Genomic DNA, 57671 nt, shown 5'->3' with positions numbered 1-57671 from the left:
GGAAAACAAGTCTTTGCGGGTTCTATCACTTACGTGTCCCAAGAACTCAATATTTTGTAATGCTTTAGATTTTAACCGTGCTTGTTCTGGCCCGTCACCTGATATTAATAACCGCCACCCTAGCCAATTAAAAGCTTCCACTATTATATCAAGACGCTTATAACTGATCATCCGGGCTGAGGCCAGATAATATTCATCTTTTATATCTGAGAAAAGAAATTTACTAGTATCAATTGGATAGTTTACCATCATTGCCTTTTTGCCATAAATATTTTCAATACGGCGGGCAACAACACTAGAATTAGCAATGTAAAGGTCAGGTTCCTGTGCATATTTCAGGTCTACCTTTCTCATTACTTGGAATACTTCTTCGATTAAAGGAGCAAAATATCTATAGTCTCCGTACTCTCTTAAATAAGTTGTTGTATCCCATAAGAAACGGGTGACATTATGGCAAAAACAAATGTGGTGGGCATTGGGATTTTTTCGCACTGCTTTGGCGAAGCTGGTGCTACTGCTAATAATTAAATCGTAGTCTTGCAGATCCAAGGCACGAAAGGCAGGAAAATATAGAGGAGCCATCGACCTGAAATATTTTGCTGCATAGGGAATCTTTTGCAAGAAAGTTGTATTAACTATGCGATCGCCTAGATCAATAGTTTTTTGTGGATCGTACAAAGATGTGAAAATATCTGCTTCGGGATAGCGTTTACAAAGCAGTTCAAACACACGCTCTGCCCCACCTCGCTGGGTTAAATAATCATGGACTAGAGCAATTTTCATGAATTTGACCTAAAGTTTCGATCGGGTTTGTTTAAACGCTCCCCAGCAAGTTACTATCAACAACTTTAGTGTTCAGCAGTATAGCTTCCTATCCTCTTTATGAAATTATTGCGACAAATATGTAGACGCCTCGGAGATCCCCCCAACCCCCCTTAAAAAGGGGGGCTTTTTGTAATTTTTACCCCCTTTTTAAGGGGGTCGCCGCAGGCGGGGGGATCTTATCCGAAACGTATTAGGGACGTACAGCTGTACGCCCCTACAGCCAATTCATTTTTTGCAAATATTTTTGAAACCGATATTACCCAACTGCTACCAAGATTTTTTCGGGAGCGAAATAAGTGTTTTGCTCAGTTCGTAGTTGGTCGCAAAGTCTGCCTTCAGGTAATTCTACATCCTCATAAGTGAGGACTTGATCCTTAGAAATATCTCGTTTTAGGCGACACCCTTCAGCTAAACCAATTGGTAGGAGATTTTGCTGTTGGACAATATCGGAATTTTCACATTGTCCGTATGTCATGTAGTAGCCGATGCCATCTAAGGTTTCTCCTGCTTTCAGGTCGATTTTGGCGGTGGTGATCACATCTACTAGCGGGCCTGCGAGTGGAGACATAACGGCATCACCGAATAGGACAGCACGCGCTACGGACAAGGGAACTTCAAAATGACAGAGGTGATAAGGAGTATAGAAGCTGTAAAGAGGGCCTTCGCCTAATTTGTATAAGTTGAGATAGTGGCGTTGCTTGGGGTCGTCGTGAGTGGCAAATACATATACGCCTGGGCCAGGTTTTGCTCCAACTACATAATCGACAATGCCGCCCAGTTCCTTGAGTTGTTCAACATCATATAACTGGGTCATTTCATCGACATAACCGTTGAAGTCATATCCTAACATTCCCCGTTTGGCGACTTTCATCCCTGTGGCATTGGCAACGATCGCTTGTTCAAAGGAAATTTTGGTTCCGTCGGCAAAGCTAGCCACCATGTGAGGCTTTTGACCCCAACGTTTAGCAAATCCTTCCTGGGTGGTGGGATTGCGATAGGGGTCTTGGAGTCCTTTAATGTTACCGCACAATAAGGGAGTTAAACCAATGCTTTTTACAAAGCGGTAAAGGTTCATTTGTACCCCTGGCTGATCGCCATCACAGGCGCTGAGAATGACGCCTGCTTTGTCAGCATACACTTTCAGGATGGGGCCAATGGTGCCATCGAGTTCGGCATTCATCATGATCACATGTTTGCAATGGGCGATCGCTTCCATGACAATATGAGCGCCAAATTCCACTGCACCTGTGACTTCGATTAGTGCGTCAATACCCTCAGCCCGACACAGTAACTTAGCGTCTTCTGTGACTGCATATTTACCGTTAGCGATCGCATCTTCTAATTCGCTGACAGTTGCAACAACTTGAATCTCCTCAATTCCGGCTTCCGAATAAGCTTGCTTGGCTGCCTCAATCTGACGATTGGAGATAGCAACTAACTCCATTCCTGGCACTGAATTGACAATTTGGTTGGCAATTCCTCGACCCATAAAACCAGCCCCAATCATTCCCACTTTGATGGGATTGCCTGCTGCTGCACGGGCTTGTAAGGCGCGATCGATAATAATCATGAACTAAACTCCTTTTTGGAACTGTTTATTGTGATACAAATCTCGATAATTTTGCACTTAATAATTTGTTACAGCTAAATATTAAGTACATTTTCATCGTAAATTGCTGGCTCGTCTACATGAGACTTTACCTTTCTTTGCGGAATGCTACGCGATCGTGGGTTAAGGGACTTCCAAGAAATAAATTATTCAAGGAAACGAACCACAGAGACGCAGAGAACACAGAGAGAAGAGAAATAGAGAGGATTTTTGCGTCAGTTTTGGGATATTTTTTTATTTGGAAGTCCCTAAGAACCCTTGATTTTGTATTAGTCCACGGAGGTGGACTTTGTTTGTGTAGCCGCGATTTCTAATCGCCAGGGCTAAGAACTAGCTGTTTGCCAGATGCGATCGAACCAGTCTGTTTTTTCTGGCTATGATTTTCGATAATTTGCTCCACAGCATTTCTGTAGGCTTGGGCAAACTTTTCTTTGGTATGATTTGCTCTTGCATATTCCCATGCCTTCCGAGACATCAGCTTTAGGTCTTCAACAGGCAAATTGGAAATACTTCTAACTTTCGCCTTAATTTCTTCAAGGGAAAGATTATCGAAAATCACACCAAAATCATGAACATCCACACCAGATTCGTAGCTTAAAATCGGAATTAATCCGGCTTGTAAGCTAGTTATTACTGCACCTGCCTGTCCCTCAGAAACGGAAGGATAAACAAGACCCAAACAATTATTTGTAATCTTTAAAAAGTCAGGGCTGCTAACATCAATCCAACCATAGGTGTGAATGTTAGGTGTTTCATACAGTTCTTTATAGAAAGCTTGCTCAAACTCTTTGTCATTACTTACCGGGCCACAAACTGTTAAATGGTATTCCGGCATTTGGGCAAAGGCATCTAAAACCAAGTCTAATCCTTTGAGAACTAAAGCACTACCACCAAACCATATAAAATTCTTTCTTACCGCTTCAAAGTCTTTCTCGTCGGGAGAGGGATAAACGAGTGATGAAGAAATGGGAATACGATACATTGGTTTGTTGGCATATTTGAATGTATCAACTGTGAAATTGTTGCCCAATACGGTAGCGTAATCGGCATATTCAATTCCCAAGTTGGGCGTTTCAAATCGCTGTGGACGTAGAGTAATTCCTCGACGCTGTTGGAGTTCTAGAAGTCTGTTGCATTCAGCTGCATTGCGGAACACCATATTAGCAATGTCAATATGGAAGATTTTGATGCAATCTTTATTCAGTTTTGGTGCAAGCGCTTCTAGACGATGACGGATATCAATGAAAAATGCGTAGTCTTTTTGAGGAACAAATTTATCATTGTGGAATTGGATAACATCAACGTTATAGCCCATGTCTAAAAAAGTTTGGGCAATTAGTAGACATTCCCAGTTCCAACTCTGGTCATTGGGGATAGGCTGACCTGCTTTTATGATAAATGGTTCAATCCGATAAGAAAGAAGTACATTTCCTTTGGAAGGCTGTTTAGGCTTCAGGGAAACAACCTGTAAGGTCTTAGCATAATTAATGCGAGCTTGGACTTTTTTAGAGACAAAAGAGATAGTATTAGCGACACGAGATAGAATACTGGTGGGCATTTATTTCTACCTGAATTAATTATTTTACTCTCACATAGAGGCATAGAGAAATATCTGATAGTTCAATACAGTTCAGTTAAGTATTTCTTCCTTATTTTCCTTCTCTTTCTTCTCTTCTTTGCGACGGCAGTCACTCATGGGGGAAACCCCCAAGACCGCGCTGCCTCTTCTTTGCGTCCTTTGCGGTTCGTTAAAAAAATTGACTTTGACAAAGAGTTAAGCCTTAATTGAACCGTATTGACCTATAGTTATCTGGAAGCTGTACCGCCAACAGTCATCATTCTCAACAAAGGCCAATTTAAATCTTTCTCAGATATTTCAGTCACATCTAGAGGCCAATCAATATTAAAGAATGAGTCGTCATAGCGTAAACCTCTTTCATACCCTGGCGTGTAAAATTCACCCACTTGATATACAACTTCAGTCTCATCTGTGAGTGTTTGATAGCCGTGAGCAAACATTTCTGGAACATACAAGGCGCGACGATTTTCTGGAGTTAATTCTACACCGATGTGTGATAAAAAGCTGGGAGATTCAGGACGCATATCAATAATTACGTCATAGATAGCGCCTTTAGTACAGCGAATTAATTTCGTTTCTCCTGCTGGCAGAATTTGATAGTGCATTCCCCGGATAGTGCCTTTTTTGTAGTTAAAAGACAGGTTACATTGAGCAACTGTTGGCTTTAAGCCATGTGCTTCAAATTCTTGAGCGCAGAAAGACCGAGCAAAAAAACCACGGTGGTCGGGCTTTTCTTCTAAGTCAATAATAAATGCGTCTTTGAGTGCGGTTTCGGTGAAAATCATATATTCCTTTGAGATGAATGTTGAGTACAGAAATTGAAGAAGAATGCAGAATCCAGAATTCAGAATTCAGAATCAATCAGTCGGAGATATGAGAGTTTGAGAGATATTTTGTATCAATCCTAAACTTATAAATTTCATAGAGTGCAACCCTTTTCTTTTCTTCTCTTCCTCTGTGTTCTCTGCGCCTCTGCGGTTAATTAAATTAGATATTCTTCTCGCCAGAAGAATATCTAATTTACGTTTTTAAGTCGAAACTTGAACTGCATCTGATGCAGAACGTAACTCTGCTCTGGGATAAGTATCATCCCAATATTGGGTGCATAGGTCTGGTCGTTCGGGAGGGTTGGCGGTATAACAAAAGAATAGCGCTGAACGTTCTTCTGTGCGGACTGTGCCGTGGTGCAAAGCATTCTTCGTATCTACAAGAATGACTGTACCTGCTGGGCCTGGGCAGGATTTCCAAGCTGATTTGGAGATGACTGGTTTAACTTCTTCATCATCAATACCCATATAGCCTGACTTCCAAAGTTTGTAGTAAAGTCGAAAATAATTCCAACTAAATAAGGAAGTTAAAGAGCGGGGAATGTATTCAAAAGGCCCAGTTTTTTCTTCTACATCATTCAAGTAAATAAAGATTTTGATAATACGGCGGTCTTCTGCATCACTATGCCATAGTAGCGTGCCAAACTGATGTCTACTAGGAAAATCTTTGCGTAAATGTACACCATGAAAAGCAATGGGAAGACCAATATAATTTTCGATGATGTTGACCAGTCTTTTCTCTATCCCCCAGGCATAAAATTCTGGTAAACCTGTAACTGTGGAAATTTGGGGTAACTTTTCATCTAGATGGCCATTGTTAGGATTTTCCATCTGAGACAATTGATGATAAGCAGCTTTTAGGAGTTCGGAGCTAGAGTTGAACCCTAAATCTGCAAGTGTTGTGACGTAAACACCATCTTTTTTGAGAGCATTAAGGATGTTGCGATCGCATCCTTCCAATGCTGGCAAATTTCTGCTATGCTTCCAACGGGCTACGTAGTATTCAAAGTCAGAAGACAGTGTAGATATTTTGCGTTTAATGGCGGTAAACATGGCGTAAATACCTTCTAATTTTGATGTATATTTGTCAGTAATTTAGTAGCTTATGACTTATAGCTCTGCACTTCTTGAGTAGGTATTTCACTTGATTCTGCTAACCCTAACTCTTTAGAAACCATCACATCAAAAGCACACAAGCTCACTAAAGCCAAAAATGGGACTACTGTTTTGATGGCGGACATAGGCCATCTTCTTAAAGCACCCAAGAAAACTTTCAAGTTAACTTCTTTGCCATTCTGCAAAAGCATCCGCCTGCAAAACTGCTTAGAATATCCATTCTCTTCCAGTTTCAAAATCACTTCGGGTATGTGTTTGTATTGCATTAACAGTGCAGATTTTGGCTCTTTCTGCCAATAACTCACACCAACAACACATTCCAAATAAGTTTCTTTAGTGACAATTACACTGCCATTGGCAGCACAATATCCGGCTAAATATGCTAAAGATATCCAGTTATTTTCAGCATCTTGCCAACTTTGGAGAGCGCGTTTCACTAGGTCAGTGCGGTAGACTGTAGCAGTCAGAAAAATAACTGCGCCGACACTTTTTGAGAAACAATGCTCAAATATAGCTTTACCATCACCAGCACCATCTTCACTATCTACATCAAACCAGCGATTACCAACAATTGTTGGTGGATGAACTGGTTCACCACTAATTTGGTTTCGACCGGAAAAGTTGAGGAACAATAATGATAAATCTTCATGTTGTTTAAGTTTGCTAATCACATAAGCAATAGCTCTATCTTGAATTGGATCATCATCACCAATTGTCCAAACATATTTTGTTGTTGTATTATTTAGGCAATACATAATATTTTTGACAACGCCTAAATTCTGATAATTTTTATTTGACTTGAATGTAATATTACTAAGTGTTGCTTGCCATTTTTGGATCACCTCTTGAGTCTTATCTGTTGAACAATTATCAGAAACTAAAATTTCACAGTCATCTTCAAAACCTTTGATAGCTTGAGCCAGCCATGCTAACTGTTTATCAAGTAACTCAGCACGATTGAATGTAGGAATGGCAATAGTAAGCAATTTATTCATATTCAATTAAAAGATGTAGTTAAAAAAAATCGGCAGTAGCAACAGCTTAGTACAACATTTTATCGAACAGAAATATTCGCGCCAGTCGTCAGAATTCAGAATGAATTTTGAGCGAAAAAGCAGATGAATACCGGGTTTAAGACCCCCACCAAATCGTAGATTTGGTGGTCTTAAATCAGTGGCAGGTCTGAATCTCCGACTGATTGATTCTGAATTCTGGATTCTGCATTCTGCATTCTTCTTCAACCACAATAGAACATGGATAAATTTTTACTTCAGGAATCGGCACTACAAACTGTCCACCCCATTCGCCAATAAATGCCATTTGTTCCATAATTTCTTCCTTGAGATTCCAAGGTAAAATTAGGACATAATCTGGTTTAGTTTCGCGGATTTTATCTGGTTCAAAGATGGGAATATGAGTTCCAGGTAAAAATAAACCCTGCTTGTAGGGATTGCAATCTACTGTGTAATCGATAAAATCTTTACCAATCCCACAGTAATTGAGCAATGTATTGCCTTTAGCTGGTGCGCCATAACCAGCAATTGATTTACCTTCTGCTTTAGCCGTCAAGAGGAAATTTAATAGCTTGTGCTTTGTTTGTTTGACTTCTTCGGCAAATGTAATGTAAGTCTCTATCCGATGCAGTCCAGCAGCAATTTCTTTTGCTTTCAAATGGCTAACTCGGTCGCTAATGCTGGGATTATCAGCGTAGTCATGTTTGGCATAAATTCTTAGTGAACCGCCATGAGTTGGTAATTCCTCCACGTCAAAAATTTGCAAATTGTGTGCTGCAAAAATTTTTTCGATAGTCAGGAATGAGAAGTAAGAAAAATGCTCATGATAAATCGTATCAAACTGATTTTCTTGAATGAGTTGTAAAATGTGAGGAAACTCCATCGTCAAAATGCCATTCGGTTTGAGGATGAGTTTCATCCCAGCAATAAAATCGTTTAGATCCGGTACATGAGCTAAAACATTATTACCTATTAAAAGGTCAGCTAATTTTCCTTGTATTACTAGTTCTTTGGCAGTTTCAACCCCAAAAAACTTGTTGATACTAGGAATGCCTCTGGATTCAGCAACTTTAGCGATATTTGCGGCTGGTTCTATTCCTAAAACTGGAATTTCCTTTTCTAAAAAATATTGCAGTAGGTAGCCGTCATTGCTGGCAATTTCAATAACTTGATTATGATGATTAAAACCAAACTTTTCTACCATCATATCGGTGTAATCCTTAGCATGTTTTAGCCAACTTACCGAGTAGGAAGAAAAGTAAGCATAATCGCTAAAAATGCGATCTGGAGTTTCAAACTGTTCTAATTGAACTAAGAGAGTTTCTTCAGAAATATAAGCATGGAGAGGATAAAATTTTTCGGCATTATTTAGCTGTTCTGCCCTAAGATAAGCATTGGCTAAAGGTGACATTCCTAGATCAACAAAGGTTTTGTGCAGAGGTTGACCACTGAAACGACATTTTGCGATCGCCATAATTTTAAACTCACTGATTGCAAATAATTTGATAAATGAAATAAGTCCGAATAAAATATTATTAATTTCGGAAATATTGAGATTATTAGTGTGTAAATTTTCATTTAATCGGTTCGTAATTTGCACTTTAGTGCTAAAGCCCAAACTACAAATAATTATTATGATTCAATTCTTTACACACTAATAAGGCGACTATAGCTACTTCTTATTCCAGAAGAAATCTTTGTCAATTTGCTCTGTACGAATCAGATACTCTAGCTGCTTTAAGCGAGTAAATCCTCTAAATAAGAACGTATCTTCAGCCATATCAATTTGACTGAATAAATCAAATAGCTGCTGGGCACCAAGTCGGGCATTCCAATCACACTTAAATCCGGGTAGAATTGTGTTGATTTTCTCGAAGGATACCCGATAGCTGCGGTTATCTGTGCCATTGTCACCAAAGGACAATTTACAATCTGGGAAAATATCAGCAATAATTTCAGCGATTTCTTTAACGCGATAGTTGTTTGCTGTATCTCCCACGTTGAAGATTTGGTTATGTACAATGTCCCGTGGTGCTTCCAAAGCGCAGACTATTGCTTTGCAAATATCCAGTGCGTGGACTAATGGCCGCCAAGGTGTACCGTCACTGGTCATTTTGATTTGTTTGCTAGTCCATGCCAACCCTGCTAAGTTGTTTAAGACAATATCAAAGCGCATTCTGGGAGAAGCACCAAAGGCTGTGGCATTCCGCATAAAGGTGGGAGAGAAGTCATCGTCAGCGAGTGGTCTGACATCTTTTTCTACCAGAGTTTTGCATTCTGCGTAGGCTGTTTGGGGATTAATCGGGGATTCTTCTGTGACATCACCTGCGGTAGCAACACCATAGACACTGCACGAAGACATATATACGAAGCGACGCACACCCATAGCCTTAGCCAGACTAGCCAGACGAACTGAACCTACATGATTAATTTCGTAGGTAATTTTGGGTGCTAATTGTCCGGCGGGGTCGTTGGAGAGTTCCGCCATGTGAACTATTGCTTCGACACCTTCCAAATCATCAGGGGTGATGTTGCGGATATCTTTGTTGAGGGTTTTAGGTGTTACCCCATTAGCGTTGTACAGCCAACCAACTTTATAGAAACCAGTATCTAGACCGATAACTTCATGTCCCCGTTCAATTAATAGAGAAGGTAATAATGAACCAAGATAGCCTTCTGTGCCAGTTACTAATATTTTCATTGTGGTTAATGCCTTTGTATTGATGAGTTAAATTCTTCGTTTAGTAGGGTCGCACAGATGTGCGTCCAAAGGAAACGCTATAGCGTTTTTCGTTTGTATGCAATAGCTCGACATCTCTCCAAACCTCTCTCCTAAGAGGAGAGAGGCTTTGAATCTTACTCCCCAACGCTAGCAGGGAAGGGGTTGGGGGTTAGGTCTGTATTGGACTCAACACAGAAGCGCTATATATGACTCGGCTAACAGTCATTACGTAGTTACTAAAACCTTTTGCAGGCTTACCCAGCAGCACTCTATAACGGTTCTTAATTGATGCACTACAGTTTTTTGTTGTGGGATGGCTATCTTACTCGTCCCTTGTATTTCCGGGCGAACAAGATGCCTACTTCACAAGATTCATCCCTTATTCAGCAGCACCGGAAGTAATAACTAAGTTATCTATGCAGTTACGACATTATCTAGATGCGAGAGTTGGGGAATTTGTGTGACTAGCGCTTTGCCGATTTCTAGAGAAGATGTGGCAGCAGGAGAAGGGGCATTGCAAACATGAATGGAGTTTTGACCAGAAATAATCAAAAAGTCATCTACAAGCTTGCCATCGTTCATTAAGGCTTGAGCGCGGACTCCTGCATGGGTGGGAACTAAGTCTTCTGCTTGGACTTCGGGAATTAGTTTTTGCAAGCTTCTCGTAAACGCTGCTTTACTAAAGGAACGAATGATTTCTTGGATGCCTTCATCAGCGTGTTTGGCTGCTAACTTCCAAAAACCAGGATAGGTGATGACTTCAAGAAAATCCCGCAGGTCAAAGTCGGTTTTTTTGTAACCTTCGCGTTTGAGCGACAGAACCGCGTTTGGCCCTGCATGGACGCTACCATCAATCATCCGGGTAAAGTGGACACCCAGGAAGGGAAAATCTGGATTGGGAACTGGGTAAATTAGCGTCTTGACCAGATAGCGTTTTTCTGGGGTGAGTTCGTAATATTCTCCCCGGAATGGGACAATTTTTGCTTGCGGTTCAACTTGACCTAATTTGGCGGTGCGATCGCTATGCAATCCAGTACAATTGATTACAAAGCGCGTTTCAAAGTTACCGTTGTTTGTTTCCAGTACCTGATTTTTACCACTTGGGGAGATTTTCAGAACTTTTGTATTCAGGTGTAAATCCCCACCCTGTTGTTGAATTAGCTGGGCATATTTCAAACAAACTTGCTTGTAATTAACAATACCAGTTGAGAATACCCGAAGTCCACCTACACATTTTACGTGAGGTTCAATTTCCTTCACTTCTTCCGGGCTAATTCTCTGGACTTCTATGCCATTATCTAAGCCACGTTTGTAGAGATTTTCTAAGCGTGGTAGCTCTTGTTCTTCAGTTGCAACAATTACTTTACCACAAACTTCATGCTCAATTCCATGCTCTTGACAGAATTCTACCATAGAGCGAGAACCATCACGACAAAATTTAGCTTTGAAACTCCCTGGCTTGTAGTAAATACCAGAATGAATCACCCCGCTATTATTGCCGGTTTGGTGAAATGCCCATTGGCTCTCTTTTTCTAGTACTAAAATCCGGGCATTGGGATAGCGTTTTCCTAAAGCCAACGCTGTCGAGAGTCCAACTATTCCCCCACCAATAATTGCAAAATCATACATTAGTATTATCGCACTTAAAATTACAGTAAATCTTTGAATTGGGGAGTGGGGAGTGGGGAGTGGGGAGTGGGGGAGTGAGGGAGATGAGGGAGTGGGGGAGATGAGGGAGATCAGGGAGATGAGGGAGATGAGGGAGATGAGGGAGATATAAATCCTGACTCCTAACTCCTAACTCCTAACTCCTAACTCCTAACTCCCTACTCCCCACTCCCTACTCCCCACTCCCTACTCCCCACTCCCTACTCCCTACTCCCTACTCCCTACTCTTCTCTTACCAAACTTTCCAAGGAGCTTGATTGGTGTTCCATAGCCCCTCTAGATAGTTTTTATCGCGTAAAGTATCCATCGGTTGCCAAAAACCATCATGTTTAAAAGCTGATAGCTGTTCCATATCAGCTAGCTTTTCTAATGGCTCTTGCTCCCACACCGTAGAGTCATCAGCAATCAAATTGATTACTTCTGGTTCTAACACAAAATAACCGCCATTAATCCAAGCTCCATCACCTTCAGGTTTTTCTCGAAAGCTGGTAATTTTAGTTTGCTCATATCCTAAGGAAATGGCTCCAAAACGTCCGGCTGGTTGAACGGCTGTGAGTGTTCCTAAGGTATTTTGTTGTTTATGAAACTTAACTAGCTCGGTGATATTAATATCACTTACACCATCACCATAGGTAAAGCAAAAAGTTTCATTACCAACATGTTCGCTGATTCGCTTTAAGCGTCCGCCTGTCATTGTATTATCACCCGTGTTTACTAAGGTGACACGCCAGGGTTCAGCATAACCAGAATGCACGTTCATCTGGTTAAATCGCATGTCAAAAGTAACATCTGACATGTGTAAGAAATAGTTAGCAAAATACTCTTTAATTATGTAACCTTTGTAACCACAACAAATGATGAAGTCATTAATGCCGTGGGCAGAGTAAGTTTTCATTATGTGCCAGAGAATTGGCTTACCACCAATCTCAACCATCGGCTTGGGTCTGATACTAGTTTCTTCACTGAGGCGTGTACCAAGCCCTCCAGCCAAAATCACCGCTTTCATGCAATTACCTCGGAGATTTGTAGAGATATTATTATCAGGAAAGAATAAAGCCGCCAGTCGCCAGAATTCAGAATTTAATTATGTACGACTGGTGAAGTCGCGTGAGTGGCGGGTCTGAATTCCTCACTTTCTTGTTCTGACTTCTGAATTCTGAATTCTGAATTCTTCTTCAATTGACTTTTTCGAGATGAAGAGGATGCACTTAGATAGAGAAAAATTGATTTCTGATTTCTTTATTCTCAGTCAATAATCTAACTGTAATTTTCGGCAAAATTATGAAGGAAATATAAATTAAAATCTTTTCTATATAAAAGCTCTATGAATATCTATAAATACGGAAATAAATTACTAAATTAAATAAAAATGTCACCCATAAAATAACTAGGATTAGCTGGCGCTAACCCTAGTCAGGCTTGATTGTTTCAATCAAAACCAATAAGATTTCAGTAACAAAACTTACCAAACAGCAATATTGGCGCCAGTCGTCAGAATACAAGAAGGGTATTCTGAACGAAAAAGCGGATGAATAATCGGCGTTTTTGCACCCCCACAAAACTAGAATTTTTGGTGGTGCAACAATTCCTGCGCCGGTCCCAATCCCCGACTGATTGATTCTGACGCCAAGCCGTAGAGCGTCTCCGGCTCCGCTCCTGAATTCTGAATTCTGAATTCTTCTTCAATTGTTTTTAGTTAGTTTTTTCCACATTACTGGAGGTTTGGAATAAAGGGTCACATTTGTTTTCTACGACTACACACATGTTACTGAGTGCTTGCTGATAATTATCCATATCATCTTGCTCAAGGAAGATTTTGGCAGATGCCTGTATATCTTCGATAGCTTTCGTCTGGTTTTTGTTAGATTGATTACCGCCATATTGTGCTAGTTCATAGCGAACCATACCTCGTTTGAGATATGCTTTTGCTAGTTTGGGGCTAATAGTTAATGCTTGGTTAAAGTCAGCGATCGCTAGATTATATTCTTGCTCATAATTGCTGCTATATTGAGCAATTTGATAATAGACGGCACCCCTCTGAAAGTAAGCTTCGGCTTTGGATACATTAAGTTTTATTGCCTCAGTAAAATCTGCGATCGCTCTTTTGTAAGCTTGTTGAGATTCACCGCTATATTTAGCCATTTGGGCGCGGACAATCCCCCGTCTAACATAAGCTTCAATCTCATTACTATTCAGACCGATGGCCCGATTATAGTCAGCGATCGCTAGGTTATACTGTTGATCGGGATCGTTGCTATATTCGGCGAGCATATAGCGGGCATTGCCCCGATTTACAAGAGCTTTGGTTTGATTGGGCTGGATTGTGAGAGCTTGGCTATAATCTGCAACTGCTCCTTCGTAGTCTTTCAGGTTATAACGGGCATTGCCGCGATTTACAACCGTTATGGCAGATGTAGGTTGTTGTTTAATTGCTTCGGTAAAGTTGGCAATTGCTTTTTCGTAGTCTCGCTCTTTGTAAGCAGTGTCACCCTGCTGATAGTAATCAGTGAAGCTGAGGATGTTATTTGTCTGGCGAGACTTCAATGTTTGTTGGGTGTAAGCATTTTGGGAAATCAACGGCTGAGTAAATTTAATCATTACGTCCGCATATCCCAATAAACCAAAACCTAACAAGCAACAAATAACCGGGTACAATTTTGACTTCTTGGAAGGTTTATAAGGTGAACGGTTTGAGCTAATTACTGGTTGCCAATAATTAGCTACGTGCGATGACGTGGCTCGCTGTGGAAAACGCGGGGTCTGAGTGTAGTGCTTTTTCGCTTTGATTCGCGGTTGTAGATGTTCTTTAGCTTCTATAGCCCGATGTGATGGGAAGGGGTCGCGTCCGCCTAATCGCACGGTACGTTCACACCACGGGCAGCTACGCATGTGGCTGTTGTAGCGATGCTGAGGATTTGTCGTGCAGGTAATCAGGGAATCTTCGGCTTCAGCTATTGCTGAGAGCCAAGTCTGGGCACTGGGGCGCAGCTGTGGGTTGTTGTGACCCGCTTCAAAACAACGGACAAATAATTCCTGTAAGGCGGGATGAAGAATTTCCCAAGGGGGTGCAATGGGTGTAGGTAGGTAGGGTACGTGCCGCTTTTCGCTGTAAGTGAAATGACCTGATGCAATGCGGGCTTCGTAGGGCGGTGGCTCAATCGCACCTTGAAAAATCCCCGAAAATGGGTGGGTGCCTTCCATTAAGAGTTGAAATACTAGCACCCCTAACCCAAATAAATCGTGAGAGATTTCGCGATCGTGCTGGGCAAAAGTTTTATTCTGGAGTTCTGGTGGGGTAAACTCTGGTTTACCTACTGGGCAGCGATAAACAACATTGTTGTTTCGGTCGGGTACTTGGAAAGAGTCTGTGTCTATCAAAGTCACCAGTGCGGTGTCACTGACGAGAATATTTGACTCGTTGACATCACCAATGCAATATCCACTAGCGTGCAAAGCTGCAAAAGCCGCCGCTAGGTTCCGAGCCGTGCGGAGCAGGTACTGATAGTTGAATAGGGGGCAGTGTTGGCGACGGGTTCTGGGGTTGTAAAAGTCGATAATTGGCCGCATCCCGTGAATATGTGGCATCAAAAAGCCAAGGATGCTATTTTTGCCATCTGCCGCCCGTAATAAATCCTCTGGCCAAGCGATAGAGATATGCCCCAAACTCGCCGTGGGATTTTCTGGCGGGTTGGCAAGCATCGCCTGGAGTTTATCAGCATGGGCAGTCGTTGGCTTGTGGTAAATCTTCGCCACCAAGTTGCTATCGGATGGCACTGCATAAACACAAGCTTCACCGCCACGCCCCAAACTGACATTGAGGCTGAGAATTTCTTTTCTAGGGGAACAACGTAGTACCTGCATAATGAAATTACCGCTAACGGGAGTTATGTAAGATGTGAAACCTGTAGATGTATTGCTTATGAATCGTTGAATGCAGCTATAATGAGTGTCAAATCATCATCAGTGCGTTGTGTAATCCGTTCTGAGCGTAAAAATTTTATCAACTGCTCCTTTGCTTCAGTCTTATCCTTGGTATTGGCTACAAATTCAAACAGGGGAAAAAAGAACGGTTTGTGAGGTTCGCCAACAACCATATTCAAAGCCAGCATTTGTAGTCCGTCGGTTGTAATCCCAACATTTACAATGTCTGTGCGCCATAATCTCATCTGCACTGCATCTAAGGCAGTAGGCGAAGTCAAAAAAGTGGTTTCGTTAATGTATTCGCCGCTATCAGGTATAGTCAGTGCGAGGAGGTTGCCCATGCTATCTTTTGCCACTGCCAAACCATCACCTATCTGTGCTACAGCGGCAACTTCTGGTGTGGCAACCATGATAATTAAGGTAGTTGCTAAATCTTGAGGCTGTTTGTCACAACTAGCCGCCTCAGCATCGACAGCTTTTTTAGCCGCTAGTATGGCATCATTTAAAAGCGATCGCACCAATGAATCATCATTCAACATTTGCCGGGTCAGCCCTTTAGTGGAAATATTTTCTATTGCTGTCTCCACAGCAATCATCGCTCCCACTTTCCCCAGGCTAGCAGAACCCGCGCCATCTGCGGCGGCAGCCACCAAAACATTATCTGACAATATCTGCCAGTGATGAGCATCCTGACATAACTGCTTGTTTTTTAAGTGACTTGTACCACATACAGACGCAGCCACAATCCGCCATTGAGTAATCTGTTTTGATATGTTCATAGATTTTTTGCCAGCAGCTTGATGTTTACACAGCTAGCTGCGATTTTTTATTAAACAGTCCCCCAACCAATCGGCGGTAGTGCTACCTGTTCGTCCACCTGCGAATGAGAAACAGCTGACATACTAGTTGACAACCAGACAAACATCTCGATAAAATTTAATCCTTTCAGCTTCAAGGGGGTACGCACAGTTATTTGATTTAAACGCGTCATATTCGCATTTTCTACACCCACTGTAAAAAATGCTACACGCTTATTTGCTTCATCTCCCTGTAAGCGCTGGGATGCTTGCTCTACCACATGCTCTAACTCGCCTTGCGGTTCTCCATCGGTAATCATGAATACCCAAGGACGATAGTAAGCAATCCCATTGGCACGATACTGAGATTTCCGCTCTTGAATTATGTCTAAAGCTTTATGAATTCCCGCACCCATCGTAGTCAAGCCCTGTGCTGTCAAAATAGGTGGATTGAATTGATCGGCAGTCACAAAGTCTTGTATGACATTGATATTACTATCAAAAGTGACGATCGCCACTTCCACCCGTCTAGCCGCTAAGGAATTTTTGACTAATTCATCCTTTAAACTCAGTAAACCCTGATTTAAAGCCTCAATCGGATCTCCTTGCATCGAGCCAGATGTGTCTAGTAACAGCACACAAGGACAACGTGGTTCTGGGTTCTCAGCAAATTCTACTACTTCATCAAGTCTTAACGTATCATGCATAACTTTTTGTGTTATGTTAAAGTTCAAAGCTTTATTTTCCTTCTCTTAGAGTATATAATTTCAGGGACCCAGGCCATTACAGAATATAGTATCCATTGGGAAATGCTCTAATCTTTATTAAACAAATTATTTTCATGAAGTTCTCTATATATTTCAGATGAACTGGAGTACAGCTTAGTTTATCAAAACCCAGGATTAGCTGTTGTAATCTATCTACCAAAAACTTATATCCATTAAACCTACAGTACAATAAATACGTAAACTTTCCTAGATAAGTTTTTAAAGATTTTATGTAGGAGAATCGGTCTTTTACAGAAAAGTGATTAATCATAATTAAGCTCATTAGCTCTGGAAGTATACCAGTGTAACTGTGCAAACTTGGAATCAAATTTGTCTCTTCAAGATAGTGGGCATAAATAAACGTCATTATTAAGGTCTTCAGCTAATAGTTGTCGATAGTGAGTAGAGCTTAGAAGCAATTAACATCTACTGATAGTCTATAGGACTAGTATTTGATTTTTGAAATGCACGTAGTAGACTATCATGGCTTTAATAGTGCATTAGACGTAGACGTAGACGTAGGTTGGGTGGAGCGGAGCGCAACCCAACTGATTATCAGGATGTTGGGTTACGCAAAGCCTCCACCCAACCTACAATTTTTTTGCAACATTAAAGCCATGAGGGTCTACTACAAGACTACCGAGATTTTTTCAGAAATCAAATATGATTCCTATAGTCACGATCAGTGTTTAACTTTATTCATACCCACCTACTTGTTTTTTAGCTGTAAGTAGAACGTGCCAAATGTAACAAAAAAATTACAAAATTTATAAATTTTAATATACATATTTTAAAATAAATAATTTGTCCATAGAGAAATATTACAAAGAAGAGAATACTTCATACCTGATATTTTTAATTTACAAATGTTCGGTTGTTGATTCCGTAAAAAACTTGAAAAATATGAATAATTCCGGTGGATTCACCACACTACGTCCTCTAAGTTTGTTAAGACAGTTATCCAATTGCTCCGACAGTACTTGTTTGCAAGCATTGAGTAACTCAGTTTCTTGGTCGATTTACCTAGAACAGGGCAAAATAACCTATGCTACCCATTCAGCGGAACCTTTTGATCGATTAGAACGTCACCTGCGTCGCCTCAGCCACCAAATTCCACTGCTTACTAGCGAGGTTCGTGTTCAATTACGTCTGATGTTTGAACCTGACTCACACAGTCAATCAATCGAACATGATAATAATTCCAGAAGCTACCCTCTTGAGTATCAGGCTATATCCTGGCTTGTTAGTCAACGACATCTACATTCTACACAAGCAGCACTGCTGGTTCAAGAATTAGTTAAAGAGGTGATTGAATCATTTTTACTGATTAAAAAAGGTACTTATGAATTAACAGAACCACTGAAGAGAATGCCAAAAAATTGTCGGCTAGATACAGAAAAAATTCTCGAAGTTTGCCAAGAGCGATTAGAGAATTGGCAGGCTTTTGTTCCCCAAATTTCTTCTCCATATCAACGTCCATATCTGTTGATTAACAGCAAAATTGAGGAAAAAGATTTACCAACCCTCCAGCCATATTTAAATAATTGGATGAAGGGTTTTAGCCTGTGTCATCTGGCTGTAATTTGGAATCAAGATGAAATCCAAGTGGCTGGCAATTTATACCCTTACATTGTTAATGGTGCGATTATCTTGCATGAACCCGATCCACCATTTGATAAATTACCAAAAATATTTGAGGTGCAATGTCTACAACGGGCTACGCCTACGCTTTTCCCGAAATTGATTACAGAGTTAGTTGACACCAAAGAAAAACTAACTATCACTGTCAACTCTTACCCAGATATTTCTGAAGGGAATATCGCTCCTGTTCAGCGATTACTACAGATTGCTGTTCCTCCAAAAGCAAACTTTCAGGAACCAACAATATCAAATAATATAAATCTTGCTTCTCAAAGAGCAACGACTGCTACTGTAACAGCAGAAAAAGTCCACAAAATTGTTTCTGTAGATGATAGCCGCACAATTCTGAAAGCAATTAGCTATTTTTTAGAAAATGAAAATTTTTCTGTAGTGACTATCAACGATCCAGTCAAAGCCGCTATGTCAATTATCAGGCACAAACCGGACTTAATTTTGCTGGATTTAAACATGGTAGGAATCGATGGTTATGAGTTGTGTCGAATTATCCGAAATAATTTAATTTTTAAGAAGACTCCCATAATTTTTGTGACTGGGAATAAAGGAATTGTAGACAAAGTAAAAGCGAAATTGGTAGGGGCATCTGGATATCTTACCAAACCATTTACCCGCACCGAATTATTGAAAATAGTCTTCATGCATTTGACTTAAATTAACCGCAAAATCTAGCTGTCACGTCCAGGTTTTGCGGTCATTCAACAAAGGCTTAACAATTCAAAATTCAAAATTCAAACATTTTAGACATTTCAGGCGGGGATTTAGCGAGAAACGCGGTCTTGGGGCAAAGCCCCAAGTGGAGCGATTTCTCAAGACAAACCTCGACTGAAATGGGTGCTACATGTAGATTGCAGGTTCTTAAACCCTTTAATTTAGGATATGTGGCATACTCCTACACTGACTGCAAGCAGTGCAGTGTAATTGCTGTGCATAGGCGAGTAGCTCTGTTTAAAGTCCAGGGAATGCCCTACCGTAGACGATGAATTTCTTACCGATTATCCCAGAAAGAAGTGCAGAAATTGGGGCAAACTGCTGATTTAGCCACCCCAAATTTTCTCTAAGACTGCATTTGGTGAAACATCCGCCGTTTTTCCCGTGGGAGATTCAATGGCCAGGAATTTATCGTTTTTCGGCAACAACTTCGCTGGATCAGTGGGGCCAAATAGGGCGATGGTATAGGTTTGAACTGCAACACTTAGTTGTAGTGCCGCACTATCAGTAGACAACATCAAATTTGCCCCAGCAATTATGGCAGCTAACTTGCCAATATCATCTGGGGCTGTCACCTTGATATCTGGAGAAGACTCCAGAAGCGATCGCACAAACTGCTGATCGTCAGACCCCTTAATGACCACCACAGCCAGATCCGGCTGCTTTTGTTGGAAGTTTTCAATAATTTGCTGCCACTTTCCGACAGGGTAGATTTTATCCAGTTCTTTAGCCTGGGATAACTGGCCAGAATCGCCATTAATCAAGATATAGCCTGTTTCATGCACCCCTAAACGTTTTTGTTCCTTTTGCGCCCACTCAATATCTGGTTTTGGCACATTTACTGCTAACTCTGAGACAGGACTATTTATTTCCAATGGTTGCAGCAAATCGTGATATAATGCCGCCGCATACTGGGATGGTTTAAATGGCACGGCGTGGGTCAAAAAAACCGAACCTTGGCCTTTGTAGCCAATACGTATGGGAATTCCCGTCAACCAGAGTAAAAGACCCACCAACCAATTTTGCTTAACAGCAATGGCAACATCGTATTCGCGATCGCGAATTGTGCCTACCAAGTTACCCCAATCTGCCAGACTGTTACGGTCTTGAAAATCAAAGGTCAGCACCTCGTGAACGGACTTGCTCACTCGGTAGGCAGCCTTTGACCGGGGTTCAACAACGACATCTATCTGAGCGTTAGGGTAATGGCGCTTCAAGTCATCGAAAGTCGGAAAGAAGAGAATTTGGTCGCCAATTCCGCCAGGTACAAGGGCTACTACTCGCATAATATTTATTGACGCTTACTCGCTCCCTATTTTAGGGGAAAATATATAGCTTAAAGATTGAGGAATTCTGTGTATTTACTAATTCCAGCTGCGGGAATGGGAAAAAGAATGGGGAGTAACCGCAATAAACTCCTACTGCTGGTGCGATCGCAACCAATTATTGCTTGGACTCTATTAGCCGCAGAAGCCGCCACTACAATCAGTTGGATCGGGATTATTTCTCAACCTGCTGACTGGTCTGACTTCAAAGCAATTATCGCCGATCTGAAGCTGACTAAACCAGTGGAATTGATTCAAGGTGGTTCCACCCGCCAAGAATCTGTTTACAATGGCTTGCAGGCGCTACCAGTAGCCGCAGAACAAGTGTTGATTCATGACGGCGCCAGATGCTTGGCCACACCAGATTTATTTAACTCGTGTGCTGAAGCCATTGGCCACTGTGCCGGTTTAATTGCTGGTGTACCCGTCAAAGACACCATCAAAATTGTCGATGAACAAGGCATAATTCAAAGAACACCCGACAGACGACAACTATGGGCGGCACAAACTCCCCAAGGATTTGATGTCAAGTTATTGAAACAGTGCCATGCTGAAGGTGTCCGTCAAGGTTGGGAAGTAACTGACGACGCCGCTTTATTTGAAAAGTGCGGCATCGAAGTCCGAATTATTGAGGGAGAGGAGACAAATTTAAAAGTGACTACTCCCCAAGATTTGGCGATCGCCGAATTTATTCTCACGACTAGAGGCTTGTGAGGAGGATGAGGGAGATGAGGGGGATGAGGGAGATGGGGGAGATGAGGGAGATGGGGGAGATGGGGGAGCAGGGGGAGAGTTTCTGACAAATGACAAATGACAAATGACAAATGACTAATGACAAATGACAAATGCCCAATGATTAAATGATTACAGCCACAGCGACGAAGATAGAAGCAATTCTCTATTTAAAGGGTAAACCCTTGTCGCTCGGCGAAATCGCCGAGTATGCCGCGTGCGATCGCGCCACTGTCAAAGAAGGGATAATTGAACTAATGGACAACTATGCCCACCGAGATAGCGCCTTAGAGGTAATAGAAACCCCAGATGGTTATAGTTTGCAACTACGGTCTGACTTTCATGATTTGGTGCAAACGATGATACCAGTAGAATTGGGTGTAGGTGCATTGCGGACTTTGGCAGCGATCGCCCTTAATAGTCCCATACTCCAGAGCGACTTAATTAACCTGCGCGGTTCAGGAGTATATCAGCACGTTCCAGAACTCGTCGAACTTGGTTTCATCCGCAAGCGCCGAGATAGCGATTCTCGTTCCTACTCGCTCCAAGTAACGCCGAAATTTCATCAGTATTTCCAAATCGAACAACTCCCGCAAATATTTTCCACCAGCCAGAAGGAAGAACAATTAGAACTAGAGCTAGAACTAAAGGGAGTGGGGAGTGGGGAGTAGGGAGTGGGGGGATGAGGGAGATGAGGGAGATGAGGGGGATGAGGGGGATGAGGGGGATGAGGGGGATGAGGGGGATGAGGGGGGCAAAGAAGAAGAAATATTGATTATTCCCCACTCCCCACTCCCCACTCCCCACTCCCCTCCTCTTAAAGACTTATACCCGTGGTGAATGCGCTACTCTTGTACTATGGTTTAGAGTAGAGTTAGCAATTAAGCTAAATAAAACTGCCAATGGTGTTTAATCCTGATTTTTTGAATGACAACTCTGAGGAACACCCTAATCAACTTCTTTCCGACCACTCTGGGGAATATCCCAATCAGTTGCTCAAATATCTACAGCATCAGTCTCCTGATGTTTTAGCTAGGATTGCTCAGTCCGCCAGCCCCGAAATTAAGCAAATTATTTCGCAAAATGTCCAAGGGCTAGTGGGAATGCTTCCCGCAGAAAATTTCAACGTGCAAATCACAACAGATCGGGATAACTTAGCTGGGCTTCTAGCATCGGCCATGATGACGGGGTATTTTCTGCGCCAGATGGAACAAAGAATGCAGTTAGAGCATTTGTCTAATGGTCAATAATCAATAGTCAGTAGTCAAACATTCTGGGACTATTGACTATTGACTACTTCCTTTCAGGATAAGCTCCTAATTGCACTTTGAAGGTTTGAATTTTACCGCTGCGGTTGACTTCGATCGCTAATATATCCCCAACTTTGCTGAACTCTACTAACTTCTGTACTTGGGCTGAGGTTTTGACGAGTTTGCTGTTAACTTTTTGAATCACGTCTCCAGGAAGAAGTCCTACTTGCTTGGCTGGAGAATTGTCTGTAACTCCTCTAATGACAATCCCAGCTTCCTGCTGAATGTTCAGCTGATTTTCTTGATTAATTTGCTGTTTTCTGGTAGGAGAAAGGTCTGCCATTTCAATTCCTAAGAAGGGATGATCCACATGCCCTTTAGTAAAAAGTTCATTGGCGACGCGGGCGGCGGTTTCAATGGGGATGGCGAAACCAAGTCCTTGAGCATCAGCGCGGATGGCAGTGTTAATACCAATCACTTCGCCTTGGGCGTTTAACAAGGGACCACCAGAATTACCAGGGTTAATTGCGGCATCAGTTTGGATAAAGCTGACTCGCTTATCTGGGACACCAACTTGAGCGCTGGTGCGATCGGTAGCGCTGATGATGCCAATAGTGACAGTATTATCTAAACCGAGAGGATTGCCAATAGCGATCGCCCACTGTCCCGCTACCAAGTTTTGCGAATTGCCCAGCTTCGCAGTCGGTAAATGATTTGCTTTTATTTTCACGACTGCTACATCTGTCACAGTATCAACTCCTACCACCTTCCCCTCTAGACTCCGGCCATCCTTGAGGGTGACTTGTACTGTATCTGTATCTGCTACCACATGAGCGTTGGTGAGTAATTCTCCATCTTCGCTCAAAATAAATCCCGATCCTGTGCCGCGCTCAATGCGTTCTTGGGGAATTGGTTCCTCATCCTCTCCAAAGAATCGCCGCAAGAGGGGATTTTTCAAAGCGTCAGAGATTGGATTGGCAACTTTGCGGGTGGCATTAATTCGCACCACAGCCGGGCCAACTTTTTGCACTGCCGTCGCAATAAAATTCACATTATCGCCCCCACTAGCCCCAATTGCTGCATTAGGAGAATTCGGAACTACGGATTCTGGAGGCGAAGCCATTGTTACATTTTTTAACTGTTGGAACGAGGAATATTGTGGCAGGAGATAGCGACTGCCAAACAAACCTGCACCACCGCCAATCACCAATAAAAACACATAAACCGCCAGTTGCTTTAAGGATAACTTCATAATCATTTTGCTTAAGGACAGCAATGCAGTTGCTAATTTCTAAGTGTAGTCAAGCTAACGGCAAGTGGACAGATCAATTTACTAGAAATTGGGCATTGGGCATTGGGCATGGGGCACTTGTACTGAGCGTTGCCGTTGGCGCAGCCTCTCGTAGAGAAGTATGGGGCATTGGGCATTGGTTATTCTCCTTGTCTCCCTCATCTCCCTCATCTCCCTCATCTCCCTCATCTCCCCCACTCCCCACTCTTCCCATCTAAAATCTAAAGTTAATGCGCTCTTGACGTTTCTACATGACTTTACCCTTTCGTCAACTGTTTCTCTGTAGCTTAGTTAGCGCCTTGGGCCTAGTAAGCATACTGCCAAACACCAACAGCGCCAACGCTGCTGTCAGTGGTTGCCCAACTCCAGCCTTATCTCGCTTCCAACGCCATAAAGTTGTTCGTGGCGAAACTTTGGAGAGCATAGCGCAGCGCTACAATCTCATACCTACAACTATTATTGGCATGAATCCAGCTTTGCAGAACGGTGCGATCGCCACCGTTGGTAGCGTACTTCAAATTCCTCCCTACAATGGGGTTGTAGTCGAAGTGCCTCGCGGTGAAACTTGGCGACAAGTGGCGGCAAAATACAAAGTTCGTGCTGATAGCCTTTTTGAGGTAAATGGCTGCCAACAAGACCCCAGAATTGTGTTTGTTCCGGGGGTAAATTGGTCGCCGAATGGTGTTGTAACTAAGTCCCCTTTACCTACTAATACAAATACGCCAAACCGTGCATCCCTATCTGGATATCCCTTGGCACAAGTAGCAACCATCGGATTAGCTTACGGCTGGCAAATTAATCCGGCGACAGGTGAAGTTTTCTTCCATAGTGGTGTTGACTTATTAGCACCAGTTGGTACTGATGTGCTAGCGATCGCATCTGGAACCGTAGCCTTTGCCAACGATCAAGGTACTTATGGCAAGTTGGTCATTATTAACCACAGTGGCGGACTCCAAAGCCGTTATGCTCAACTTGAGAATATCAAAGTTACTGTCGGACAGCAAGTGAAAAAAGGAGACATATTGGGAACCGTAGGTACCAGTGGACAACCAAGTTCTAGTCAACCGCATCTCCATTTTGAAGTGCGTTCTAGCTCATCTCTGGGTTGGGTAGCGGAAGATCCAAAGGGTTATTTGAAGAAATGAGGGTTGTTTTGAAACGCAAAGAGGCGCAAAGGAACGCGGAGGAAATCTCTGTATTTCTCTGCGACACCTTTATGACTCTCTGCGTTAAAAAAAGGATGCTATATTTCAATACAGTTCAGTTAAGCATTTCTTCCTTCTCTTCCTTCTCTTCCTTTGCGTTCTTTGCGTCCTTTGCGGTTCGTTAAAAAAATTGAATTTGACAAAGAGTTAAGCCTTAATCCAAGCGTATTGTGCTATATTTTCGCTAGATTTTACGATGTGCATTCCTGCTTCTGCAAACCTTGTAAATGCTGCATCTGCCTGTTCTGTGTAGTCTACAACACCGGGAACAACAACAGGGGAAGTGCAATCTTCTAGCAGATAGATTTTTTGAGCAAGGGTAGCATCTACCTGTTTAATTTCTGTTAATAAATCGTCAATTGTCCAGGCGACGCAGTGACTTTTAGCTTGACCACCGATAATGACAACATCAAATTCTAAAAGTTGCTGAATCAAACGGGTGTTTTTTTGAGCAAGTGGACGTTTCTCAAAATCTTCTAACACCTCTGGACGTAAGATGGAATAATTTTCTGTTAAGGGATTTTCACCTTTGATTTCAAATTGTGTCTGACTCTGACGCGCAATGCAGTGGAAAAATATCGCTTCTTCTACCGATGAAACTAAAGCATGACCAATACCACCCAACATAGAATGATAAGGCCAAATAATGAGAGGATATTTACCGTCCTGACTTAGTTGCTTAACGTAATGGTAAGCGTGTTTTTCTAATAATTTGTAATCCCCATTAGTAACACTATCAGCAACTGCTGGGTTAACTTTCCAGATACCTTGTTCGATATCTCCAGCAGTGATACTAGTTGCTGCTGGGGTAGGATGTTCTCCGGCGGCGTTCACCCAAAAGATCGGATGGAAAATTTGCGTTGCTGTGTGGGTATCTAAAGTAGGTATAATTTTTGTAATTACTCCCAAGTTGCGATAGATAAAATCACACAATCTGACGTTATCATCCACCGCCGCAGTACCAGATTTTCCACCTACAAATAATTCAAATCCAGGAATGCAGAAGGTGTTTTGGACATCAATTAATAGTAAACAAATGCTGGTTTTATCTAAAGATGCAGGTTTGATATCGTGTTGTTTTGCCCAGATTTCAGCTTCGGCGGCACGTTCTTGGTAAGGTACGCGCCAGACTTCGCCGACTTTATCGGGGTTAAAGTGCAAAGGAATGGATAGTTGGGTTATTATTTGGGTGTTCATCTAAAATCTGTACTTATTTTCTAATTATTAGGCTTGCCTTAGTTAAAAATAATGCTAAATTTAGTAAACGTCATCGTGGGAACCTAAAGTTAGCAACAAAATTTCTTCCTCTGGTGATTCAGTATTTGTAACAAATTTAAATAAAATCCGATTCCGATAATCAATTGAACATGAGTATCTACCCGATGAATCACCTTTTAGCTTGTGACTACATAAACTGAGTTGAAAAGGGTCTTCAGCAATTTGTTGTAATACTTGCTCAATTTGAGAACGTAACTCAGGATTTTTCTTGGCTACACGCTTAAAAGCACGAACAAAAGTCGGACTCCAAACCAAATTTTTCACTCGTCCAACTCCGCCATCAAATCTGCAACTGAACCACGCCGGACATTACCTTGAGCATAATCACTCTCTGCTTGCGCGATTTCTTTTAATAAGTCATCTCGTCGTTGTTGTTTGAGGCGCTTTTGGATAATATCTACAAGAATAGCCTGAGCTTCTGGATCTAATGCTTCTACCGCTTCTATGGCTTTCTGGAATGTAGATGTTTTTTCTAGCATGGGCGTCAAAGAATTTGGTGATAAGTCTAATTTAGCTGTTGGTGTGTGTAATCTGTTTATTCAATAGTATATTTGTATTATGAAAACATAAATTTAGCGTTAGCAAAGCTTAACGAAGTTATCGCTTTTATGAACCGAGATGAATTACTCAAACGCTACGCCGCAGGTGAGAGAGACTTTTCAGGAGTTGACCTAAGTGGTGTCAACCTAGAAGGTGTTGAGTTGTATGGTGTCAACCTCAGCAAGGCGAATCTAAGTAATGTCGATTTATGCTGTGCTGACATCATTTGTAGCAACTTGCAAGAAGCTAACCTGAGTGGAGTAAACCTAAATCATACTCGAATTGATGGATGCAATTTAACAGGTGCTAACTTGAGAGGTATGGATGCATTTCAGTCATCTTTTGAAGATTCTAATTTAACTGGTGCTGATTTGAGTCAAGCTCTATTAAGAGAAATCGGTTTGCAGGGTGTAAATCTCAGTGATACTAACTGGGAAAAAGCAAATATTGATAGTTGGTTTGTAGTCGAATTTAAGTATTACTTGAAAAAAGTTTATCTTAAGCGTACTGTTTTATATGTTGACGATACCAATGAAATAAATAACTGTGAAGCAAATTTAACTGACGCTATTTACTATAATTCTCGTGGTTTTAAAGACACAGCAGCAAATGATCCGCCAGGTGTAATTCGCATATATCCCGGTGCTGACTTAAGTGGACTAGATTTTAGCGGTTGTAATCTCCGTGGTCTTGACTTGAAAGGTGTAAATCTGAGTGGCAGTAATTTAAGAGGTGCTAACTTAATAAACACAGACTTAAGGAATGCTAACCTCATAAATACAGACTTACGAGATACTTGTTTGAGATATAAAGACTTGCAGGGCGCTATCTTCTGCAACAGTATCATACCAGAAAAGAGAATTGAAGAAAATCAACTACATGAGGTTGAAGATTATGAATTGGTTGATGAATCTATATTAGAAATCGAGATGTTAAGTGATGACGAATTCACTGATTTTGATGATCAATAATTTATGCGTTTGAGGAACGAAACCCAACATTGGATTCATGTTCATGTTGGGTTTCACTGCCCTTCAAACGCCACTTTGCTCAAGTCGGGAAACCCGCCCACACAAGTGGCTCCCCAACCTACATTCATAGATTTTATTATAAGTAATCACCCGAACTTGATATTACAGGTATTGCAGGTTTGGTTATGAAATTTTTGTGGTTATAGTAGTATTTATAACTCAGTAATAAGGCGATCGCTTCGTTAAGCTTTCCTGTGCGATCGCTACTCAAACTACTCAGTTAAAAGGATTTTTAAGCAATATATCATTCAAAATGAGCAAAACCTCTGAATAGCTCATTATTTCTTCTGCTGTCTCATTCTCCATTTTTTTTCGACTTAATCGCCCAAAAAAGCTCTAGCTGTGGCAATCTGAGAGACAGAGACTTATCAAACCTGATATTTTAGCTACAGCAAATTTACCTGATAGGGTTATGCAAACTCTACCGACTCTTACAACTTCTAACACCACAGTAGATCAACCCACCTTTGATACAACTATCAAGCGGCGTAAAACCCGTCCTGTAAAGGTGGGAAATGTCACCATTGGCGGCGGCTACCCCGTTGTGGTGCAGTCAATGATTAACGAAGACACTCTTGATATTGATGGTTCCGTGGCTGGTATTCGTCGTCTGCACGAAATTGGCTGCGAAATTGTCCGCGTCACAGTGCCGAGTATGGCTCATGCTAAAGCTTTAGCAGAAATTAAACAAAAATTAATAAAAACTTACCAAGACGTGCCAATTGTGGCTGATGTCCATCACAATGGGCTAAAAATCGCTGTGGAAGTCGCCAAGCACATAGAAAAAGTGCGGATTAATCCGGGATTGTATGTGTTTGAAAAGCCAAACATCAATCGAACTGAGTATACTAAAACCGAATTTGACGAAATTGGCGATAAAATCCGCGAAACGCTAGAACCTCTAGTAGTTTCTTTGCGAGATCAAGGTAAATCGATGCGAATTGGGGTAAATCACGGTTCCCTCGCTGAAAGAATGCTATTTACCTATGGTGACACCCCCGAAGGCATGGTAGAATCTGCCATAGAATTCATTCGCATCTGTGAATCGTTGGATTTCCGCAACTTGGTAATTTCCATGAAAGCCTCACGAGTGCCAGTGATGCTAGCCGCCTATCGCCTGATAGCCAAGCGCATGGATGATCTAGGTATGGATTATCCGCTACATTTAGGCGTTACCGAAGCTGGTGATGGCGAATATGGGCGAATTAAATCCACGGCTGGTATTGCTACCTTACTTGCTGATGGCATTGGCGATACAATTCGCGTCTCACTTACAGAAGCACCAGAAAAAGAAATTCCCGTTTGTTACAGCATTCTCCAAGCTTTGGGATTGCGAAAAACGATGGTGGAATACGTCGCCTGTCCTTCCTGTGGACGCACTTTGTTTAACCTAGAGGAAGTGCTGCACAAAGTCCGGGATGCCACTAAACACTTAACAGGTCTTGATATAGCAGTTATGGGTTGCATTGTCAATGGGCCAGGAGAAATGGCGGATGCCGACTATGGTTATGTTGGCAAAACACCTGGTTACATTTCTTTGTATCGTGGCCGAGAGGAAATTAAAAAAGTCCTAGAAGATAAAGGTGTAGAGGAATTAATTAACCTGATTAAGGCAGATGGACGCTGGGTAGAACCATAAAGGGGCTAGGGGAGTGGGGGATGAGGGGGATGAGGGGGATGAGGGAGATGAGGGAGATGAGGGAGATGAGGAGAATAACCCAATGCCCAATGCCCAATGCCCAATGCCCATGCCCCATTCCCCAAATTCGCCAAATTGTCAAGTATTTTGTTTAAATTAGGGATACATATTCGGTCTGTACAGTGGTAGCCTGTGTTAGATTGAGCATACTGAAATATATATTTTCCCTCTGACCCAGTTGTCATTATGGTGATTACAAAAAGTAGGCTTGTTTTGGGTGCTACGGCAGTGACACTCTCCACGATCGCTGTTACTAGCCTTGGCATTCACTCGCGAGGTCAGGCTTTATTTAAAGCAAGTCCTAAAGAATTGGTAGATGAAGTTTGGCAAGTTATTCAGCGCCAATATGTAGACGGTACTTTTAATCAGGTAGATTGGCAGGCTGTTCGTAAGGAGTACTTGAGCAAGTCCTACAGTAATCCACAGGAAGCGTATAAGTCCATTCGGGAAATGCTCAAAAAGCTACAAGACCCATATACCCGGTTTATGGACCCAGAGGAATTTAAGAATATGCAAGTGGACACCTCTGGAGAACTAATAGGTATTGGGATCACGATTAGTCAGGATGAAAAAACGAAGCAACTGGTTGTAATTGCGCCAATCGAAGATACACCAGCATTTAAAGCTGGTGTTTTGGCGAAAGATGTCATCCTAAAAATCGACGGCAAAGATACTAAGGGGATGGATACCAATCAGGCAGTATCCTTGATTAGGGGTGAAGCAGGAACGCAAGTCAGCCTGACTATTGGGCGCGACGGTCAGACAAAAGAGTTTAACATCAAACGGGCGCGAATTGAAATTCATCCAGTTAAGTTTTCCCAGAAGCAAACTCCAGCAGGTAATCTTGGCTACATTCGCTTGAACCAGTTCAGCGCCAATGCTGGTAAAGAAATGCAAACTGCCATCAAAAATTTAGAAAGCAAAAAGGTAGCTGGATATATTCTGGATCTGCGTGGTAATCCCGGCGGCTTACTTTTCTCCAGTGTGGATATTGCCCGGATGTGGATAGATAAAGGTAAGATTGTCTCCACCGTTGAACGCCAAGGAGAGGCAGAAAAGGAAGAGGCAAACGGACGAGCCTTGACAAATAAACCGTTGGTGGTGCTGGTAGATAAAGGTTCAGCTAGTGCCAGTGAAATCCTCTCAGGGGCTTTGCAGGATAATAAGCGTGCTACTTTAGTTGGTACCCAAACCTTTGGTAAGGGACTGGTGCAATCGGTGCGTCCTCTGGAAGATGGTTCAGGATTGGCGGTGACAATTGCTCATTACTATACCCCTAGCGGTAGAGATATCAATCATAAAGGCATTGAGCCAGATGTGAAGGTGGATTTGACCAAAGCGCAGATGCAGGAGTTGTGGCTGCATGGACGTGACAAACTCGCTACCCTAGCAGACCCCCAATTCGCTAAAGCAGTGGAAGTCATAGGTAAACAAATTACTGCTAAGGGCACGCCCACAGCAGAAAAATGAAGAGTTAGGAGAGACGCGATTAATCGCGTCTGTACAGGAAGGAGTTAGGAATAAAAACCATCATTGTCAATTTCTAACTCTGCCGATTTTAGATTTTTCCTTCAATCCAAAATCCAAAATCTAAAATCCAAAATTGAATGACTCCTAACTTAAACTGGTTGGCACTTTCTGGCCCTAATAAGTCCGACACGCCGAGCGATCGCTTCTTCTTGCGAACTAAAAGGCCCCCACTGTTCTATAATCTCTAGATTATCGTCTTCAACTTTGTCGCTGGGGACTATTTCGCAATTGCCAGCAGAACGCTTGACAATATACCAAGTTTGTGAATCATTCATGCTTGAAATAAAAAAATTTGTTTTTTACAGTAAGAATTTTACAGCATACAGAAAATATTCTCGCGTGTATGCGAAGCCTACGGGGGGATGCGCCAACGCGTCAGATCTGATTTAGCTATAGACTACACTCACCAACCAGTTGCGTAGAGTCATAAATTTCCTATAGGAATCCTATCTGATTTCTAAACAGGATTTCAGATGAAACCGCGATCAAACAGGCTTTTGAGTCTAAGTATGTCTTCAAAAATCAAATCGGAGTCCTATATTTGCCCTTGGCTACCCACTGATAAATCTTAATCAAAATATAGAGTGTACTTAAATAAGTAGATGAATTCATATATATAATACATATATAATACTTTTGAAACTCAAGGGATTAATATGCGTTTACCTATGATTATCAGTGCCGGATTATTGCTATCTTTTGGTCTAAACCTACCAGTAATGTCCAAATCTCCCATAGAGATAGCACAACAGCCAGCGAGTAATAACTTGAATTTAAGCGGATTAAAATCTAATCGCCATTTGTGGTATCAGCAAAATATTTCCAACTATCGCTATACACTTAGCAATAGTTGCTTTTGTATACCCGAATCTAGGGGGCCAGTAGTAATTGAAGTACGTAATGGTAAAACAATTTCCATCACTTCTGTAGCTACAGGTAAACCAGCTAATCCAGAATTCTTTCAAAAGTATAAAACAATTCCTAAGCTGTTTAATGTGATTCAAGATGCTATCAACCGTAAAGCCTTCAGCCTGAATGTGCAGTACAGTCCTAAACTCGGCTACCCAACCCAAATTAATATCGATTACAACAGTCAGATAGCTGATGAAGAAAAATATCTCACAATTGAGAATTTTCAAAAAATTCAATAGCCGTTGCTGTAAGCAGAAATTTAGATATTAAGGAATAAGAATTAAATAATATAGAATTTATGTCCCTGGCTTACCTCACCCTCAATCCCTCTCCGATATATTGGAGAGGGAAGCTAGAGACAGGATGAAGTTTTCCATTTTATTTAATCTACGTTCCTAAGGCAAACTGTCCTTTGAATGACTTAATTATTAAATGTAGAGTGTCTGTAAGTCTACGCCAATTTGTAGTCAACTCAACGATGAGATGCGATCGCAAAAATTGGATATCAAAGCTTTCTCTGCTTGATGGGTTGAGCCGGATTACCTGCATAAATAGTCATTGGCTCTAGTGAGCTTCCAGTCACGCCACCTAAAGTCAGCACTGCTCCCCGACCAACTGTAACTCCTGGCCCAATTACCGACTTAGCAGCAATCCAACTACTCTCTTGAATATGGATTGGAGCATCAATCAATTTAAAATCGGGATGATTCCAATCATGATTTCCAGTGCAGAGATAGACCCCTTGAGATAGACAAACATGCCTTTCGATGGTGACAAGAGCAAGGTTATCTATCCACGTATCTTCTCCAATCCAAACAAAATCACCAATGTTTAATCGCCAGGGAAACTTTACCCGCACTCCAGGTTTAATGCGGACACCTTGACCGATTTTAGCTCCAAAACTGCGGAGTACCCAAATCTTAAAAGCTGAAAATGGTAGCCAATAACTTTCAACTAAGGGCGACCCAAGAAAATACCAAAAAAGTTGCTTCCAGTATGTTGTGCCTGGAGTATAGTTGCCAATAGTATATTGATCTAGACGCATATGGTAGGTAAGCAAGGTAGGTTAAATAAGAATTCAGAATTCAGAATTCAGAAGTCAGAAGTCAGAAGTCAGAAGTCAGAAGTCAGAAGTCAGAAGTCAGAATTCAATCAGCTAAAAGTTAGAGCGCCGGAAACCACCGCTCTAACTTTTCAAGATAGTGAGGGATTGATACCTACCACCAAGGACAAAGGTAGCGATCGCCTTGGCTGTGGGCATGTGAAAATCTGAAGTAATTAGAAATAGGTGTTGGATCTGCTGTTGCTAGAAAACCCTTACTAAGGTAGTATAAATTTGGTTCATTATTTAACTAAGTTTAGGGGTTTAAGTCCCCTGCATCAATTGCCAGAACGTTTTGGGTCGGGGTGTAAATCCCCGTCACAAAACTTACTTGCGACTTGCGACTTGCGACTTGCGACTTGTTTTAATTGGTGTTCTCATATAATCGAGAACCGCTATCATGATTCATCTGATGCAAAAATTGCTCAAACTATTGTCATATAAATTATCCTAAATTTTGCTCACACTAATGATTTTTTATCGCTTGTAAGAAATCCCGGATACCTGCTGAAACAGTAAATTCGCTAAGGCTTGATTCCCTGCCTCATTTGGGTGTATGCCATCTCGAAATAAGGGTTCCACTTTTTTGCTAGGCAACGTTGACCACTCGGACTCAGCGTCAATTAAAGGAACCTGTAAAAACTTTAACTGCTGAATAAATTCCAATTTATATTTAGGTGGATTGTTGGAGGGAACTAAGTTAGAAAGTTCAGGTACGAACAATACAAAAATAGGAATTTTTTGAATACGCACTAGCTGTACTGTGGTTTTTAGGATCTGCATATTCTGTTGGAACTGGCGATCAGGTTCAACTGATGAAGGAGTTAACGGAAAATCAGAAGGGACTGAGCCAATTTGAAAAATTTTTGATAACCTTGGCCAAGTATACCGAGTCCAAGCTTCTTGAATTGCCAACAGTGGAGGATGACTAGGAAAATTAGGGTCATTTCCTACAGGCGCGCTAGTACTTGTAGGTTGAGCTAAATCGTTGGTGCCAATTTCGAGAATGACAACATCACTATTAAAAGTACCAAATTCACGTAAATATCCTAAGTGGTTGCCAATTCCCCAGGAACCAGCAGAGGCATTAAGGACTTCTGCGGGATGTCTAGCAGCCAATAATTTAGACTTAAAAACCTCAGTAATTATTTGCTGTTGATCAGTAGGACTACCACCATTAAGAATGGAATCACCGATCATCAGAATTCTTAGTACTCCTTGGGGCTTTTGGGGATTAATTGGCTCTGAACGCTGGGAGTACTGGTTATATTCTATTCTTTTACCAAAGCGAAATAATTTTTGGTTTGCTTGAAAGCGATAACCTGTATAAGGATCTGCTTGACTTAATACGGGATTACCTAGTCCGAGCAGAAGTCTGAAAAAAATTTCGGTACTTATTATAGCAATTGTTATGTAAATGAGGGTTTTATATTTACGAAAAAATTTCTTCATTAATTTCTACGAACCTCGTTTTCATTCAATTTTTCATATTCAATCAAGCCTAATAATTTCGTAAATCTAGATTTTTGCACTTGAGTTTACAAGATATTCTGGTAAAACTTTTCTTTCAATAATCGTATGATAAACAGAGGTAAGATTTTGAGCGATCGCTTGCCAGGAATATTGCTGTTTAACAAGCTGTTTGCCATTCTCGCCTTGCTGTTGCCTCAGATTGGGAGATTTCAGTAATTGGGCGATCGCTTCTGCCAATGTTTCAAGTGTACCCTCAACAACCAACCCAGCTTGGGCAGCAGCAACTTCTGGAGAAATTTGAATTCCGGGAGTTATAATCACAGGCAATCCAGCTGCCATTGCCTCAGCGACGGCGATACCGAAATTCTCCGAAAAAGATGGTAAAATAAACATATCTGACCCTTGTAGCAGCAAGTCTTTCTCTTGCCCCATCACAAAACCAGCAAAGGAAATTTGATCTGAGATGCCAAGGGATATTGCCAAGTTTTTTAGCTGAGTTTCATATTCTGGTTCTCCTGAACCCGCTACGATTAGGTGAAAATCATAGTTTTGTTTTACAAGACGACTAAGTGCCTGTAGTAGTAAGTCTGGGCGTTTTTTGTAGTGAAGACGAGAAAGAAACAGTATTACGGGTGTTTCTGTAGAAATGCTGTAAATGTGTCGTAGTTTTTGTTTGGCATCGGGTAAAGGGTGAGGAATATTCACCCCAAGAGGTAAAGTGAGGACGGGTGTATTAACACCGAAATTACGGATATCTTCTGCTTCACCAGCAGATGTAGAATGAATAACAGCCGCACGATTCAGATTATGATGCTCAATCAGCCGACTATAAATCTGTTTCTTCAAACGACTTTGAGCTAGTGCCCAAGGTGACAATTGACCCATTGTGTGAACTAGATAGGGGATTCCTTGCCAACGAGCGATCGCCGCAGCACAAGTCGGAGCATAGGAAAAAAGATAGTGAGTTTCCACTAGGTTATAATTTCCCATATGTTGCCAAAGCCAAGGTGCTAACTCAGGAGAAAAGATATATTCTTTCATTCGGCTGGAAACACGGGGGAAAAACCAGATTGGCACTTCTTTATACTCGATACGCTGACGAAGAGGGACATCCAACAAAGTATTTCCATCATCGTTGGTGGTAACAATTTCAATATCTGACCCAAGCTGGCGCAGGGCTTTGACCAAGTTTATAACAACTTCAGTAGGTCCGCCCATAGCCAGACTAATGGAGGGTATGACTTGTAATATCTTCATCTATTTTTTAGGTTAATTTTTTTGGTCAACTTCACCAGGTAGTGGGTAAGTAGGTAAGTGGACAAGAATAAATCAAACGTTTTGAACAGAAAGATAGAGAATAAGTAGAACGGAAAGGGAGCTAAAAATACAATGTACTCTTTCACGGAACTGCTGCCTCAATTACTTCTAGATAAGCTTTAGCGACTGCTGATTTCTGATGGACTAAAAGGTGAGCATATGAATTGGCTCGGTAGTTAGCCAGTTGCTCAGGGTTTTTTAAGAGATTAAATAGAGTTTGCGTTAATGCTTGCACATCTCCATTAGGGAATGTCACACCACAGGAACCAATCGCATCTTTTAATCCCCCACCCTCTGAACCAACAACCACACAGCCACAAGCAATACCCTCTAGTGCTACTACTCCGAAAGGCTCATCATAAAGAGAAGGAATAACCATAATCTGATGTTCATTAAGAAGACGGACTAATTCCTCTCCGACTTTAGAGCCAACAAAAACGACCTGTTTATCAATCCCTAAATTTTTAGTTTTTAGCTGTAGTTTTGCCTTCTCTGGTCCATCCCCAATTATTGTTAATTGTGGACTTAATCCCCACTTTAGTAGATGTGCTAACGATTCCAGTAAGATATCAACTCCTTTCTCTGAAACCAGTCGCCCCAGAAAAACAATTTCTTGATTTTTTTCAGCTTCAGGAATTATACGGAATAAATGGTCACGATATGGATTCGGTATAACAGTGGAAGGACATTTTAAATGTTCTGCTATGGCTTCGCTAATTGAAATTGATACAGCGAACTGATTTATCCAATGCTTGATTTTGGCAATCCAATCATCAGCATTACCGCCAATTCCATTTACACTACCATCGATACTTCTGATCCAAACTTGATGGCGGATAATCCAAGGTTTCTTAAACAGTAATAATGGCCAAGCTCCCCTTAAATTAATGCCATTATGAAAATAAACATCACACCACCTGACAAGCTTGATTAGCTTGATCCAATGGGGGTTGCGAACTACTTCAAAAGGAAATAGTAAGCCATTTACATCGAGATTATTTCCCATAGTTTTGGTAACTACTATTACTTGATGTCCTATTTTGCTAAATTCACGAGCTAATATCTCTGCATTAGTTTCACTACCACCTAAGCTTGGATAAAAAAATCTCGATAATAACAGAATTTTCACGATATTTTATTCAGTTTTTGATCAAAAAAGAATTCAGGAGTCAGAATTAATCCTGAATTCTGACTTCTGAATTCTTCTTCAAGTAATAGACCCGTCCGGATAATTAGTTACCATTCCTACACTCATTGCACCCGACACGTCAGTTGCTTCTTTCTCCCAACGCGAGCCTCTAGATAAGGGGAAACGCTGCGCGAACAACGGGGGGAACCCCCACAACGGACTGGCTACCCTTAATCCCCTCCCTGCAAGCGGGGAGGGGAGACAAAGCACAGCTTTGGCTCTTTGGGGTTCTTCGGGAATGAAAGGTAATTTACGGAACATGAATTAACTCAGCCAGAGTTTGTTGGAACTGTTGAAATCCAAATCTGGCAATCACTTGCTTGCGTAAAATTTGAGGTTGATAGAGGATGGGGTGAGGATAAGTACCTTGTAAGATTTGAATCAGTGTTTGAGCGATCGCATTTACATCATCAGGATTCACCAAGACCCCTAATTCCCCATTACAGAGGGCATCAACTGCACCATCTTGATTCCCTGCTAAAGTTGGTTTACCGCAAGCTAGAGCTTCCAAATAGACAATTCCAAATCCCTCTCCTTTACTAGGCATGGCAAAAACATTGCAGAGATTGTAATAGTCACAGAGTTCTGAATCTGGTATAAATCCTGCTAATGTTACACAGTCGTGTAAGTTTAATTGAGAAATTAGTTGCTCAATTCGGGGGCGATCGCTTCCTTTGCCTACTAAAATGTAATGAGCATTGGGAATGGCTAGGCGAATCTGTGGCATTGCTAGTAAGATTTGGTCGTAGCCCTTGTAGCGTTCACTATTGTCTAATCGAGCTACGGTCAAAATGATCGGCTGTTCAACAGTTAAACTATGGCGTTCCAGTAAATAACTTGGTTTGGGACTGAGCTTAAACCGTTCCGCATCAAAAGTCACTGGTAAAAGCTCAATCTTATCTGGAGATAAATTCTGCTCCTTAATTAGGCGATCGCGGGTATAGCTACTAATTGAAATTATTTTTTCAGCAGCATATAATGCTTTGATTTTCCATATATTTTTAATTTCCCAAGCATCAATACCATAAACAATAATTCCATAAGGAATACCCGTAACACGATGAATCAAAAATGCTACAGGAGCAAAATTGATATGCCCACATAAAATAAATTTTGGACGATTAATTAATGATTCTGTAATTATTTTAAAAGTAAAGTGTGCTGTTTTAAAAAAAACCGGAAAATGACCACTAAAAGTAAATGAGTAATTTTTTGAATTGAATTTATCTACAGGTTTATTTCTGTCAAGCTTATCTAAAATACATACAGATAAGTTGGGTAGTGCTTCTTGTATAGCCTGTAGAATATCCTGGAGATAAACCTGAATACCACCCTTAAATTCAAACAGGTTGGGAAACCAAAGATGCAGAGAGTCTGGCGTTGCAGATTTTGGTTTTTCAACCTTGATTATTTGCATATTTATATCTCTAAAATTTGATGATTAGTTAAGTATTTAGATAATTGAGAATTTCCTGAACTCGACTAGCCAATCTCTGGCGGTACATACCCCAATTCAACTGTTCTGCTTTGCGACGAGCGGCTCGTCCCATTTCTGCTAACTCTTGAGGATGGGAGTAGCACCACTCAAGTTTTTCTTTGAGAGCCTCTGAATCACGAATCGGGACAATAAAGCCTTCTGTCCCATCAGTAATAATATCTGAACCGGCTGTGTGAGGGGTTGTAATCACAGGAATGCCACAAGCCATCGCTTCTAGAAGTACCAGTCCAAAGCCTTCTACTAAAGAAGGAAACACAAACACATTGGCATTGCTGTAATATTGATTCAGCGTAGTATGGGGTATTGATGGGATGTAATTAACTCCATGAGGAAGTTGAGAAAGCCAGGTTTCTGGAAATTCGTTCACTCCTACCAGTATTAACTCTGCCTGAGGAAGTTGGAGTTCTTGCCATGCCTTGATCAGGTAATGAACTCCTTTGCGAACACCAACGCGACCGACAAATAAAGCCCGAAAAGTTCTATCTAGTTTGGGTTGGGGTTGAAAATAATCAATCGGTGCGCCGTAAGGGATAACCGTGATTTTGTCAGGACTGATCCCTTCTCTGAGTAAGGATTGCTGGGTAATGGAAGAGGCGACAAAAATATGGTCTGCGAGCGCCACTTCCTGCTCCTTGCGTCTCAACTTCCAGTCAGGTTCTCGTACTGCTTGCAGTGATCCAGACAGTGCAGGGAATCGTTCAGCCTCCTCTTGCTGAATTTCTCGCGCCATGCGGTAGAACAGGATAGGCAAGTCGTACAGGCATAAAATTCCCTGCTGTTTGGCAACCTCAAAGGTAGTAGCAGCGCCATCTTCATAAGCATAAACTGCTGCTAGACCCTGGAGGTGATGCTTGGCAACATGGCGATCGAGAGAAGCATAAACCCAATCTACCGGACCTTGAGAACCGAAGCCAAAACTCCTACTGAGTCCAGTTTTAACCAAAGTCATCCGCATTGCTTCATTCCAAGGGTGCGATCGCATGGCTACACCATTTGGAGGAATCCAGGTACGCCGCCCTAGTTCATTAGTGATTCTATTGCGAATTTGAGCAGGAAGCAGCTTGAAGTATTGGCTGATACTTCCTTCTGGGTTATAAGCAATGGTTGTAATCACCTCTTGAAGTAGACCTGCTTCTCCTAACGAGATTGCAGCGTTGCGAGCGTTGGGATTACCTGTAGGATGTATCAGCGCGATAGGTATCTGGGACATTGAAGTATTCTTGTTGTTGTTTCCAGTTCTCTATCTGTTCGAGTCGGGGTAGAAGGAAAATAAATCCTGCCAGAAACCAGTAGTAGACTAGGAGAGTATGGTTGAACACAATCTGGCTGGAAAATTGGATCGCATGAATCAAAAAAGCCGACAGCGCTAGCTGTCGCAACAGAGGTCGCTTTAATTTCAGGAATGTACGCCACAGTAGATAAATGAGTATGACTCTCAGCAGATACCACAAGAAAAAACCTATAGGACCAATTTCCAAAACTATTCGACCCATTTCCGACTCATAGTAGACAGGAATGGTTTCTCTTAGAGGTAAATTTAGAATCTTACGCAATACTGAAGTTGCTGGATGAGTTGCGCCTGGACCATAACTATCCAGTCCTTTTAACTTCATAAATTCAAATGGCTCAATGAAGCCTCCCGAAATGCGACCAGATATATCATGATTGGAATTGATGCGGAATAATAAGGAATTGATCGCAGACTGAAACCAAGTGACAGTCACAACAGCTATGGTGATTATAGGCACTGTAAACTGTTTTATCAATGGAACGGCTGTTTTCAGATTAGTTAGTAACTGTGCGCCAAAATAACCAATTAAAAATAGAACTTCACTGTAAAAAACACCGCGAGAGCCGTTCATGAGCGAGGTGGCAATAATTAGCAGTAATTCTGCAATTGTTGCCCAACGCCACCATAAAGATTGCTGAATTGCTAACAGGGGAACTAATAATCCAAAGGAAATAATTGCGTAAGCTGAATAGCCAAGAATGTAGGAAAAAGTGCCCGTCACACGAACACTCCTGGAATTTCCATCTCCAAAAGTTGCAATATTTTGTTTTATATCTTGGGTATAGACGTTGAGGGGGCTTGAAGGAGGGCTAAAGAACTGTGCTACTGCTAATAGCCCCACTGGAATGACCAACAGCAGGTAAGATCGCAGAAATCTATATAACTCTTCTTCTGAACGAAAGAGATTGGGTAACATCCATATTAAAGGAATGTATAACAAGTATCCTCTTATTCCAAAAATGCCAATAATGGGAGAACCCAAGCTGGGATTAAAAACTTGTAATATACACCAACCTGTTAATAGCAAAATTACTGAAGCGATAGTTTCAGCTGCCGAATTGCCTTTGATACGAAAGATTTTTTCACTAGATGAGAAAATGTAATAACGAAGATAAGCCCCTATAAGTACAATATCTTTCAAAAAATAGATGAACTGACTGCCTTGGGGTAGAACCCATTTTCGCAAAGCCCCTTCAATTACCACTAACACTAGTATAGTTTTTATAGAAGTCCGCCAGTTTTGAACAGAAAGACAGAGAATAAGTAGAATGGCAAAGGGAACTAAAACTCCAATGTACTCTTTCACAGAATTGCTGCCTCAATTACTTGTAGATAAGCTTTAGCGACTGATGATTTCTGATGGCGTAAAAGGTGAGCATGTGAATTTGCTCGGTAGTTAGCCAGTTGTTCAGGGTTTTTTAAGAGATTAAATAGAGTTTGCGTTAATGCCTGCACATCTCCATTGGGGAATGTTACACCACAGGAGCCAATGGCATCTTTTAATCCCCCACCCTCTGAACCAACAATCACACAGCCACAAGCAATTCCTTCTAAGGCGACAATACCAAAGGGTTCATCCCAAATAGATGGAACCACCATCAGTTGATGACTATTTAATAATTTTACTAACTCATACTCAACTTTTATTCCAGCGAAATTCACTTGTTCGGTAATTTCTAAATCTTTTGCTTGTTGACGTAATTTAGATTCTTCCGGTCCACTACCAATAATGGTTAACTTAGGAGTAAGCCCCATTTTTTTTAGTTGAGCCAATGCCTCTAATAGTAAATTAGCTCCTTTATCAGAAACCAACCGTCCTAAAAAAACAAGTTCTTGGCTACGGGAAATTTCTGGCATTTCATAGAAAATATCTTCACGATAAGAATTAGGAATTACATTAGATGGTGCTGGGATAGACTTAGCTAAAGCATGGCTACCTGAAATATTAGTTGCAAAACCAGTAACTATGTGCTTTAGATAATTTTGCCAATTCATAGTTCCATCGGGGGAACGATACCAAGTTTGGTGGGTTATCACTAAGGGTTTAGATATGAACATTAATGGCCAAAGCCCCTTCAAGCTCACACAGCCTTGAAAATAAATATCACACCAATGAGTTAGTTTTAATAATTGTTTTGGACTAGGTTGTCTGATAACTTCAAAAGAAAAATCCTTTGAGTCTGTTGCTGGAGTATATGATACTAATTTGACTTCGTGTCCTTGCTCAATGAATTCCTGGGCTAAAGTTGAAATTATTGTTTCTAATCCACCAATAGATGGATAAAATAACGGAGAGTAGATTAAAATTTTCACAAGCCTTTCTATAGCTCTATAAATTTTATAAAAAATATTAATTTTTCTTCTTGAGCAGCATACATAAAGTATCACCAGAAACTTGACTTGGAAGAAATATTTCCATCAAACCAGATAATAACCTTGTACGACTGCGATAAATAAGAGAACCTGTTAACGGATAACCCCATTTTTTTACAATTTCCAAAGAGTAGCGAGGCAATATCCTGTAGAGACAATTCAGCAAAACTGGATAAATATGGGTTGGATCTCCTTTTTCATCAAATGATGCTAATTTGCCAGTGGTTAAAAATTTAAGTCTACAGCTAATTGAGTGTATATTCGGTGTAGTGAGTAAAAAATATCCATCATCATTTAAATGTTTTTCCACATGATAAAAGAGACGACCTGGATTTTCTAAGTGTTCTATAAGCTCTATCGATGTAATCAAACCAAATGTTCTTTATCCTAAACCCAAATCATCATAATCTAAGTTAGCTTGTGAACAAGTAGCTTTTTCTGTACTAAACTGTTTTTCATCTAAATCAATACCGTATAAATGCATGAATCCAAGTTTAGATAAACGTTCTAGCCAAGCTCCTGTACCACAACCAATATCAAGAACTGGTGTATCATAACTGATTGATGGAAGAGATTGCGCCAAAGCGTTATGTAGTCCTAAAATTGTGCGTTCTAGAAGTTTATTCTCTGACATAATAATCGTGTATTTCTCTATTAGTAATGTTAACTTAATTGTATTTAAGATGAATATTTGACTGGTTAGTTATTAAGTAGTTCAGCAAAAGTTTTTACTTGCATTAATAAATTATGTTTTTGATACCAGGAATAAGCATTATCTGCGATCGCCTGCATCTTTACGTCATTTCCTAACTCATTCCCTTGAGGATTAGGAACCCAATAATGCTTGCCTGGTTCTATACCATCAATTACTGAGGCACTACCTTTAGTATTGATAGGTAATAGTCGGTGGGCACAGTAAGAAGCAAAAATAGTTGACTTAGCTAAAAAATCGGGGTTATAGTTTGAGAAAGCAGCAACAGAATCTGCCAAAATATCACTCACCTTTTCGGCAGATTGCTGTCCTATTTCTAAGATAGGTATTTGAGTAATTGAGGATAAATTTATCCTTGTTGGAGTTCCTATATCCCAAATTTCTTGAATGTTTAAACTCTGACAAACGTACTCCAAAACTGCTTGAGACTCTCGGTAAACTCTTGCACGGTTAGCAATACCTCCAAAGACAACTAAGCGCTGTTGGCGTTCAAACAAAGGAAGTACTTTGTCTGGTTCGCCGATGTTTGAAAAAACTGGTAGGAATGGAATGTGATGATGCTTACCTCGGCTAATATTAGCAATTATTTCAGCATAGAGTTGTTTACTAGTAATACAGCGATCGCTCATTTGTGCCAAACGCGCTGCTAAACTTTTCTGTAAGGGCGATAACCAAAAAGAGCTAGTCCAAGGGGGTCCTGAAGCATAGACTTCGTGGAACATGGTAAGGAGCGATCGCTTGGGAAATAAACTTTTCCAACGCTGTAACCCATCGACTAACCAAACTGGACAGCCTCGTTGAGCATAGCCGTAACCTACGTAATGTAAAAGGATGCTGGATGTGCGATCGCCTGATAATAAATTTAGCAGTGCATCAGGGGAGCGATATCTATGATCAGCTACGCCCATGCTAATTTGGCTAACAGGAAAGCCGTCAATTTCTGCTGCACCATTCCATTTGGTATTACCTACAATAAAATGGGTTTGAATATTGAAATCTTTGCGAAGCTGACGAGCTAAATTGAGGGCATAGTCTCCTACGCCATCAATTGCGGGAGGCAGTCGGGGTACAATGGAAGTTACATGAGTTAAATAATTGACCATCAAATGCTATAACTTTAGAGGTTTAAATATGAGTAAAGAGTTAGCAGAAATTCTGCAACGGCTTAAAACTTGCTTGCAGGAAATTTATGGCGATCGCTTAGTTAAAATGGTTTTATTTGGCTCTCAAGCGGCGGGAGAAGCTTCTACCGATTCGGATATTGATGTTTTGGTGGTACTCAAGGGAAATGTAAATCCAGGGGAAGAAATTAAAAAAACCAGTGATGTAGTTGCTGAGTTATCCCTAGAGTATGACCAAGTGATTAGCCGTCTATTTATAGATGAATCTCGTTTTAATTTCTATACATAGTCCTGTATTACAAAATGTTCGTCGAGAACGGATAGCTTTTTGACACCCGAACAACTTGATTGATTGCTTAAAATAATGAGTAATTTATTCTTGTTTTCACCTGTCTTATTAACTTGAGTATAGAAGTTGGTATAGTTCTATTTAGAAGGGTGTAAGACTTTATAACCATTAATGAATTTTGGCTAAAAAAGTTAAAATTATTAGTAAAAAATAACCACATCTTTAAAATATCTGATAAAGTTTTCCTGCCTAAATTTTCTTTGACAGCGAGATCGAAAATTTTCAATTTTAAAGAATATAAATTAAAAATTTCTTTATCAAATCCATCCAGGTTATTTAAGACAGCCTCTATGCTGTTAAAACTTCTTCGCATCTTAGCTTCATAAATACTAGAATTAGAATCAACATCTGAGAAATTGTTTCCATGAATTCTCCAAATAGATAAAGGAGACTCAAGAAAGTATGAATATCCTTGATTCAAGGTACACATAACAAGGTATTCATCAATATACATATCCACTTCTTTTGGTATGGAGAATTTTCTGATAGCCTCTGTACGTCCAGCAAAAGTTGAACCACCTCCAAAAAGAATCCTTCTTCTATAGAAGAAGGTTAATAACTCTCTACCAGAAACTTGATGTCCAATTATACTTTGAGGAATTAATTCAGGGGCTTTCGTATTGTCATCAACTTTCCAATAAAGTGCAGGATGGGCTACATGCACAATATCAGGATCGCTTTCAAAAATTTGAACAACTTCTTTAAGTTTATTAGGCATAAATAGGTCGTCAGCATCTAAATTAAAAAGATATTTGCCCCTACTATGATCTATTCCTATCTTAGTTGCCCAAGCTTTTCCTGAGTTTTGTTGAAAGATGTACTTAACTCGATTTCCGTAAGCAGCGACTATTACGGAAGTGTTATCTTTAGAGCCATCATCAATCACAATGATTTCCAGTTGGTCTTGAGGGAAATCAGAATTTAGAATACTATCGATTGCTTGTTGGATATAGTGAGCATAATTGTAGGTTGGGATGATGACAGTTACAAGATTTTGAGCTTTCATTTATTTTTGTATTACACATCCTACAGACAGATGAGATGGGAAAAACATAGATCGTCCATGAGTATCAAATAACTGATGGATAACTCTAGAAATTAATGTTGAAGTTTTAGTTTTAAAATGCCAAGGTTTAGGATATTGATAGTTATTTTGTGAGTCAATTAAATCCTTGACGTGACAAAATCCAATGTATTCAAAGTAATCCATTAGAAGATTAAGTTCTCTACGGCGACAGTATTCTTCATGATTAAGATATAGAGCAAGAATTAAGAAAATATTTGGCACGAACCACAGTAGTATTAGATTCAATCCATTGGTATGTTGCATCTTGTAGCCTACAATATTCATCATCTGTGATAGCGGAAATACGCTCAATCAAATCATTGTAGCTATGGTAGATTATGCAATTAGATTCATTTAGACCATGTGGAGCACAGATTTCAGGTTTGAGATCAAGGTCTTTAAAGCAGAGTACGCATCCATTAGCTGCTAATTCATAGTGTCTAAAACAGTCCCAGCCAGCGCGTTTTGTCGTAATACCAAATCGTGATTTTCTGAGGTCATTGTAATATTCTTCTTCAGATGAAAATATATATTTATCAGAGCCTATATCTGAGAAAAAAGCCTCCCGAACTTTTGCTGACACCTCTGCATCTACAATGTGGGTAGGGAAATCTTTAACTTTTTGTTTAAAATCTACTTTCCTAATTTTTTCTTCAGGAATGGAAAAACTTATTGGTTTAGCATTTTTAGGAAATGGTATGTAGTAACGAAGTGAATATGGTAAGAATCTATCTAATCCATAAGAATGTCCCTCGCCAATTAACTCTCGTTTAAAGTATTTTAAATTTGATAACGGGGTAAAATAGCTCCAAGGACGATTTATCATACGCCATTTGAGTGAAACATAAGGGAAAAATGCTGGGCTATCACTTCCATCAAGAATTACCAACTTTTCAGCAGGTACGACGGATAATAGTTGCCAAACTAAATGCCATTGACTATATATGTTAGCGATGATGATTAAGTCATACTTATCTAAATCATTCTGCCAAAAATATCTATCTTCGGCTAGTGCAGGAATATCTTCTAATAATCCATATAAAGTAAAACCATTCCCTCGTAATTTATATCTTATTCTGTCTGTAAGTGGTGCATACATACTGTCATAGCGAGGAATATCTACACAGTTTTGACCCAATAATCTTCTAAGTCCATGAAATAGACTTTCACCCAAGTAATCTGGTTGATTATGATGAAGATATAATACTTTCATTTTATTATTTCAAGCTATGCCTTCCCTTTTATCAATTTTCTGTACCTATCTATTTTCCTGTGAGAAATTGCTACAAAATTACTGTATCTAAAATAGTCGCCATAAATTTCATAGTTAAATTCAAGTAAACTATTTTTGCCCAGTAAAAATATTTCATATTGAAATGAATTCAGAAACTGAAAGCAGGCTGATAGGGTACTCCCTGACTTTGCCCAATAATCACCGTATTCAAACTGAATAATTCCTATTCTTTCTTCACTTAACAATCTTACCCCCCCCTCAAAACGTGCATATCATAACCTTCACAATCAATTTTTAAGAAGTCAATATAACCCCATCCTCTATTTGTGACTTGTTCATCTAAAGTAGATATCTTTACATTTTTAGCAAAAATAGAGTTGTTATTGATATCATTTTTTATCAAAGATGAACTTTGCTTTGGATATTCATCATAAAAAATAGCTTCGCCAATTGAATCAGAACAAGCTAACTGAATTAAGCTTAAATTAAGGTTATCTTTAAATTTATTTTCAAGTGAGTGAAAAGCAGATTCAGAAGGCTCAAAAATCAAGCCTGAATAATCTTTAGGCGCATAGTTTAAAAAACATTCACTCCAGTCTCCTATATAAGCTCCTACATCAATAAATGTAGAGCAATCAGCAGCAATCATTTCAATTAGCCATGATTCACCATTCTCATAATGATTTGAAGTTTCTGCTAAATGATAGGCAATTATAGAATTACACTGATTTCTTAGTTTTATTGCTAATACCACTGCCAGTTTAGACCTAGATAGCTTATGTTGAATAGAGTTTAGAAATGATTTAAAGTTCATGGCTTAATCTTCCCTTTAGAAATTGATATTTTCTTATCAAATTGGTTTTTAAGTTTAATGTGGACGATTTAAAAGTCTTGCATAAACAGACTTTACAGCCATGCCTGTACCAGTCCATCGTAAAAAATCGTATGCATGAGCTTTAGGAGTATCCCAAGTAGATAGGATATTAGAATCAATTGATTGACCAGATAGTAATTGAATCCAAGTATTAGAAATCTTCTGCTGATTAAATTGACTTCTGACAAATTCACCTGCGAGTTTTCCATTCTCAGCCACTGCTTCCATATTGGCAAGACCCTTTAAAATCAAATCTCCTAATGCTTCAGGCGACTTTCCAGTTGTGAGAGTTTTAAATTGACCTTGGTAAACTGTTTCTTTAAGTCCACCTGCTGCTATGCCAAATACAGTGCGATTGCACGCTTGGGCTTCAACCGCAGAACAGCAAAAAGTCTCAGGAGAATTCCATGATGGATTGACAATTACAGCCCAAGATTCACAAATTGCTTTGTGCAGTTCTATGGGTGGTAAAGCTCCTAAAAATTGAGGCTGATAACCTGCTGGCAGAGTTTTGAGCCAAGGCTGAATCTGGTCGGTTTCAAAATCAAACTCTGCAATCCCCATTGATCCAAGTTTTGGATCAGATCCCTTATGTATACTAATCCCACCGGCGATCGCCATTTTTCTGAAGTAGCAATATGTAAAACCAAGTAATTGGAAGTCCAAAAAGTAGATAAAGTCCAGCAAAGATCGCTTTTTTAAATTGATATATATATATATATTTAAAAAGTAAACCTAAATAAAATTTATAGGCTTTAAATGTATATTTAAATCTCCCACCATTTTGAATAATAAGTTGATGTTTATTTACATGGTAAGCCCAATTGGCAGACTGTTTGGGAATACGCTTGATCAGCTTTATGAGAGTGACTAGTCTCACCGGATGATACACCTTAGCTTCTGGAACAAAATCAATTTTCGTAATTTTTTCGATACGGATTTTTAAATCCTGATCTTCCTGAGCAGCAATTAAATAGTTAGAATCAAAGCCATCTATTGTTTCAAAAAATTTATGTTTTACTGCAATATTCGCAGACCAAAAACATCCACCTGTCAGATTAATCGGACATTCTGCCAAATCTTGATCAGGATTACCTAAAGGATGTATAGCACCTTCTAAAGCAAGTGCCGATCCTTTCGTTGCTTCCGCATATGCTTCTAGCCATTCTTGAGCAGGTAAACAATCATCATCAGTAAACGCTAACCATTCACCCTGAGCATACTTTGCGCCATTATTACGATTAGCAGCCGGACCACTGCGCGGACCAGCAACCCACTTTACCCAAGGATATTGTTGCCGAATCATCTCCTCAGCAGTGGTTTGGGAACCATCATCTGTGACAATGACTTCATACTGGCCTGCTGCCAATGTTTGCACACCAGGTGCGAGGCAATCCAGGCATTTTACTAATAAATCATTGCGATGATAGGTTGGAATAATCACTGAAAAAAGATGACTATTGTTAACACCAGTAGAACTTATTGAAGACAGAATAGCCATAAAGTTTAAGTGCCTTAATTAACGAACAATAAATTATCTTCTGCAACAAAAAAAATTATAATTTAGTAAAATAATCATTTTTTCTGTATAATTTTGTCAAAAATATCCATAATTTGATGAGCAAATTTTTCTGAATTTAACCCAGCATCTACTAATGCTCTTGCCCTTTGTCCCATTTCTAGTGCTTTATCCTCATTATCTTCAAAAAATTGAATTGCATTTTTCCAGCCTTCAATATCGCCTGGTGAAACCCACTTTCCAATTCCTTCTGCTTCAATATCAATATCAATGAAAGGATTTCTAGTCATAATCACTGGTTTTCCCATACCCAGAGCATCCATCAAGCTAGTAAGACCAGATAAACTAAAACCTGATACCATTGGAATTGCTAATACTCGTGCATTTGCATAAATTTCTAGCAACTCTGGATACTTCATGAAATTATTTTGAGGTTGAACTGTTATTTGAACATTCTTAGCAAATGTCTTAAAAGTATTAGAGACTGAATTTTGCAGACAAATTATATGAGATCGTATATTGGTTTGGGATGCAGCCAACCCAAATGTTATGAAATCACGACCTGTCCTGCCAGCAGCGACTACACCTTTTCCTAACCTACCAAGTTCAGGGTAAAAATTAGCATCCGGTCCCCAGTTGGTCACAGAAGATCGTAGTGGTAAAATAGAATTTATTTCATCTGCAACAGCTTGGCTGAGACTAGGTAATGCATCATTTCCTCTCACCCATAATTTCATAAATGGAGAGCGCAACCAACTGAGTCGGCCACGAGCTAATGGATGATGAGCTAAACTTACTATCGGTATTTTGATTAATCCTAATGCCTTAATGTAGTTGAGTATATGTGTTTGGGTTTGACAGGGAGCATAAATTAAATCAGCATCATTTAAAAGCTGTAAAGATGACCATTGTTGATCAATGTCGCCTAATGGTACTGGAAATTGAGCCCTATAAAGGAATTGATTAATAGATTGTAAAAGTTGTGAATTTTGAAAATGAACAATCTCAACGTTATATCCTCTGTGGTGAAAATAGTTAATTCCGTATAGGTGATGATCTGGTTTTTCTCGGCGTTCTACTTCACGCCATACTTCTTCAAATGGATAATTATTGAGAATAGCAACACGATACATACTACTTATAAATCTTCTGGTAAATTAATCTGAGAAGAATACCGAATCGCACCAATTCCTAAACCATCTTGTTCAGGATCTTCTATGAACTCATAAAATGGATAAAGTGATTTAATCTTACTCCAAAATCTGGGGACTTCTCCGACCCAGCGACCAGTTTTTTGTCCATATCGAGTGTAATAATCTGGAACAATATCATGTAAAGCGATAATACCACCGTCACGTATGAAATGCCTGTAATGTAAGAAGTCTTGCTTTACTCCTTCGTAAGTATGGTCTCCGTCGATAAATAGTAAATCCAGTTTTTTGCCATCTAAAATACTCTGGACTTTCTCTATAGTTTGTGGATGATATGATGAGCCATCAACAAAAATAAGCTGCTGAGAATTTTTTGCAAAGTAGTGAAGTTTGGCTTTGTTTTTTACGTATAAATCAATTCCCAGCATGGATTTAGTAGAGGACAAAGCTTGGCTTAGTAGAAAATTTGTTCCCCCATTAGCTGTACCTATTTCACATACATATTTTGGTTGTTCAGCGTTAGCGAAATGAAGTAAGCTGAGAATTTCATGTTTAATTTGATGAGGACCAAATAACTGACTAGATAATTCAAAATATTCCTCTAAACTATCGCATTTACTAAAGATAGAATATTGATTTTCTCGATTCCTTCTTCCTAACCAAAAGTTTACTTCTTTTAACTTATCTTCTCCTATAGGAAAAATCTCTCGGATACCTGGAAGTCTAGTAAATCTTTGCCAAGCCCTTTGAATTAAGTATAGTTTACTCATGGTGTAGTTTTGCGTAAGTTATAAGAATGGATCATGTCAACATAGACAGAACGAAGTCTATCCCAGCTAAAATGTTCATACACTGATTGATGTCGCCGATATTTAGAATCATCATCATTTTGAGTTAAAACCTGAAGGATCAGATTTGCCAAACTTCCAGATAATTGAAAGTTTCCTAAATATCCCTCATCCTTGAGGATAAATTGTGTTATCTCATAATCATGAGCTAAACAAGGCAAGCCATAGGACATTGCTTCTAAAAATACACGTCCAAAACCTTCACCCAATGAAGCCAACACAAAAGCATCTGCTAATTGATAGTAATCACTAACTTGATCAAACGCAACAGTTTTAATTTGAAACCGATCTAGCTCTAGTAACTGATTGCCCAACTTAAAAATTTCGGGAGATTCTGCCTCTTGTTGTCCTAAAATTAACAGATAAGGGCGTGGCTTTGGCAATTGGGCAACCTCACTGATTAAGTAATCCATCCGCTTATGTGACTTGTTTATTGCTCCTACAGATAAAACAATTGGCAAATCTTCTGGCAATTCTAATTTGCGTCGCAGAGTAGCTTTTTCCACAGCAGATAAAATCTTTAGTTGAGAATCCATTTGGATACCATAAGGCACTAAACTTTGCTTCTCTAAAGGTTCTCCTGCTTCCACCGCAGCCTGAAGATGGATGGGTGCAAGCTGCTGCACATGATCCCAATGGAGAAAAGGAGGTGATAGAGGTCCGCCATTAGAATATAGGAGTTTGTAGCGTTGTCCTGTTCGTTTTCGCCAGTGCCAGAGGACATTTCCTGCTATGCCATCACTGAAGTAAATTACATCGGGTTGCTGTTGATAAATATGGGGTAAAAGGCTAAACACAAATGATACTTGCTCAATAAAGTAAGCTCCTCTACCTGTTAATTTTCCTAGATAAATCCCTACCGAACTATCACGCGGAAAATTCCCCAAAGTAATTTGGCGATGATTAGATTTTCCTCCTCCCTTAAAAAGGGTAATATCCAATTCTGGCTCTTGAGATAAGGCATCAAAGCACTCTTGAGTAAAGGACTCGAAGCCTCGCTTGATATTTCCAAGTCCTGAGCAGGTGATAAAAACTTTAATTTTATTCATTGAATACAGAGCAATTAAAAATAAAAAGCTTTTATACTTTAATTGATATCTTTATAGGCAACGAGTGAATCCCCTAAGCTGGGAAATACTCTTGGAATAGACTCAAGAGCTGGCTCCCAGGAAAGCTTGAATTTTTTGATTGCTCGAACTAATAGGTTTTTTGGATTTCCAAAACCAGCCCCTATCAGTTTGTAGCCACGGCTGCGGAAAAAATCTCGTGAAATATAACTTAGATGAGCTTCTAGATCGTTATATCCAGTTATAGTCTCTCCTCCCCCTCGGTAATAAGGCCAATTAGGGGTCGAAAAAATCACTCTCTTTTTAGCAGCACCTTCGAGAATATTTATAACTTCTTCAACATTCTTTTGCTCTAGATGTTCTATAAACTCACACGCTAAAACAGTATCCCAAGTATCCTTCAAGAGGGATGGCATTGTTTGATACCATACATGGCGATAGCACTTATGTTGATTGCACAACTCTACATTTGGTAAAAAACCATCCAATCCATCAATTACCGGAGGTTTACTCAGCCCAGCCTCCCAGAAATTACTTTGAATTAGATTACCCCATCGCCCATAGCCGCAAGCAACATCAAGCACAGTTTCACCGACAATCAGAGGAACAATGATTGAATCGAGATAAGTTGGTGACGAACTCATATTGTTTATTTACTTCCAGAAAAAATATACTGAAAATTCTGATTCTGTTCGGATATTTTGATGGCTTAAAAATCTCACAATTCTCAAATTTTATAATATATCTTTTGTTGATAAAAAATTAATATTAAAGCTTGATATTTTTACCGCTAATTATCCGAATAAAATCATATAATTTTCCCCTGACTATATTGGCATCAAAATTCTTCTTTATAACTGCAAGATTGTGATATGAAAAATTAGATAAATCAGAATCATTTTTGATGATTTCTAATAATATTTTTTTTGCTTCTGATACTCGATTTATTTCACAAACAAAACCGCATTTCCAGGTTTTAACAAACTGATTGCAAGCAGAATAAGTTGGTCCACAAGCAAAAATTGCTCTACCAGATGCCATATAATCTGTTAACTTAGTTTGCACAGAAGTACGAGTAATATGGGCATATTCAGGCATAAAAGAGGAGGCTACTAACAATAAATCAGCTAGTTGTAAATACTGGTTAAGTTCTTCATATGGTATTAGATAACCATAATTTACTTCCCAGGCTTCCCAGCTTTTCTTATAGAGATCCCAGAAGGTTGTTCCCGTGTGGAATACTAACTCAACGTCTACGCCATCACATCTCAACTCGTAAATCGCTTCTGCTACAACCGCTATGGCATCGTAGTGCATAGTCCAGATAGCCCCAGCATAAACAATCCGAAAGGTTTTTCCAGAGTGAGGTGTAAAATGAGGAAATATTTTGTTAGATAGATCGACAGGATTGTGAACAATCAGCGATCGCTTAGGTGTAATTTTATATCGCTGTGCCAATTCTTTTTCTAGTTGAGGGCTAATCATCAACCAACCTGCTGCTTGCTGTAGTACAGAGCGACAAACTGACTGTATATTTCCAGTCAGCCAGCGTGTATGATTGAAGGCAACCCAGTCATCCATGAAGTAGATGAGAAAGGGAGAGTCAAAGGACTGAATTACTTTATACCCCATAACCAATGCTAGAAGACCATTAGGACAGATCAGAATGACTTCTGGTGCAAAATCAGCAATTTTATCATAGTTGGCTAGGGACAACCAGTCGAACAGTTGATAGTTAGAGCTTGCAATCAGGGGATTGATCCAAGGAGCTAGGTGATTTTTCTGGTAAGGTAAAAATTGTTCTGGAAAGGCTATAACATTTTTCTGAAAACGTTGAGCAGTTGGATCATTTCTTAGACTTTGATCAGGAGCATAAAGCATAAGGCGATCAGCTGGATAATCCTCTAAAAGATTAACGAGGGTACGATTAATTCCTGTTCCCTCTTGACTTAGAGAAACCTCACTCACCAACAAAAGCCTCGGTAGATCCTTTTCCATCTTATTGTTCAGTTAAATATTTTAACTACGCCAATCGCTGCTGCCATGACGCAGTAATTTCTGTAAAAATTTCTGTTAATGACTTGCTAATTGACCACTGAGGATAATGCTGTTGCATTTTCCGCAAATCACTGTAGTAGCAAATGTGATCACCTTCACGGTTTTTGTCTACATATTCATATTGCATTGGTTTACCTGAGAGGGAAACAACTATGTCGAAAGCTTCCAGAATAGAACAAGTATTATTTTTTCCGCCCCCCAAATTATAAACTTCCCCAGAACGAGGATTTTGGATAAATGCTTCAATAAAACGGGCAACATCATAGGAGTGAATATTGTCTCGAACTTGCTTACCCTTATAGCCAAAAACTTTATAAGTGCGTCCTTCCAAGTTGGATTTCACTAAGTAGCTGAGGAACCCATGTAGCTCAACACCTGAATGGTTTGGCCCTGTCAGACAACCACCGCGAAGGCAGCAAGTTTTCATACTAAAGTAACGTCCATACTCCTGCACCATGACATCGGCTGCAACTTTAGAAGCACCAAAAATCGAGTGTTTGGATTGGTCAATTCGGAAGGTTTCAGGAATACCATACTCATAAATTTGATCAGCGTAATCCCAACGGGTATCTAACTCCAGCATTGGGATTTCGTTTGGGGCATCACCATACACTTTATTACTGGAGAGATGAACAAAGGGAGCCTCAAGGACAAACTGGCGAGTTGCTTCCAATAGGTTCAAAGTACCAACAGCATTGGTATCAAAGTCATCATAGGGGATTTTGGCTGCTAAATCGTGGCTAGGCTGTGCTGCGGTATGGACGATCGCATCGGGTCTGATGCTATAAATCAAGTTTAGGACACCTTGGCGATCGCGAATATCAACTTCGTGATGCACAAATCCTTTAATTACAGACTGCAAGCGCTGTTGATTCCAGCGAGTGTCTCCCTGATGTCCAAAGAACACCGCTCTTTGGTTATTGTCAACACCATGAACTTCCCAGCCAAGGGAAGCAAAATGAAGACATACCTCAGAACCAATTAGCCCTGATGAGCCAGTAATCAGCAGTTTTTGCATGATAATTTATCTGAAAATAAATAAAATTTTACTTATTAAGAAAACTTAAAGAGTATAAGTAAGTAGGTGAGAAGAAATCAAAGTAGATTAAGTAATGTAAAAAATCTTGAGATGAGTTCGTAGTGAGGGCTTCAGCCCTCAAATTAGGACTAAAGTCCTGACTACAAACCTTGAATTATTCACGCCGCTCTACTTACAGCGTAGCCTAGTGTATCGCAATAAATATCAACTTGATGATGAAAAACTTATCTAAATTACAGTCCAGTACAAGTTTTTGGCAACCAATTTTCGTCTAATACCTGTTCTAAACTGGCAATAGGACTCATTGGGAAAGTATCGAGAGAGAGTGCTGTTAGATCAGCTACAATTTCTCTCGCATCCTGATAACATTCTTCAAATATATCTTCTAAATAAGGTCTAAGACTAGGACTTACTTTCAGCAACTTTTTGATTTGTTTACGGAAGGCTCGAATCTCTCCTTTCCAGTGATTATAATTATGTTGATATTCTGATTTCCAATATCCTATCTTGAGCAGATGTTCAAGGAGTCGGCTTAATAAGCTCTCTAAAGCTCGCTTTTGACTCCCACTCAAGTCTTTAATCTCCTCAATCAAATTTTCCCAGTCTATTGTCTCAAATTGCTTCAATTCTAATTGCTGGACAGTTGTCTCGATCCAAAGGCAAAAATCTTGGTTGTATAATTTCTCAGTTGTGGATTGGGTTAGCATAACTTTTCCTTTTCCTCTTAATCACTGTCTTTTTTCAGTATACCGGTTTAATGGCGATCGCTCTCAAGGTTGAGATTATAATAGCGGTTCTCGCTTGAGTAGGTACTGAACCCCACCCCCAACCCCCTCTCCGCTCTTCGAGAGGGGGCTATGATGTACCTCATCTGATTAGGAAACGCTATATCAATTTCACGCCCTAGCGATCAAATTTTTGACCTCAAAAAGACCAAATCCTCAATTAGCAAATTAGACTAAGGGCTTTACTTTTAATTTGCTCTTCCTCAATCTTTTCCTTGAGTTCATTATCTGTATATATACCTTCCAAAGCTTCTAATGCTGCTTTTTTAAGCGCTGTATCAAAGGCATCAGTTAAAATCTCCTTTAATTCTTCTTCATTGGCATAACATCCACCTGATTTTCTCCGTTTGTTAACCATTTTAATTTCTTTGCTGGCATTATAAATAGAAAACTCCCAAGAACGAGTACTGCGTTTTTCAGCTTCTTGCTTAATTAAATGCAACAACAAAATTACCGCATAGCTATAAATCTTATTTAATTTATCTTCCCTTGACATTTCTTCAAGTTCATCTACAACTTCTAGAGCTTTCTCATATTGTTTTTCTTCAATAAGTTGACGTAACAATAATAATTCTTCCATAATCGACTATTTTTTTAACTGACTAATATCTATTTTAATCCGAACAACGTTTTATTCATGTCAGTTGAGTTGAGGTTCATTCTTTATCAATTGCTCTCTCAAAATCATCTGTAGTATTACACAAAAACTGATGATTTAAAATTTCTTCTATTTTATAAGGGCAATTTTCACCAAAATTGGCTAAAGTTATGCCTGTTTCGGCTGATGCCTCCCGACGAGCATTACGATAGGCTTTAGTTAAAATATCGGGAAGGTATTGACGCAAACTAGGCTTTTCATCTAGTAAATCGTGTAAATCATCCCGTTGGTTAGCGATCGCTGTAAACCAACTTACAGAGCGTTTTGTAGGTTGATGCTGCCATTTTAATAAATGCGCTAACAAAACTACTAAGCGGTTTTTCAACTCATTTTTTTCCTGAATGCCCATAGCATCCAACTCTTCTGCCAGATTTTCCCAATCTAAAGCTGCCACATCTCGATTAGCTAAAGCTGATTGCTGCTGGGTTAACCAAGCCAAAAAATCTTGCTCGTAGAGAGATGATTGAGACATCATATCTTTGCCAAGCTTACTATGCTTACTACTTATATTTTATAAGAGCGATCGCTCCATTCCAAGCATTGCGATCGCCTATACTGTTTTATCTAGTGAGCGATCGCAGTGTGATACAGTACCACAACCAGAACATTTGCCTTTCACTCAAAAGCGTAGGCGTTCGCGTAGCGTTCCGCAGGAAAGCCCGCCGAACGCGAGTGCGTCTCCAAGAGTTGGCATCGCCTGCCAATCAAGTTACAATTCATCTGGATCAACACCGAGCGATCGCAATCTTTCTGCTAATCGTTCTGCCCGTTGACTCTCCTGTTCGGCTCGTTGACTCTCCTGTTCGGCTCGTTGACTTTCCTGTTCGGCTCGTTGACTCTCCTGTTCGGCTCGTTGACTCTCCTGTTCGGCTCGTTCCTCCGGTGTGGCAATCCAATTACCTGTAGCATCGTACCAACGCAGCCATAAACCTTCTGTTTGCTG

The 57671-nt window shown here is 40.2% G+C and carries 57 protein-coding genes and 3 pseudogenes (1 of these 60 running past the window's edge); 12 read left to right on the top strand and 48 right to left on the bottom strand.

Annotated features, from left to right (window positions below):
• The 13 genes from V7K27_RS20740 to V7K27_RS20680 all read right to left on the bottom strand — a co-directional run.
• On the bottom strand, positions 1-783 hold the 5' portion of the coding sequence (locus V7K27_RS20740; protein WP_334949968.1) for a glycosyltransferase. It extends 318 nt beyond the left edge of the window; only the first 783 of its 1101 coding nucleotides appear in the window; the start codon lies at positions 781-783; its stop codon lies beyond the left edge, outside the window.
• Positions 784-1081: 298 nt separating this feature from the next.
• Positions 1082-2395 (bottom strand): NAD(P)H-dependent oxidoreductase, encoded by a 1314-nt coding sequence (locus tag V7K27_RS20735; RefSeq protein ID WP_334949967.1) that lies wholly within the window; start codon positions 2393-2395, stop codon positions 1082-1084.
• A 349-nt stretch (positions 2396-2744) separates the two neighbouring features.
• Complete coding sequence (locus tag V7K27_RS20730; protein WP_334949966.1) at positions 2745-3992, bottom strand: glycosyltransferase; 1248 nt, start codon at positions 3990-3992, stop codon at positions 2745-2747.
• A gap of 248 nt (positions 3993-4240) precedes the next feature.
• A complete protein-coding gene (gene rfbC / locus V7K27_RS20725; RefSeq protein WP_334949965.1) occupies positions 4241-4798 on the bottom strand; it encodes a dTDP-4-dehydrorhamnose 3,5-epimerase in 558 nt (185 codons plus the stop codon).
• Between the two features lie 243 nt (positions 4799-5041).
• Positions 5042-5893, bottom strand: coding sequence for a phytanoyl-CoA dioxygenase (locus tag V7K27_RS20720; protein WP_334949964.1), 852 nt, complete (start codon positions 5891-5893; stop codon positions 5042-5044).
• 50 nt (positions 5894-5943) lie between these two features.
• Entirely contained in the window at positions 5944-6951 is a 1008-nt protein-coding gene (locus tag V7K27_RS20715) for a glycosyltransferase family 2 protein (protein ID WP_334949963.1), read from the bottom strand.
• Between the two features lie 175 nt (positions 6952-7126).
• Positions 7127-8443: a class I SAM-dependent methyltransferase gene (locus tag V7K27_RS20710; protein ID WP_334949962.1), complete on the bottom strand. Its 1317-nt coding sequence runs from the start codon at positions 8441-8443 to the stop codon at positions 7127-7129.
• Between the two features lie 198 nt (positions 8444-8641).
• Positions 8642-9670 (bottom strand): NAD-dependent epimerase/dehydratase family protein, encoded by a 1029-nt coding sequence (locus tag V7K27_RS20705; protein ID WP_334949961.1) that lies wholly within the window; start codon positions 9668-9670, stop codon positions 8642-8644.
• A gap of 435 nt (positions 9671-10105) precedes the next feature.
• Entirely contained in the window at positions 10106-11320 is a 1215-nt protein-coding gene (lhgO, locus tag V7K27_RS20700; RefSeq protein WP_334949960.1) for an L-2-hydroxyglutarate oxidase, read from the bottom strand.
• Positions 11321-11591: 271 nt separating this feature from the next.
• Positions 11592-12365: a glucose-1-phosphate cytidylyltransferase gene (rfbF, locus tag V7K27_RS20695; protein WP_334949959.1), complete on the bottom strand. Its 774-nt coding sequence runs from the start codon at positions 12363-12365 to the stop codon at positions 11592-11594.
• A 686-nt stretch (positions 12366-13051) separates the two neighbouring features.
• Complete coding sequence (locus tag V7K27_RS20690) at positions 13052-15220, bottom strand: tetratricopeptide repeat protein (RefSeq protein ID WP_334949958.1); 2169 nt, start codon at positions 15218-15220, stop codon at positions 13052-13054.
• 56 nt (positions 15221-15276) lie between these two features.
• A complete protein-coding gene (locus tag V7K27_RS20685; protein WP_334949957.1) occupies positions 15277-16059 on the bottom strand; it encodes a PP2C family serine/threonine-protein phosphatase in 783 nt (260 codons plus the stop codon).
• A gap of 50 nt (positions 16060-16109) precedes the next feature.
• Positions 16110-16784, bottom strand: a complete 675-nt coding sequence (locus V7K27_RS20680; protein ID WP_300415531.1) for a vWA domain-containing protein — start codon at positions 16782-16784, stop codon at positions 16110-16112.
• Positions 16785-17747: 963 nt separating this feature from the next.
• Here V7K27_RS20680 and V7K27_RS20675 point away from each other — a divergent pair.
• Positions 17748-19154 (top strand): response regulator, encoded by a 1407-nt coding sequence (locus V7K27_RS20675; RefSeq protein ID WP_334949956.1) that lies wholly within the window; start codon positions 17748-17750, stop codon positions 19152-19154.
• Between the two features lie 383 nt (positions 19155-19537).
• On the opposite strand, the gene V7K27_RS20670 is transcribed toward V7K27_RS20675, so the two are convergent.
• Complete coding sequence (locus V7K27_RS20670) at positions 19538-20497, bottom strand: glycosyltransferase family 9 protein (protein ID WP_334949955.1); 960 nt, start codon at positions 20495-20497, stop codon at positions 19538-19540.
• A 69-nt stretch (positions 20498-20566) separates the two neighbouring features.
• Here V7K27_RS20670 and ispD point away from each other — a divergent pair, with 69 nt between their 5' ends.
• On the top strand, positions 20567-21250 hold the full coding sequence (ispD, locus tag V7K27_RS20665; protein ID WP_334949954.1) for a 2-C-methyl-D-erythritol 4-phosphate cytidylyltransferase: 684 nt from the start codon (positions 20567-20569) through the stop codon (positions 21248-21250).
• Here ispD and V7K27_RS20660 read toward each other — a convergent pair.
• Complete coding sequence (locus V7K27_RS20660; protein WP_334949953.1) at positions 21185-21346, bottom strand: hypothetical protein; 162 nt, start codon at positions 21344-21346, stop codon at positions 21185-21187. The two genes, ispD and V7K27_RS20660, sit on opposite strands and share 66 nt — an antisense overlap.
• Before the next feature lie 50 nt (positions 21347-21396).
• On the opposite strand from V7K27_RS20660, the gene scpB reads away from it, so the two are divergent.
• Positions 21397-21939, top strand: coding sequence for an SMC-Scp complex subunit ScpB (gene scpB / locus V7K27_RS20655; RefSeq protein WP_334949952.1), 543 nt, complete (start codon positions 21397-21399; stop codon positions 21937-21939).
• Here the strand turns inward: scpB and V7K27_RS20650 are convergent.
• The gene (locus tag V7K27_RS20650) at positions 21913-22068 is read right to left on the bottom strand and encodes a hypothetical protein (RefSeq protein ID WP_334949951.1); all 156 of its coding nucleotides are present in this window, start codon (positions 22066-22068) and stop codon (positions 21913-21915) included. The genes scpB and V7K27_RS20650 overlap by 27 nt on opposite strands.
• 102 nt (positions 22069-22170) lie before the next feature.
• On the opposite strand from V7K27_RS20650, the gene V7K27_RS20645 reads away from it, so the two are divergent.
• Positions 22171-22518 carry a DUF760 domain-containing protein gene (locus tag V7K27_RS20645; RefSeq protein WP_334949950.1) on the top strand — a complete coding sequence of 116 codons (348 nt, stop codon included), beginning with the start codon at positions 22171-22173 and terminating at the stop codon, positions 22516-22518.
• Positions 22519-22561: 43 nt separating this feature from the next.
• Here the strand turns inward: V7K27_RS20645 and V7K27_RS20640 are convergent, their stop codons facing one another.
• Complete coding sequence (locus V7K27_RS20640) at positions 22562-23770, bottom strand: HhoA/HhoB/HtrA family serine endopeptidase (RefSeq protein WP_334949949.1); 1209 nt, start codon at positions 23768-23770, stop codon at positions 22562-22564.
• Between the two features lie 23 nt (positions 23771-23793).
• Here V7K27_RS20640 and V7K27_RS20635 point away from each other — a divergent pair, with 23 nt between their 5' ends.
• Complete coding sequence (locus V7K27_RS20635; RefSeq protein ID WP_334949948.1) at positions 23794-24027, top strand: hypothetical protein; 234 nt, start codon at positions 23794-23796, stop codon at positions 24025-24027.
• Positions 24028-24060: 33 nt separating this feature from the next.
• The gene (locus V7K27_RS20630; protein WP_334949947.1) at positions 24061-24954 is read left to right on the top strand and encodes a LysM peptidoglycan-binding domain-containing M23 family metallopeptidase; all 894 of its coding nucleotides are present in this window, start codon (positions 24061-24063) and stop codon (positions 24952-24954) included.
• 207 nt (positions 24955-25161) lie between these two features.
• Here the strand turns inward: V7K27_RS20630 and V7K27_RS20625 are convergent, their stop codons facing one another.
• Genes V7K27_RS20625 through V7K27_RS20615 form a run of 3 tightly spaced genes read right to left on the bottom strand, consistent with a single transcriptional unit; the run spans position 25162 to position 26771 of the window.
• Positions 25162-26211 carry an isochorismatase gene (locus V7K27_RS20625; protein WP_334949946.1) on the bottom strand — a complete coding sequence of 350 codons (1050 nt, stop codon included), beginning with the start codon at positions 26209-26211 and terminating at the stop codon, positions 25162-25164.
• 60 nt (positions 26212-26271) lie between these two features.
• Positions 26272-26556 carry a type II toxin-antitoxin system RelE/ParE family toxin gene (locus tag V7K27_RS20620; protein ID WP_334949945.1) on the bottom strand — a complete coding sequence of 95 codons (285 nt, stop codon included), beginning with the start codon at positions 26554-26556 and terminating at the stop codon, positions 26272-26274.
• Positions 26553-26771 (bottom strand): hypothetical protein, encoded by a 219-nt coding sequence (locus V7K27_RS20615; RefSeq protein WP_118163017.1) that lies wholly within the window; start codon positions 26769-26771, stop codon positions 26553-26555. The genes V7K27_RS20620 and V7K27_RS20615 overlap by 4 nt, the downstream gene beginning before the upstream one ends.
• 129 nt (positions 26772-26900) lie before the next feature.
• Here V7K27_RS20615 and V7K27_RS20610 point away from each other — a divergent pair, with 129 nt between their 5' ends.
• Positions 26901-27803 (top strand): pentapeptide repeat-containing protein, encoded by a 903-nt coding sequence (locus V7K27_RS20610; protein ID WP_334949944.1) that lies wholly within the window; start codon positions 26901-26903, stop codon positions 27801-27803.
• A gap of 472 nt (positions 27804-28275) precedes the next feature.
• Positions 28276-29502: a (E)-4-hydroxy-3-methylbut-2-enyl-diphosphate synthase gene (gene ispG, locus V7K27_RS20605; protein WP_292827435.1), complete on the top strand. Its 1227-nt coding sequence runs from the start codon at positions 28276-28278 to the stop codon at positions 29500-29502.
• On the opposite strand, the gene V7K27_RS20600 is transcribed toward ispG, so the two are convergent.
• Positions 29458-29613: a hypothetical protein gene (locus tag V7K27_RS20600; RefSeq protein WP_334949943.1), complete on the bottom strand. Its 156-nt coding sequence runs from the start codon at positions 29611-29613 to the stop codon at positions 29458-29460. The two genes, ispG and V7K27_RS20600, sit on opposite strands and share 45 nt — an antisense overlap.
• 135 nt (positions 29614-29748) lie before the next feature.
• Between V7K27_RS20600 and ctpC the strand changes: the two genes are divergently transcribed.
• Positions 29749-31032 carry a carboxyl-terminal processing protease CtpC gene (gene ctpC, locus V7K27_RS20595; RefSeq protein WP_334949942.1) on the top strand — a complete coding sequence of 428 codons (1284 nt, stop codon included), beginning with the start codon at positions 29749-29751 and terminating at the stop codon, positions 31030-31032.
• Positions 31033-31181: 149 nt separating this feature from the next.
• Here ctpC and V7K27_RS20590 read toward each other — a convergent pair whose 3' ends face one another.
• Positions 31182-31367 (bottom strand): DDE transposase family protein, encoded by a 186-nt coding sequence (locus tag V7K27_RS20590; RefSeq protein ID WP_334949941.1) that lies wholly within the window; start codon positions 31365-31367, stop codon positions 31182-31184.
• A gap of 381 nt (positions 31368-31748) precedes the next feature.
• Between V7K27_RS20590 and V7K27_RS20585 the strand changes: the two genes are divergently transcribed.
• On the top strand, positions 31749-32243 hold the full coding sequence (locus V7K27_RS20585; protein ID WP_334949940.1) for a DUF6174 domain-containing protein: 495 nt from the start codon (positions 31749-31751) through the stop codon (positions 32241-32243).
• A 266-nt stretch (positions 32244-32509) separates the two neighbouring features.
• On the opposite strand, the gene V7K27_RS20580 is transcribed toward V7K27_RS20585, so the two are convergent.
• The 11 genes and pseudogenes from V7K27_RS20580 to V7K27_RS20525 form a co-directional block, all read right to left on the bottom strand.
• On the bottom strand, positions 32510-33049 hold the full coding sequence (locus V7K27_RS20580; protein ID WP_334949939.1) for a WcaF family extracellular polysaccharide biosynthesis acetyltransferase: 540 nt from the start codon (positions 33047-33049) through the stop codon (positions 32510-32512).
• 171 nt (positions 33050-33220) lie between these two features.
• A pseudogene (locus V7K27_RS20570) lies at positions 33221-33310 on the bottom strand (YdcF family protein); the annotation flags it as partial.
• A gap of 273 nt (positions 33311-33583) precedes the next feature.
• Positions 33584-34558, bottom strand: a complete 975-nt coding sequence (locus V7K27_RS20565) for an SGNH/GDSL hydrolase family protein (protein ID WP_334949938.1) — start codon at positions 34556-34558, stop codon at positions 33584-33586.
• 66 nt (positions 34559-34624) lie between these two features.
• Complete coding sequence (locus tag V7K27_RS20560) at positions 34625-35836, bottom strand: glycosyltransferase (RefSeq protein WP_334949937.1); 1212 nt, start codon at positions 35834-35836, stop codon at positions 34625-34627.
• 142 nt (positions 35837-35978) lie between these two features.
• Positions 35979-37025, bottom strand: a complete 1047-nt coding sequence (locus V7K27_RS20555; protein WP_334949936.1) for a glycosyltransferase family 4 protein — start codon at positions 37023-37025, stop codon at positions 35979-35981.
• A gap of 310 nt (positions 37026-37335) precedes the next feature.
• A complete protein-coding gene (locus tag V7K27_RS20550) occupies positions 37336-38502 on the bottom strand; it encodes a glycosyltransferase (protein ID WP_334949935.1) in 1167 nt (388 codons plus the stop codon).
• A gap of 28 nt (positions 38503-38530) precedes the next feature.
• The gene (locus tag V7K27_RS20545; protein ID WP_334949934.1) at positions 38531-39793 is read right to left on the bottom strand and encodes a glycosyltransferase family 4 protein; all 1263 of its coding nucleotides are present in this window, start codon (positions 39791-39793) and stop codon (positions 38531-38533) included.
• Positions 39753-41180 (bottom strand): hypothetical protein, encoded by a 1428-nt coding sequence (locus V7K27_RS20540; RefSeq protein ID WP_334949933.1) that lies wholly within the window; start codon positions 41178-41180, stop codon positions 39753-39755. The genes V7K27_RS20545 and V7K27_RS20540 overlap by 41 nt, the downstream gene beginning before the upstream one ends.
• Entirely contained in the window at positions 41177-42262 is a 1086-nt protein-coding gene (locus tag V7K27_RS20535) for a glycosyltransferase family 4 protein (protein ID WP_334949932.1), read from the bottom strand. Before V7K27_RS20535 ends, V7K27_RS20540 begins: the two co-directional genes overlap by 4 nt.
• A pseudogene (locus V7K27_RS20530) lies at positions 42225-42881 on the bottom strand (class I SAM-dependent methyltransferase). Before V7K27_RS20530 ends, V7K27_RS20535 begins: the two are co-directional and overlap by 38 nt.
• A gap of 65 nt (positions 42882-42946) precedes the next feature.
• Positions 42947-44062 (bottom strand): glycosyltransferase family 1 protein, encoded by a 1116-nt coding sequence (locus V7K27_RS20525; protein WP_334949931.1) that lies wholly within the window; start codon positions 44060-44062, stop codon positions 42947-42949.
• Positions 44063-44090: 28 nt separating this feature from the next.
• Between V7K27_RS20525 and V7K27_RS20520 the strand changes: the two genes are divergently transcribed.
• Positions 44091-44369 carry a nucleotidyltransferase domain-containing protein gene (locus tag V7K27_RS20520; protein WP_334949930.1) on the top strand — a complete coding sequence of 93 codons (279 nt, stop codon included), beginning with the start codon at positions 44091-44093 and terminating at the stop codon, positions 44367-44369.
• A 67-nt stretch (positions 44370-44436) separates the two neighbouring features.
• Here V7K27_RS20520 and V7K27_RS20515 read toward each other — a convergent pair whose 3' ends face one another.
• From V7K27_RS20515 to V7K27_RS20450, 14 genes are all read right to left on the bottom strand, one after another.
• Positions 44437-45435: a glycosyltransferase family 2 protein gene (locus V7K27_RS20515; RefSeq protein WP_334949929.1), complete on the bottom strand. Its 999-nt coding sequence runs from the start codon at positions 45433-45435 to the stop codon at positions 44437-44439.
• A gap of 244 nt (positions 45436-45679) precedes the next feature.
• Complete coding sequence (locus V7K27_RS20510) at positions 45680-46708, bottom strand: glycosyltransferase family 1 protein (RefSeq protein WP_334949928.1); 1029 nt, start codon at positions 46706-46708, stop codon at positions 45680-45682.
• A gap of 268 nt (positions 46709-46976) precedes the next feature.
• Positions 46977-47543: an FkbM family methyltransferase gene (locus V7K27_RS20505; protein WP_334949927.1), complete on the bottom strand. Its 567-nt coding sequence runs from the start codon at positions 47541-47543 to the stop codon at positions 46977-46979.
• A 54-nt stretch (positions 47544-47597) separates the two neighbouring features.
• The gene (locus tag V7K27_RS20500) at positions 47598-48167 is read right to left on the bottom strand and encodes a glycosyltransferase (RefSeq protein ID WP_334949926.1); all 570 of its coding nucleotides are present in this window, start codon (positions 48165-48167) and stop codon (positions 47598-47600) included.
• 34 nt (positions 48168-48201) lie between these two features.
• Positions 48202-49104 carry a glycosyltransferase family 2 protein gene (locus V7K27_RS20495; RefSeq protein WP_334949925.1) on the bottom strand — a complete coding sequence of 301 codons (903 nt, stop codon included), beginning with the start codon at positions 49102-49104 and terminating at the stop codon, positions 48202-48204.
• A 74-nt stretch (positions 49105-49178) separates the two neighbouring features.
• The gene (locus V7K27_RS20490) at positions 49179-50255 is read right to left on the bottom strand and encodes a hypothetical protein (protein WP_334949924.1); all 1077 of its coding nucleotides are present in this window, start codon (positions 50253-50255) and stop codon (positions 49179-49181) included.
• A 5-nt stretch (positions 50256-50260) separates the two neighbouring features.
• Positions 50261-51043: a class I SAM-dependent methyltransferase gene (locus tag V7K27_RS20485; protein ID WP_334949923.1), complete on the bottom strand. Its 783-nt coding sequence runs from the start codon at positions 51041-51043 to the stop codon at positions 50261-50263.
• The gene (locus V7K27_RS20480; protein ID WP_334949922.1) at positions 51040-52170 is read right to left on the bottom strand and encodes a glycosyltransferase family 4 protein; all 1131 of its coding nucleotides are present in this window, start codon (positions 52168-52170) and stop codon (positions 51040-51042) included. The genes V7K27_RS20485 and V7K27_RS20480 overlap by 4 nt, the downstream gene beginning before the upstream one ends.
• A 38-nt stretch (positions 52171-52208) precedes the next feature.
• Complete coding sequence (locus V7K27_RS20475) at positions 52209-52832, bottom strand: class I SAM-dependent methyltransferase (RefSeq protein WP_334949921.1); 624 nt, start codon at positions 52830-52832, stop codon at positions 52209-52211.
• A 124-nt stretch (positions 52833-52956) separates the two neighbouring features.
• Positions 52957-54186 (bottom strand): hypothetical protein, encoded by a 1230-nt coding sequence (locus V7K27_RS20470; RefSeq protein ID WP_334949920.1) that lies wholly within the window; start codon positions 54184-54186, stop codon positions 52957-52959.
• Between the two features lie 25 nt (positions 54187-54211).
• The gene (locus V7K27_RS20465; RefSeq protein ID WP_334949919.1) at positions 54212-55264 is read right to left on the bottom strand and encodes an NAD-dependent epimerase/dehydratase family protein; all 1053 of its coding nucleotides are present in this window, start codon (positions 55262-55264) and stop codon (positions 54212-54214) included.
• A gap of 254 nt (positions 55265-55518) precedes the next feature.
• On the bottom strand, positions 55519-55992 hold the full coding sequence (locus V7K27_RS20460; RefSeq protein WP_334949918.1) for a DUF29 domain-containing protein: 474 nt from the start codon (positions 55990-55992) through the stop codon (positions 55519-55521).
• Positions 55993-56230: 238 nt separating this feature from the next.
• Positions 56231-56650 carry a DUF29 family protein gene (locus V7K27_RS20455; protein ID WP_334949917.1) on the bottom strand — a complete coding sequence of 140 codons (420 nt, stop codon included), beginning with the start codon at positions 56648-56650 and terminating at the stop codon, positions 56231-56233.
• A gap of 76 nt (positions 56651-56726) precedes the next feature.
• A complete protein-coding gene (locus V7K27_RS20450; protein WP_334949916.1) occupies positions 56727-57203 on the bottom strand; it encodes a DUF29 domain-containing protein in 477 nt (158 codons plus the stop codon).
• 4 nt (positions 57204-57207) lie between these two features.
• On the opposite strand from V7K27_RS20450, the gene V7K27_RS20445 reads away from it, so the two are divergent.
• Positions 57208-57501 carry a hypothetical protein gene (locus V7K27_RS20445; RefSeq protein WP_334949915.1) on the top strand — a complete coding sequence of 98 codons (294 nt, stop codon included), beginning with the start codon at positions 57208-57210 and terminating at the stop codon, positions 57499-57501.
• Here the strand turns inward: V7K27_RS20445 and V7K27_RS20440 are convergent.
• A pseudogene (locus V7K27_RS20440) lies at positions 57438-57671 on the bottom strand (Uma2 family endonuclease); the annotation flags it as partial. The gene V7K27_RS20445 and the pseudogene V7K27_RS20440 sit on opposite strands and share 64 nt — an antisense overlap.

The organism is Nostoc sp., assembly GCF_036919575.1.
Taxonomy (GTDB): Bacteria; Cyanobacteriota; Cyanobacteriia; order Cyanobacteriales; family Nostocaceae; genus Nostoc.
This window is presented reverse-complemented; position numbering and strand designations above follow the sequence as displayed.

Bases quoted from the DNA above. Each gene is read 5' to 3' on its own strand.
- V7K27_RS20735 (WP_334949967.1), bottom strand. From the start codon at position 2,395: ATGATTATTATCGATCGCGCCTTACAAGCCCGTGCAGCAGCAGGCAAT.
- V7K27_RS20730 (WP_334949966.1), bottom strand. From the start codon at position 3,992: ATGCCCACCAGTATTCTATCTCGTGTCGCTAATACTATCTCTTTTGTC.
- rfbC (WP_334949965.1), bottom strand. From the start codon at position 4,798: ATGATTTTCACCGAAACCGCACTCAAAGACGCATTTATTATTGACTTA.
- V7K27_RS20720 (WP_334949964.1), bottom strand. From the start codon at position 5,893: ATGTTTACCGCCATTAAACGCAAAATATCTACACTGTCTTCTGACTTT.
- V7K27_RS20715 (WP_334949963.1), bottom strand. From the start codon at position 6,951: ATGAATAAATTGCTTACTATTGCCATTCCTACATTCAATCGTGCTGAG.
- V7K27_RS20710 (WP_334949962.1), bottom strand. From the start codon at position 8,443: ATGGCGATCGCAAAATGTCGTTTCAGTGGTCAACCTCTGCACAAAACC.
- V7K27_RS20705 (WP_334949961.1), bottom strand. From the start codon at position 9,670: ATGAAAATATTAGTAACTGGCACAGAAGGCTATCTTGGTTCATTATTA.
- lhgO (WP_334949960.1), bottom strand. From the start codon at position 11,320: ATGTATGATTTTGCAATTATTGGTGGGGGAATAGTTGGACTCTCGACA.
- rfbF (WP_334949959.1), bottom strand. From the start codon at position 12,365: ATGAAAGCGGTGATTTTGGCTGGAGGGCTTGGTACACGCCTCAGTGAA.
- V7K27_RS20690 (WP_334949958.1), bottom strand. From the start codon at position 15,220: ATGCAGGTACTACGTTGTTCCCCTAGAAAAGAAATTCTCAGCCTCAAT.
- V7K27_RS20685 (WP_334949957.1), bottom strand. From the start codon at position 16,059: ATGAACATATCAAAACAGATTACTCAATGGCGGATTGTGGCTGCGTCT.
- V7K27_RS20680 (WP_300415531.1), bottom strand. From the start codon at position 16,784: ATGCATGATACGTTAAGACTTGATGAAGTAGTAGAATTTGCTGAGAAC.
- V7K27_RS20675 (WP_334949956.1), top strand. From the start codon at position 17,748: ATGAATAATTCCGGTGGATTCACCACACTACGTCCTCTAAGTTTGTTA.
- V7K27_RS20670 (WP_334949955.1), bottom strand. From the start codon at position 20,497: ATGCGAGTAGTAGCCCTTGTACCTGGCGGAATTGGCGACCAAATTCTC.
- scpB (WP_334949952.1), top strand. From the start codon at position 21,397: ATGATTACAGCCACAGCGACGAAGATAGAAGCAATTCTCTATTTAAAG.
- V7K27_RS20645 (WP_334949950.1), top strand. From the start codon at position 22,171: ATGGTGTTTAATCCTGATTTTTTGAATGACAACTCTGAGGAACACCCT.
- V7K27_RS20640 (WP_334949949.1), bottom strand. From the start codon at position 23,770: ATGAAGTTATCCTTAAAGCAACTGGCGGTTTATGTGTTTTTATTGGTG.
- V7K27_RS20635 (WP_334949948.1), top strand. From the start codon at position 23,794: ATGCAGTTGCTAATTTCTAAGTGTAGTCAAGCTAACGGCAAGTGGACA.
- V7K27_RS20630 (WP_334949947.1), top strand. From the start codon at position 24,061: ATGACTTTACCCTTTCGTCAACTGTTTCTCTGTAGCTTAGTTAGCGCC.
- V7K27_RS20625 (WP_334949946.1), bottom strand. From the start codon at position 26,211: ATGAACACCCAAATAATAACCCAACTATCCATTCCTTTGCACTTTAAC.
- V7K27_RS20615 (WP_118163017.1), bottom strand. From the start codon at position 26,771: ATGCTAGAAAAAACATCTACATTCCAGAAAGCCATAGAAGCGGTAGAA.
- V7K27_RS20610 (WP_334949944.1), top strand. From the start codon at position 26,901: ATGAACCGAGATGAATTACTCAAACGCTACGCCGCAGGTGAGAGAGAC.
- ispG (WP_292827435.1), top strand. From the start codon at position 28,276: ATGCAAACTCTACCGACTCTTACAACTTCTAACACCACAGTAGATCAA.
- V7K27_RS20600 (WP_334949943.1), bottom strand. From the start codon at position 29,613: ATGGGCATTGGGCATTGGGCATTGGGCATTGGGTTATTCTCCTCATCT.
- ctpC (WP_334949942.1), top strand. From the start codon at position 29,749: ATGGTGATTACAAAAAGTAGGCTTGTTTTGGGTGCTACGGCAGTGACA.
- V7K27_RS20590 (WP_334949941.1), bottom strand. From the start codon at position 31,367: ATGAATGATTCACAAACTTGGTATATTGTCAAGCGTTCTGCTGGCAAT.
- V7K27_RS20585 (WP_334949940.1), top strand. From the start codon at position 31,749: ATGCGTTTACCTATGATTATCAGTGCCGGATTATTGCTATCTTTTGGT.
- V7K27_RS20580 (WP_334949939.1), bottom strand. From the start codon at position 33,049: ATGCGTCTAGATCAATATACTATTGGCAACTATACTCCAGGCACAACA.
- V7K27_RS20565 (WP_334949938.1), bottom strand. From the start codon at position 34,558: ATGAAGAAATTTTTTCGTAAATATAAAACCCTCATTTACATAACAATT.
- V7K27_RS20560 (WP_334949937.1), bottom strand. From the start codon at position 35,836: ATGAAGATATTACAAGTCATACCCTCCATTAGTCTGGCTATGGGCGGA.
- V7K27_RS20550 (WP_334949935.1), bottom strand. From the start codon at position 38,502: ATGCAAATAATCAAGGTTGAAAAACCAAAATCTGCAACGCCAGACTCT.
- V7K27_RS20545 (WP_334949934.1), bottom strand. From the start codon at position 39,793: ATGTCCCAGATACCTATCGCGCTGATACATCCTACAGGTAATCCCAAC.
- V7K27_RS20525 (WP_334949931.1), bottom strand. From the start codon at position 44,062: ATGGTCAATTATTTAACTCATGTAACTTCCATTGTACCCCGACTGCCT.
- V7K27_RS20520 (WP_334949930.1), top strand. From the start codon at position 44,091: ATGAGTAAAGAGTTAGCAGAAATTCTGCAACGGCTTAAAACTTGCTTG.
- V7K27_RS20515 (WP_334949929.1), bottom strand. From the start codon at position 45,435: ATGAAAGCTCAAAATCTTGTAACTGTCATCATCCCAACCTACAATTAT.
- V7K27_RS20510 (WP_334949928.1), bottom strand. From the start codon at position 46,708: ATGAAAGTATTATATCTTCATCATAATCAACCAGATTACTTGGGTGAA.
- V7K27_RS20505 (WP_334949927.1), bottom strand. From the start codon at position 47,543: ATGAACTTTAAATCATTTCTAAACTCTATTCAACATAAGCTATCTAGG.
- V7K27_RS20500 (WP_334949926.1), bottom strand. From the start codon at position 48,167: ATGGGGATTGCAGAGTTTGATTTTGAAACCGACCAGATTCAGCCTTGG.
- V7K27_RS20495 (WP_334949925.1), bottom strand. From the start codon at position 49,104: ATGGCTATTCTGTCTTCAATAAGTTCTACTGGTGTTAACAATAGTCAT.
- V7K27_RS20490 (WP_334949924.1), bottom strand. From the start codon at position 50,255: ATGTATCGTGTTGCTATTCTCAATAATTATCCATTTGAAGAAGTATGG.
- V7K27_RS20485 (WP_334949923.1), bottom strand. From the start codon at position 51,043: ATGAGTAAACTATACTTAATTCAAAGGGCTTGGCAAAGATTTACTAGA.
- V7K27_RS20480 (WP_334949922.1), bottom strand. From the start codon at position 52,170: ATGAATAAAATTAAAGTTTTTATCACCTGCTCAGGACTTGGAAATATC.
- V7K27_RS20475 (WP_334949921.1), bottom strand. From the start codon at position 52,832: ATGAGTTCGTCACCAACTTATCTCGATTCAATCATTGTTCCTCTGATT.
- V7K27_RS20470 (WP_334949920.1), bottom strand. From the start codon at position 54,186: ATGGAAAAGGATCTACCGAGGCTTTTGTTGGTGAGTGAGGTTTCTCTA.
- V7K27_RS20465 (WP_334949919.1), bottom strand. From the start codon at position 55,264: ATGCAAAAACTGCTGATTACTGGCTCATCAGGGCTAATTGGTTCTGAG.
- V7K27_RS20460 (WP_334949918.1), bottom strand. From the start codon at position 55,992: ATGCTAACCCAATCCACAACTGAGAAATTATACAACCAAGATTTTTGC.
- V7K27_RS20455 (WP_334949917.1), bottom strand. From the start codon at position 56,650: ATGGAAGAATTATTATTGTTACGTCAACTTATTGAAGAAAAACAATAT.
- V7K27_RS20450 (WP_334949916.1), bottom strand. From the start codon at position 57,203: ATGATGTCTCAATCATCTCTCTACGAGCAAGATTTTTTGGCTTGGTTA.